Genomic DNA, 57,671 nt, shown 5'->3' on the forward strand with positions numbered 1-57,671 from the left:
ATCCATAGTAAAGTAGCAGGCCTCTCCTTGCTCGCGAAGTTGACGAACAAAGTCCATCGCTTCATAAGATGAATCGGTCAGATAAGAAAAGGCTGGTGATGCTGTTTTTGTCGTAGCGTGCATAGCAAGAGCATTTTTCTCCGTTAATTCTCCAATCTTGGCAAAGTCATTTTCCTTGAGATAAATCAGCATATCCTGATAGTCCTTCTCAGACTGACGAACCCAGTCGTCAAAAGTCGTCGAAGTCTCCACACAAAGTTTCATCCCGTCACGGCTAGAGATTGGTTTTTTCTTGTCCTCTAGCACCAACATGATCATAGCTAGTTTCAAGTTTGTCTCTACAGGGTAAATTCCCCCACTATCCTTGTCCCAGGCACCTAGTGGTCCATAAAAACTCCGAGAAGAAGAACCTGAGGCAAACTTAGCCTCCTGTGCCAACTGACTCCGAGACAAACCAAGCTGGAAATAAGCATTACAAGCCTTGACCAGGGCGGACAAACCACTAGAACTTGAGGACAGGCCCGCTGCCGTAGGCATATTATTTTGAGTATCGATACGGACAAAGCCCTCACCAGCTGGACGATAACGGTCAATAATCTTACTCATCTTGGCATGCTCGACCTCATTTTGTAGCTGAGCATTGATGTAAAATTCGTCAGCTGTTACATTGGCTGGTAAAGGCGACAAGGTCGTCTCTGTATACATATTTTCCAAAGTTAGAGAAATACTGCTAGTAGCAGGCACTATCTCTTTTTCTTTTTTCTTTCCCCAATATTTGATAATAGCAATATTTGCGTAGGAACGTACTGTTACAGGCTCTCTATCCATGTCTGAACAGCTCCTTTCTCTTCTAATCTTTCTGCTAATTCTTGTGCGTGTGTCAAATTATCTGCCAAGGCTATAATACAGCCTCCTAGCCCACCACCGCTCATCTTGGCACCCAGAGCACCATGGCTAAGAGCCGTTTCAACCAGATGGTCTGCCTCAGGGCTACTGACCCCAATTTCTTTTAAATGTAAATGCGCTTGACTGAGGATTTGTCCCAGTTCTTCAGCATCTTTTTGTGAAATCGCATCCTCTGCCTGCTGGGTCAATTCTCCCAAGGCATGCAAAAATGGTAGGGCATCCTTGCCCTTATTTTGAACCACTTGGATGGCTTCACGAGTATGACCATAAACACCCGTATCGGCAATCACCAAATAGGCGGATAAATCCATCTCAAGTTCTGTAAATCCTACGTTCTTGATAAAGCGAATAGGTTGGTCGCTGAGACAGGTCTTAGCATCCAAACCACTAGGATTCATATGGGCAATCATTTCAGCTCGATTGACCAAGATTTCTAGTACATCATGAGGCAGATCGGCCTGATAGTAGTCAAATACCGCACGAATGGCCGCTATGCTGATAGCCGCTGACGAACCCATCCCCCGTTTCTCAGGGATAGCCGAGTCAATCTCACAACGAATGCAGGCTTCTGTGATATCCAAATACTCCAGTGAGGCATAAACCGCCATGGACAAGGTATCCTCCTCATAAAGGCGCCAAGGACTCTCTGCAGGAACTACCTTACAGGTCACCTCCACCTCCAAAAGAGGCAGGGAAATGGCAGGATAACCGTAAACGACCGCATGTTCCCCTATTAAAATTATCTTACTATGTGCCTGACCGACACCAACTTTTTTTGTCATTTTTTCCTTTTACTAGACGAAAAACGTCTTATTTTTCATACAAGTATTAATTCTTTCCTATCTATTTTATTATATTTTCACAAAAAAAGCGATTGTTTCCATTCACAATCGCTTCTTTCATTATTGAACCCATTCGCCATTATAGTTGACAGAATAGCCATTTACAGTCGTATTCACTGCCAAGGCACCTGAGCTATAAGCGCGTAGTACCATCTGCCATTGACCTGGAACCAACCTGTCGTCATAGAACGACGAAAGAAACTCCATACCGTTAAGTAAAGAGGAAAGTCGTGAGGGAGCATGCGCCATTGACAACCTGTTTTAGTGACGTACAAAGTCTCATTAACAAGTACTCGTTTCGGCCATTTATAGGTGCGGTGTTTGGAGAAATAGGGTTCAATCAATGAAAGCTCTTCTAGGCATAAGAAAACACCTCTGTGTTATACTTGTTGTTCAATCACAAACACAAGAAAGGCACAGAGATGCAAAACCATTATACTACAAAAGCCAAACATTTGACAATCGATAGCCGTCGCTTAATCGAACGATGAAAAAAGGAAGGGAGATCAAATAGAGAAATCGCCTCTTTACTTGGAAAAGCTCCTCAAACCATTCACAATGAAGTCAAGCGTGGGACAGTCCGACAATGTCTTGGAAAAGGGCGCTTTAAAGAGGTTTATTCTGCCGACTATGCTCAACAGTCTTATGAAAATAATCGCAAGCGCTCGGTCAAGAAATCAAGATTGACCAAGGAACTAAAGGAAAAGATTCTCCACTATCATAACCAAAAATTTTCGCCTGAAAGGAAAAGCGCTTAAGAAACAAGCTAGCACCAATTTTAAACCCCCTGGTCAATCTATCGAACAGCGTCCTGAATCTATCAATCTGCGATTGGAGAATGGGCATTATGAGATTGATACGGTTCTGCTTACAAGGGTGAAAAATTATTGTTTACTGGTCTTAACTGATCGAAGGACTAGGCATCAAATTATCCGATTGATTCCAAATAAAAGTGCTGAGGCGGTCAATCAGGCTTTAAAACTCATCTTAAAACAACATCAAATTCTTTCCATCACGGCAGATAATGGTACAGAATTTAACCGCTTGTCTGATGTATTTTCTGAGGAACATATCTATTATGCGCACCCCTACGCCTCTTGGGAAAGGGGAACTAATGAGAATCACAACAGGCTCATTCGGAGATGGTTACCTAAGGGAACTAAGAAAACGACTCCCAAAGAAGTCGCATTCATCTAAAATTGGATTAATAACTATCCTAAAAAATGCTTGAACTACAAATCACCCAGAGAAGACTTCTTCATGGCTAACTTGAACTTGAAATTTGGCCTCCTTGTCTGATTTGTCTGACTAGTGCAAGCTGGTCGGATTTGTGGTAAAATAGATAAGATATGACAAAAGAATTTCATCATGTAACGGTCTTACTCCACGAAACGATTGATATGCTTGACGTAAAGCCCGACGGTATCTACGTTGATGCGACTTTGGGTGGAGCAGGCCATAGCGAGTATTTATTAAGTAAATTAAGTGAAAAAGGCCATCTCTATGCCTTTGACCAGGACCAGAATGCCATTGACAATGCGCAAAAACGCTTGGCACCTTACATTGAGAAGGGAATGGTGACCTTTATCAAGGATAACTTCCGTCATTTACAGGCACGTTTGCGCGAAGCTGGTGTTCAGGAAATTGATGGAATTTGTTATGACTTGGGAGTGTCTAGTCCTCAATTGGACCAGCGTGAGCGTGGTTTTTCTTATAAAAAGGATGCGCCACTGGACATGCGGATGAATCAGGATGCTAGCCTGACAGCCTATGAAGTGGTGAACCACTATGACTATCATGACTTGGTTCGTATTTTCTTCAAGTATGGAGAGGACAAATTCTCTAAACAGATTGCGCGTAAGATTGAACAAGCACGTGAAGTTAAGCCAATCGAGACTACGACTGAATTGGCAGAAATTATCAAGTCGGCCAAACCTGCCAAGGAGCTCAAGAAGAAGGGCCATCCTGCCAAGCAGATTTTCCAGGCTATTCGAATTGAAGTCAATGATGAACTGGGAGCGGCAGATGAGTCCATTCAGCAGGCTATGGAGATGTTGGCTCTAGATGGTAGAATCTCAGTGATTACCTTCCATTCGCTAGAAGACCGCTTGACCAAGCAATTGTTCAAGGAAGCTTCAACAGTGGAAGTTCCCAAAGGTTTGCCTTTCATCCCAGATGATCTCAAACCTAAGATGGAATTGGTGTCCCGTAAGCCAATCTTGCCAAGTGCAGAAGAATTAGAAGCCAATAACCGCTCGCACTCAGCCAAGTTGCGCGTGGCCAGAAAAATTCACAAGTAAGAGGAAAAAAGATGGCAGAAAGAATGGAAAAAACAGGTCAAATACTACAGATGCAACTTAAACGGTTTTCGCGTGTGGAAAAAGCTTTTTACTTTTCCATTGCTGTAACCACTCTTATTGTAGCCATTAGTATTATTTTTATGCAGACCAAGCTCTTGCAAGTGCAGAATGATTTGACAAAAATCAATGCGCAGATAGAGGAAAAGAAGACCGAATTGGACGATGCCAAGCAAGAGGTCAATGAACTATTACGTGCAGAACGTTTGAAAGAAATTGCCAATTCACACGATTTGCAATTAAACAATGAAAATATTCGAATAGCGGAGTAAGATATGAAGTGGACAAAAAGAGTAATCCGTTATGCGACGAAAAATCGGAAATCGCCGGCTGAAAACAGACGCAGAGTTGGAAAAAGTCTGAGTTTATTATCTGTCTTTGTTTTTGCCGTTTTTTTAGTCAATTTTGCAGTCATTATTGGGACGGGCACTCGCTTTGGAACAGATTTAGCGAAGGAAGCTAAGAAGGTTCATCAAACCACCCGTACAGTTCCTGCCAAACGTGGGACTATTTATGACCGAAATGGAGTCCCGATTGCTGAGGATGCGACATCTTATAATGTCTATGCGGTCATTGATGAGAACTATAAGTCAGCAACGGGTAAGATTCTCTACGTAGAAAAAACACAATTTAACAAGGTGGCAGAGGTCTTTCATAAGTATCTGGACATGGAAGAATCCTATGTAAGAGAGCAACTCTCGCAACCTAATCTCAAGCAAGTTTCCTTTGGTTCGAAGGGCAATGGGATTACCTATGCCAATATGATGGCTATCAAAAAAGAGTTGGAAACTGCAGAGGTCAAGGGGATTGATTTTACAACCAGTCCCAATCGTAGTTACCCAAACGGACAATTTGCTTCTAGTTTTATCGGACTAGCTCAGCTCCATGAAAATGAAGATGGCAGCAAGAGCTTGCTGGGAACCTCTGGGATGGAGAGTTCCTTGAACAGTATTCTTGCAGGGAAAGATGGTATTATTACCTATGAAAAGGATCGTCTGGGTAATATTGTACCTGGAACAGAACAAGTTTCCCAACAGACGGTAGATGGCAAGGATGTTTATACGACTATTTCCAGCACCCTCCAGTCCTTTATGGAAACTCAGATGGATGCCTTTCTAGAAAAAGTAAAAGGTAAGTATATGACCGCGACCTTGGTCAGTGCAAAGACCGGTGAAATCCTCGCTACCACCCAACGACCTACCTTTAATGCAGATACTAAAGAAGGAATCACTGAGGACTTTGTTTGGCGTGATATTCTTTATCAAAGTAACTATGAACCAGGATCAGCCATGAAGGTTATGACGTTAGCTTCTTCTATTGATAATAATACCTTCCCAAGTGGAGAATACTTCAATAGCAGTGAATTCAAAATAGCGGATGCGACGACTCGAGATTGGGATGTTAATGAGGGTTTGACTACTGGTGGGATGATGACTTTCTTACAAGGTTTCGCTCACTCCAGTAATGTTGGAATGAGTCTACTTGAACAAAAAATGGGAGATGCTACTTGGTTGGATTATCTAAAACGCTTTAAATTTGGGGTTCCAACTCGCTTTGGCTTGACAGATGAATACGCTGGTCAACTTCCAGCTGATAATATTGTTAGTATTGCTCAAAGCTCATTTGGGCAAGGAATTTCAGTGACACAAACACAAATGCTTCGTGCCTTTACAGCTATTGCTAATGATGGAGTTATGCTGGAGCCAAAATTTATAAGTGCTATTTATGATACTAACAATCAGTCTGTACGTAAGTCACAAAAAGAAATAGTAGGAAATCCTGTTTCCAAAGAGGCAGCAAGCACAACTCGAAATCACATGATCTTAGTTGGGACGGACCCTCTATATGGAACTATGTATAATCACTACACAGGAAAGCCAATTATAACAGTTCCTGGACAAAATGTAGCAGTTAAATCCGGTACGGCTCAAATCGCTGATGAGAAAAATGGAGGATACTTGGTTGGTTCTACCAATTATATTTTCTCAGCTGTGACTATGAATCCTGCTGAAAATCCTGATTTTATCTTGTATGTAACGGTTCAACAGCCTGAGCATTATTCAGGTATCCAGTTGGGAGAATTTGCCACCCCAATCTTGGAGCGGGCTTCAGCTATGAAAGAATCTCTCAATCTTCAATCTCCAGCCAAAAATTTAGATAAAGTTACGACAGAATCTTCTTATGCAATGCCTAGCATCAAGGATATTTCACCTGGTGAGTTGGCGGAAGCCTTACGCCGAAATATTGTGCAACCAATCGTTGTAGGTACTGGAACAAAGATTAAAGAGACTTCTGTAGAAGAAGGGACCAATCTTGCACCAAACCAACAAGTTCTCCTTTTATCGGATAAGGTAGAAGAAATTCCAGACATGTATGGCTGGAAAAAAGAGACTGCCGAGACCTTTGCTAAATGGTTGGATATTGAACTGGAATTTGAAGGTTCAGGTTCCGTTGTTCAGAAGCAGGATGTTCGGACTAATACAGCTATCAAAAACATTAAAAAAATTAAATTAACTTTAGGAGACTAATATGTTTATTTCTATTAGTGCTGGAATTGTGACATTTTTACTAACTTTAGTAGGAATTCCGGCCTTTATCCAATTTTATAGAAAGGCGCAAATTACAGGCCAGCAGATGCATGAGGATGTCAAACAGCACCAGGCAAAAGCTGGGACTCCTACAATGGGGGGGCTTGTTTTCCTCATTGCTGCAGTTGTGGTGAGTTTCCTCGTCGCTCTTTTTTCAAAACAATTGACCAATAATGTTGGTATGGTTTTGTTTATTTTGGTCTTGTATGGTTTGGTTGGTTTTTTAGATGACTTCCTCAAGGTCTTCCGTAAAATCAATGAGGGCCTTAATCCCAAACAGAAATTGGCTCTTCAGCTGCTAGGTGGCGTCATTTTCTACCTTTTTTATGAGCGTGGGGGCGATATGCTCTCTGTCTTTGGCTACCAAGTGCATTTAGGGATTTTCTATATTATCTTCGCTCTTTTCTGGCTAGTCGGTTTTTCAAACGCAGTAAACTTGACAGACGGCATTGACGGTTTAGCTAGTATTTCCGTTGTGATTAGTTTGTCTGCCTATGGAGTTATTGCCTATGTGCAAGGTCAGATGGATATCCTACTAGTGATTCTGGCCATGATTGGTGGTTTGCTTGGTTTCTTTGTCTTTAACCATAAGCCTGCTAAGGTCTTTATGGGAGATGTGGGAAGTTTAGCTCTTGGTGGAATGCTGGCAGCTATTTCAATGGCTCTCCACCAAGAATGGACTCTCTTGATTATCGGAATTGTGTATGTCTTTGAAACAACTTCGGTCATGATGCAAGTCAGCTATTTCAAACTGACAGGTGGTAAACGTATTTTCCGTATGACGCCTGTGCATCACCATTTTGAACTTGGAGGATTTTCTGGTAAAGGAAATCCTTGGAGCGAGTGGAAGGTTGACTTCTTCTTTTGGGGAGTGGGGCTTCTAGCAAGTCTTTTGACCCTAGCAATTTTGTATTTGATATAAGAATAGCACCCTGATGTTTCAGGGTGTTTTTGCTTTTTAAAAAATATTGGTCAGTCAAAGTCAAAGCTCTTGACCTTTTCTGACTAATGTAGTATATTATGAACGTAAGGTAAATGAAAGCCTTACTAGAACACTTATGCTCAATGAAAATCAAGAGCAAACTAGGAAACTAACCGCAGGATGCTCAAAGCACAGCTTAGAGGTTGTGGATAAGACTGACGAAGTCAGCTCAAAACACGGTTTCGAGGTTGTAGATAAGGCGAAGCTGGTGTGGTTTGAAGAGATTTTCGAAGAGTATAAAAAATATTGGTCAATTAAAGTCAAATCCCTTGACCTTTTCTGACTAATGTAGTATATTATGAACGTAAGGTAAATGAAAGCCTTACTAGAACACTTATTTAAAGTAAAATAGAAAGAGGTGGGGTCTATGTTTAATCTAGAAATCTTCAGAAGTAAAGATAGTCTACTCCTGCTTGAAAAAGAAAAACCAGAAATAGTACCTAGAGTAGCGATTTAGCTAGTCTAAATTTTTTAAAACAAAGGTCAAAGATAGTCAATATCAGTATTAACAACTAAGTAAACAAAATGAGGTAAAGAATATGAACAACAATTTTAATAATTTTAACAACATGGATGATTTGTTTAACCAATTGATGGGTGGTATGCGAGGATATAGTTCTGAAAACCGTCGCTACTTGATTAATGGACGTGAAGTGACACCTGAAGAATTTGCTCACTATCGTGCAACCGGTCAATTGCAAGGGAATGTAGAAGCTGATGGACAAATGCAACAACAGGCTTCAGGTATAAAACAAGATGGTGTCCTTGCTAAACTGGGTCGAAACTTGACTGCAGAAGCGCGTGAGGGCAAGTTGGATCCTGTTATCGGACGAAACAAGGAAATTCAAGAAACATCTGAGATCCTCTCACGTCGTACCAAGAACAATCCTGTTCTGGTCGGAGATGCAGGTGTTGGTAAGACAGCTGTTGTCGAAGGTCTTGCTCAAGCAATTGTGAACGGCGATGTTCCAGCTGCTATTAAGAATAAGGAAATTATTTCCATTGATATCTCTGGTCTTGAGGCTGGTACTCAATACCGTGGTAGCTTTGAAGAAAACGTTCAAAACTTAGTCAATGAAGTAAAAGAAGCGGGAAATATCATTCTCTTCTTTGATGAAATTCACCAAATCCTCGGTGCTGGTTCTACTGGAGGTGACAGTGGTTCTAAGGGGCTTGCGGATATTCTCAAGCCAGCTCTCTCTCGTGGAGAATTGACAGTGATTGGGGCAACGACTCAAGATGAATACCGTAACACCATCTTGAAGAATGCAGCTCTTGCTCGTCGTTTCAACGAAGTCAAGGTCAATGCTCCTTCAGCAGAGGATACATATAAAATTCTTCAAGGAATTCGTGACCTCTATCAACAACACCATAATGTCATCTTGCCAGATGAAGTTTTGAAAGCAGCAGTAGATTATTCTGTTCAGTATATTCCTCAACGTAGCTTGCCAGATAAGGCTATCGACCTGGTCGATGTAACGGCGGCTCACTTGGCAGCTCAGCATCCTGTAACAGATGTGCATGCTGTTGAACGTGAAATTGAGGTAGAAAAAGACAAGCAAGAAAAAGCTGTTGAGTCAGAAGATTTTGAAGCAGCTCTAAACTATAAAACACGCATCGCAGAATTGGAAAAGAAAATCGAAAACCACACAGAAGATATGAAAGTGACTGCAAGTGTCAACGATGTGGCTGAATCTGTAGAACGAATGACCGGTATTCCAGTATCTCAAATGGGGGCTACGGACATCGAACGTTTGAAAGATATGGGTCATCGTTTGCAGACGAAAGTTATTGGTCAAGATAAGGCCGTTGTAGCAGTAGCAAAAGCTATCCGTCGTAACCGTGCTGGTTTTGATGAAGGCAATCGCCCAATCGGTAGCTTCCTCTTTGTAGGTCCAACTGGGGTTGGTAAGACTGAACTTGCTAAACAATTGGCGCTAGATATGTTTGGAACGAAAGATGCTATCATCCGTTTGGACATGTCAGAATACAGCGACCGCACAGCCGTATCTAAATTGATTGGTACAACTGCAGGTTATGTTGGTTACGATGACAACAACAATACCTTGACAGAACGCGTCCGTCGCAATCCATACTCAATCGTCCTTCTCGACGAAATTGAAAAGGCTGACCCTCAAGTCATCACCCTTCTCCTTCAAGTTTTGGATGATGGTCGTTTGACAGATGGTCAAGGTAACACTGTCAACTTCAAGAATACGGTGATTATCGCAACTTCAAACGCAGGATTTGGTTACGAAGCTAACTTGACAGAAGATGCTGATAAACCAGAATTGATGGATCGTTTGAAACCTTACTTCCGTCCAGAATTCCTTAACCGTTTCAATGCTGTCATCGAATTCTCACACTTGAGCAAAGAAGATCTTTCTAAGATTGTAGACCTTATGTTGGTTGAAGTTAACAAGACGCTTTCTAAGAAAGACATTGACTTGGCAGTGAGCGAAGCTGCTAAAGAATACATGACTGAGGAAGGCTACGATGAAGTCATGGGTGTTCGTCCACTCCGTCGTGTGGTTGAACAACAAATCCGTGACAAAGTCACAGACTTCCACTTGGATAACCTTGATGCTAAACACCTAGAAGCTGACATGGAAGATGGTGTTTTGGTCATTCGTGAAAAAGCCTAAGACAGAATTTTGAGCATAAAAAAGAAGGAGCCAGCTGAAAAACTGGTTCCTTTTGAGGTACGACGGGCATGTCGTGTAGTAGAGGTGTACTATTCTAGTTTCAGTCTACTATAGTAGCTCAGAAGTCGGTACTTAAACGTGCTATATCAAAACCAGTCCTGGAAAAACGTGGACTGGTTTCGTGTTTGGATTATTACCTTGAACGACATGCGTTAAAAGTTAGTTGAACCGCCGTATGCCGAACGGCACGTGCGGTGGTGTGAGAGGGGCTAGAGATTATCCCCTACTCGATTTTAAATCACATGACGTTCAAAGGCATCATCTGAAATCCCTTGTTCCAAGATGAGTTTTGCCCATTCTTTAGCAGAGAAGAGGCTGTGGTCCTTGTAGTTTCCGCAAGATTCGATGGTTGTCCCTGGGACATCTTCCCAAGTAGTAGTTTCAGCGATTTCCTTGAGCGAATCCTTGATAACAGCTGCGATTTTAGCACTGGCGTGACGTCCCCACATAATCATGTGGAAGCCTGTGCGGCAACCAAATGGTGAACAGTCAATCATGCCGTCAATGCGGGTACGGATGAGTTTGGCTAAGAGGTGCTCGATAGTGTGAAGGCCGGCAGTAGGGATCGAGTCTTCATTGGGTTGCACTAAACGAATATCATAATTGGAGATGACATCTCCCTTTGGCCCTGTTTCTTCCCCAATCAAGCGAACATAGGGTGCTTTGACAATGGTGTGGTCAAGTTCAAAACTTTCGACAATAACTTCTTTTGACATGGTAAATCCTTTCAGTTTTCTTCTCTCATTATATCATAAAGGTTGCTCCTGAGACAGAGAGAAAACCTCTCCGAGGATGGAGAGGTTGAAATCTTTACTTACGATATAAGCGGTCGTATTGGTAGTATGGGTCAAAGGTTACGTTGATACCCAGTTTACGAAGGACATTCTTGTCTTCATCAGTCAAGATGATGGTTGAGTGGGCTTCGCTTCCTTTGAGGTTGCCGAGTTCTTCCATAGCGCGGGCAGCATCAGGATTTTCTGTAGCTGTGATAGCAAGTGCAATCAGGATTTCATTTGAATGAAGGCGTGGATTGTGGCTACCGAGATGATCGATTTTAAGACCTTGGATTGGCTTAACAACTTCAGGCTCGATTAGTTTTACTTCTTTAGCGATGTCAGCTGATTTTTTGATGGCGTTGATCAAGGCAGCGGCTGTAGGGCCAAAGAGTTCTGAGTTCTTACCAGTGACGATTTCCCCATTTGGCAATTCAAAGGCTAGGGCTGGTCCACCAGTTTCTTCTGCTTTTTGGCGCGCAACGACAGCAACCTTACGGTCTGCAGGTGTGATACCGAGGTCGTTCATGAGCAACTCAATTTTCTTGACGGCAGCTTCGCCAACTTTTTCAGCTTTGAAGTCAAGAACTGTTTGATAGTAACGGCGGATGATTTCTTGTTTAGAAGCTTCGACAGCAGCCTCGTCATCTGTAATAGCGAAACCAACCATGTTGACACCCATATCTGTCGGTGAAGCGTATGGTGATTTTCCGAGAATACGTTCCAACATGCGCTTGAGCACTGGGAAGATTTCGATATCACGGTTGTAGTTGACAGTGGTTTCTCCATAGGTTTGAAGATGGAAGGGGTCAATCATGTTGACATCATCAAGGTCAGCTGTGGCAGCTTCATAAGCCAAGTTAACTGGGTGATGAAGGGGAAGATTCCAAACAGGGAAGGTTTCAAATTTAGCGTAGCCAGACTTGATGCCATTGATTTGGTCGTGGTACATATTGGACATACACGTTGCCAATTTTCCAGAACCGGGTCCAGGAGCGGTTACGACAATCAAGTTGCGACTGGTTTTGATGTAGTCGTTTTTGCCCATGCCTTCTGGGGAAATGATGTGATCCATATCCGTCGGATATCCTTTGATTGGATAATGAAGATAAGAATCAATTCCGTTTTTCTCAAGTTGGTTGCGGAAGGCATCTGCAGCGGGTTGGCCAGCGTATTGTGTAATGACAACGGAGCCGACAAAAATCCCTAATTCATTGAATTTGTCAATCAAACGAAGAACTTCTTGGTCATAAGAAATGCCTAAGTCGCCACGTGCTTTGGAATGTTCAATGTTGCTAGCATTAATGGCAATCACAACCTCAACCTGCTCTTTCAATTCTTGCAAGAGCTTGATTTTGTTGTCAGGTTCATAACCAGGAAGGACACGAGCAGCGTGGAAATCTTCTAACATTTTACCGCCAAATTCTAAGTAGAGTTTGCCGTCAAATTGGTTAATGCGTTCCAAAATATGGTCGCGTTGTAAATTCAAATATCGTTCAGAACTAAAAGCTTGTTTTTTCATTTTTTTACCTCTGACCTCTATTATAATAAAAAATTGGAAGTTAGGAAACTACGGAGTTAAAAAAGGAATCAAAAAGATTAGGCGAACGCTTGCATAAAAATCTGAAAAGCGCTATCATAGACTATAGATTATTAAAATAATGAGGTAAGAAGATGCAAGAAAAATGGTGGCACAATGCCGTAGTTTATCAAGTTTATCCAAAGAGTTTCATGGACAGCAACGGAGATGGAATTGGCGATTTGCCAGGAATTACCAGTAAGTTAGACTATCTAGCCAAGCTAGGGATTACAGCGATTTGGCTTTCTCCCGTTTATGACAGCCCTATGGATGATAATGGCTACGATATTGCTGATTATCAAGCGATTGCAACGATTTTTGGAACCATGGAGGATATGGATCAACTGATTGCGGAAGCTAAGAAGCGTGATATTCGTATCATCATGGACTTGGTGGTCAATCATACCTCGGATGAACATGCTTGGTTTGTAGAGGCCTGTGAAAATCCTAATAGCCCTGAGCGAGACTACTATATCTGGCGCGATGAACCCAATGACCTAGATTCTATCTTTAGTGGGTCTGCTTGGGAATACGATGAAAAGTCAGGTCAATACTATCTCCACTTTTTCAGTAAGAAACAGCCGGATCTCAACTGGGAAAATGAAAAACTTCGCCAGAAAATTTATGATATGATGGACTTCTGGATTGATAAAGGTATTGGTGGTTTCCGTATGGATGTTATTGACATGATTGGCAAAATTCCTGACGAGAAGGTAGTCAATAATGGTCCTATGCTTCACCCCTATCTCAAGGAAATGAATCAGGCCACCTTTGGAGCTAAGAATCTCTTGACAGTAGGGGAAACCTGGGGAGCAACGCCAGAGATTGCCAAGCTCTACTCTGACCCAAAGGGGCAAGAATTGTCTATGGTCTTCCATTTTGAACATATCGGTCTTCAGTATCAGGAAGGTCAGCCTAAATGGCACTATCAAAAAGAGCTGAATATCGCTAAGTTAAAAGAAATCTTCAACAAATGGCAGACAGAGTTAGGAGTTGAGGACGGCTGGAATTCCCTCTTCTGGAACAACCATGACCTCCCTCGTATTGTCTCAATCTGGGGAAATGACCAAGAATACCGCGAAAAATCTGCCAAAGCCTTTGCAATCTTGCTTCATATTATGAGAGGAACTCCTTATATCTACCAAGGTGAGGAGATTGGGATGACCAACTATCCGTTTGAAACGCTGGATCAAGTAGAAGATATTGAATCCCTCAATTATGCGCGTGAAGCTCTTGAAAAAGGTGTTTCGCTGGAAGAAATCATGGACAGTATACGTGTCATTGGACGTGACAATGCCCGTACCCCTATGCAATGGGACGAGAGCAAAAACGCTGGTTTCTCAACAGGTCAACCTTGGTTGGCAGTGAATCCAAACTATCAAGCAATCAACGTTCAAGAAGCGCTGGCAAATCCAGATTCTATTTTCTATACTTATCAGAACTTGGTCCAAATCCGTAAGGAGAACAGCTGGCTGATTCGAGCTGACTTTGAATTGCTTGATACGGCTGATAAGGTCTTCGCCTATATCCGTAAAGATGGCGACCGTCGTTTCCTAGTTGTGGCTAACTTGTCCAATGAAGAGCAAGTCTTTGTAGTAGAAGGAAATGTCAAATCTGTCTTGATTGAAAACACCCTAGCTCAAGAAGTCTTTGAAAAACAAATCTTAGCTCCATGGGATGCTTTCTGTGTGGAATTACTATAAATATTTTTTACAGAAAAATTTAAAATTGAAATCGCATAAAAACAAGGGAAGGCTGTATGAAAAGGCAGAAATCCTTTGTTTTTTATAACCAAGGTTTATAAACTTTCATTCTCGAAATTCAATTAACTTTACAAATTTCCACTATTTTGGTAAAACAAACCTATGTTACAAAAACTAACATAAAGTAGAAGGGAGATGAATACAAAAAAGAGTGTCCTTAGTGCAGGCCTGACTTTTGAATTTGCCTTGCTTTTAGCTGCTTGCGGACAATCAGGTTCAGATACAAAAACTTACTCATCAACCTTTAGTGGAAATCCAACTGCATTTAACTACTTGTTAGACTACTACGCTGATAATACAGCCATCATTACCAACCTAGTTGATGGTTTGCTTGAAAATGACAATTACGGAAATCTAGTTCCGTCTTTAGCAGAGGACTGGTCTGTTTCAAGCGGCGGTCTGACTTATACTTACAAATTGAGAAAAGTGCCAAATGGTTCACGGCTGACGGTGAAGAGTACGCCCCAGTTAAGGCACAAGATTTTGTGACAGGTATCAAGTACGCAGTGGATAATAAATCACAGGCCATTGACTTGATTCAAAACTCGATTAAGGGCTTGAATGATTATATTACAGGAGCGAATTCTGACTTTTCTAAGGTTGGGGTGAAGGCCATTGACGACCAGACTGTTGAGTATACTTTGTCACGGCCAGAACCTTACTGGAACTCAAAAACAACCAACAGTATTCTTTTCCCAGTAAACGAAGAGTTTTTAAACTCAAAAGGGAAAGATTTTGGTACCCTATCTCCAGATAGTATTCTCTACAGCGGACCTTATTTGTTAAAAGATTTCACATCAAAATCATCGATCGAGTATGCGAAAAATCCGCATTACTATGATCATGACAAAGTATCAATTGAACATGTGAAATTGGCCTATTTTGATGGTTCAGACCAAGAATTGACCATCCGTAACTTTGAAAGTGGAGCTTATTCTATCGCTGGGGTTTATCCAAATAGTTCTAACTTGGCTAAGACCAAGGAGAAATATAAGGATAATATCGTCTATAGCTTGCAGGACAAGACTTCTTGGTATTTCAATTTCAACGTTAACCGTAAGGCCTACAATCACACTGCTAAAACGACAGATGAGCAGAAGAAGTCAACTGAGACAGCTGTTTTGAACAAGAACTTCCGCCAAGCGGTGAACTTTGCCTTGGACCGCACAGCCTATTCTGCTCAGTCAAATGGGGAAGAAGCAGCTAGCAAGACTCTTCGTAACACCCTAGTACCTCCTACATTTGTCCAAGTTGGAGACAAGACCTTTGGAGAAGTAGTCGCTTCTAAATTGGTCAACTACGGAACAGAATGGTCAGGTATTAACTTGGCAGATGCTCAGGATGCCTATTTCAACAAAGAAAAAGCCCAAGCAAAATTTGTGGAAGCTAAAAAAGAATTGGCAAGTCAAGGTGTGACTTTCCCTATTCACTTGGATGTGGCTGTTGATCAGACAAGTAAAAATGCTGTGACAGGCATGAACTCAGTTAAGCAGACCCTTGAGTCAGTTTTGGGTGCTGATAACATTGTCATTGATGTTCAGCAACTTTCAACAGATGATTTTAATAATGTAGCCTTCTTAGCACCGACAGCAGCTGATCGTGACTACGATTTGAACTTTGATGGTTGGGTGGGTGACTATCAGGATCCATCAACTTATCTCAATCCTTTCAATGCAGAGGATGGATTCTACCTTAAGATTTTTGGACTAGATGCCAAGGAAGATAAGGAAAAAATCACTAGTCTAGGTCTGGATACCTACACTAAGATGCTCAAAGATGCAGATAGTGAAAACAAAGATGTAGCCAAGCGTTATGAAAAATACGCTGAAGCACAGGCTTGGATGATTGACAATTCTCTCATTATGTCAGCTATGTCAAGTGGTGGCACAGCATCTGTAACCAAAGTGACGCCATTTACAAGAGGCTATTCATTGGTTGGTATCAAGGGTGATGGCAATAACTACAAGTACATGAAACTGCAAAAAGACACTGTGACGACCAAACAGTTTGAAGAAGCTAAAAGTAAATGGGAGCAAGAAAGCAAAAAAGCAATCGAAAAAGCCCAAAAAGAAGCAGAAAAACATGTTAAATAGTTAGAAATAGCCTTTTCAAGCAAAATCCTAAAGACAAACATCAGTTTTGGTGCTTGTCTTTTTAAATCACTCGGCTATCGAAAACTGAGAAATGATTTGTTTTGTGCTAAAATAGATTGAAACGAATACTCAATAAAAATCAAAGAGTAACTGGGAAGTCAGCTCAAAATACTGTTTTGAGGTTGCAGATGGACGCTGACGTGCTTTGAAGAGATTTTCGAAGAGTATAAAGATCCTCTCTTTTACTATAGTTAAGGAGATGTAAAGATAAGTGATAAGGAAGAGACTATGTACGACTATCTAATCGTTGGTGCTGGTTTGTCGGGAGCAATTTTTGCTTATGAGGCGACTAAGCGTGGAAAAAAAGTAAAAGTTATTGATAAACGTGACCACATTGGTGGAAATATCTACTGTGAGAATGTAGAAGGGGTTAATGTTCATAAATATGGTGCCCATATCTTTCATACTTCTAATAAAAAAGTTTGGGACTATGTCAATCAATTCGCTGAGTTTAACAATTATATCAACTCGCCTCTAGCTAATTACAAGGGTAGCCTTTATAATCTACCTTTCAATATGAATACTTTCTATGCTATGTGGGGTACAAAAACTCCTCAAGAAGTGAAAGATAAGATTGCTGATCAAACGGCTCATATGAAGGACGTTGAACCTAAAAACTTGGAAGAACAGGCTATCAAGTTGATTGGTCCAGATATTTATGAAAAATTGATTAAAGGATATACTGAAAAGCAATGGGGACGTTCTGCTACTGACCTTCCACCGTTTATTATTAAACGTCTACCAGTTCGTTTGACCTTTGATAATAATTATTTCAATGACCGTTACCAAGGAATTCCAATTGGTGGGTATAATGTCATTATCGAAAATATGCTCAAGGATGTGGAAGTAGAACTTGGTCTTGACTTTTTTGCCAATCGTCAAGAATTAGAAGCTTCTGCTGAAAAAGTTGTCTTTACAGGGATGATTGACCAATACTTTGATTATAAACATGGTGAGTTAGAATACCGTAGTCTTCGTTTTGAGCATGAAGTTTTTGATGAAGAAAACTATCAAGGAAATGCTGTAGTGAACTACACAGAGCGAGAAATTCCTTATACTCGCATTATTGAGCATAAACATTTTGAGTATGGTACACAAGCTAAAACGGTTATTACTCGAGAATACCCAGCTGATTGGAAACGTGGAGATGAGCCTTATTATCCAATCAATGATGAGAGAAACAATGCTATATTTTCCAAATATCAGGAAGAAGCGGCAACAAATGACAAGGTTATTTTCTGTGGTCGTTTAGCAGATTATAAATACTACGACATGCATGTGGTCATCGAACGGGCTTTGGAAGTGGTCGAGGAAGAGTTGGGACAATAATGCAAGGATTCCGTTATTTTAGAATCTTTGCTACTTAAGATTTTTATACTAAACTAAAATAAAAAAGTATTATATAATAGTAATATGAAATCAACTAAAGAAGAAATCCAAGCTATCAAAACACTTTTAAAAGACTCTAGTACAGCTAAATATCATAAACTCCTTCAAATCGTTCTATTTCGTCTGATGGGTAAATCTTATAAAGAGATTATAGAGCTTTTAGGCTGTAATCAAACAACGATTTGGCCAACTGTAAAAAAATATGAGGAGTTCGGACTCGATTCTCTCCTTCAAGAAACACGTGGTGGTCGTAACCATGCATATATGACAATTGAGGAAGAGAAAGCCTTTCTTGCCTGTCATTTGAAGGCTGCAGAGGCAGGAGAATTTGTTACAATTGATGCCTTATTTCAGGCTTATACAAAGGAGTTAGGTTCTTCCTACCTTCTATCAACTCTTGAAGCACCATGGTTGGCGAAATATTAGGCCACGTCCAGCACATCCCAAGAAAGTAGACTCTCAAACCATTGTCGCGTCTAAAAATAAAATCTCAATTCAAGAAGAAAAGAAAGCGCTTTAAAACCAGTAGGCATTTTCGTAAGGTTCGCTTGATGTACCAAGATGAGGCTGGTTTCGGTAGAATCAGTAAACTGGGATCTTGTTGGGCTCCAATGGGAGTAGGTCCACATGTCCATAGTCACTATATACGAGAATTTCGCTATTGTTACGGAGCTGTTGATGCCCATACAGGCGAATCATTTTTCTTAATCGCTGGTGGATGTCATACTGAGTGGATGAACGCCTTTTTAGAAGAGCTTTCACAAGCTTATCCAGATGATTATCTTTTACTCGTTATGGACAATGCCATATGGCATAAATCAAGTACCTTAAAGATTCCGACTAATATTGGCTTTACCTTTATTCCTCCATACACACCAGAGATGAACCCCATTGAACAAGTGTGGAAAGAGATTCGTAAACGTGGATTTAAGAATAAAGCCTTTCGAACTTTGGAAGATGTCATGAATCAACTTCAAGATGTTATACAAGGACTGGAGAAGGAGGTGATAACGTCCATCGTTAATCGGAGATGGACTAGAATGCTTTTTGAAAGTAGATGAGTATAACTGGTTGATGAGACTGTGAAAAGAGCATAAAGACCAGCTTGCAAGCTGGTCATACTCTTCGAAAATCTCTTCAAACCACGTCAGCTTCATCTACAACCTCAAAGCAGTGCTTTGAGCAACCTACGGCTAGCTTCCTAGTTTGCTCTTTGATTCTCATTGAGTATCAGTATAGGTTATAAGAATAAGTCTTGTAGGGTTTTGGCAACCCCATCTTGGTCGTTGGTAAGGGAAATTTGCTCATCTGCATAAGGGAGTAGCTCTGGATTGGCATTTTTCATGGCATAACCCTTCCCAGCAAAAGCGAGCATTTCGGTATCATTGTGTTCATCTCCAAAGGCAATCAAATCTTTTTTGTCACGATTCATTATCTTGAGCAAGTAGTCCAAAGCAAAGGCCTTGTTGACACCTTTTGGGGTACATTCAAGGATATTGAGCGGACCTCCCCAGGTATTGATAGAAAGTTGATGCTGGTAGAAGGCGTTCATTTCTTTTGCCAAGGCATATTTGTCACTGGCTCTGGTCTGCAAGAGGATACAGTTAGGGTCCTTGGTCACCAATTCAGGCTGGAATTGATCTTCAGGCTGGAAAGCTTCTACACCAAATAGTTTGGGATTGGCAATTTCTTCATTGGGATTTGTAATGTAGAATTTTTTACGATATTCTCCAGCGATAAAATCGGCTTGAATGTCCTCTGAACGTTGAACCATATCTAGCAGATATTTTTTGTCTACAGTCAAACACTTTTCAAAATCCCAAACTTGGTCTGGTAAATGAGTAAGGGATCCGTTGAAGTTAATCATAGGAGTGTCTAAGCCCAGTTCACGGTAAAAATCTTTTGACATACGGTAAGGGCGACCTGTCGTAATAATAACCTGATGGCCTTTTTCAGCAACTTTTTTGATGGTTTTTTTGGTAAAGTCAGAAATTTGACTGTCTGAGTTGAGCAGGGTTCCATCTAGGTCAACTGCAATAATTTTTTTCGTCATATGGACCTTTCTAGTGTGTTTTCAGATAAGATGTCTTCTATTATAACAGAAAGCAGGCAGAAAAGCAGATTCCAAACAAAAAATGAAATTGGATTAATTTCTTAAACAAATCAAACAAAGACATTGAAAAAGTGAATGATAAATGATATAATTCTATTATTGTTCGTAAAAATTAAAAGGAGATTGATAATGGACAAATTATTTAAACTAAAAGAGAACGGTACAGACGTTCGTACAGAGGTTCTCGCTGGTTTAACAACTTTCTTTGCAATGAGCTATATTCTCTTTGTAAACCCACAAATTCTTTCGCAAACAGGGATGCCTGCTCAGGGTGTCTTCCTAGCAACGATTATTGGTGCAGTAGCGGGTACCTTGATGATGGCTTTTTATGCTAACTTGCCATACGCTCAAGCGCCAGGTATGGGGCTGAATGCCTTCTTTACCTTTACAGTTGTATTTGGACTTGGTTATTCTTGGCAAGAAGCCCTAGCTATGGTCTTCATCTGTGGAATTATCTCATTGATTATCACTTTGACAAATGTTCGTAAAATGATCATTGAATCGATTCCAAATGCCCTTCGCTCAGCTATTTCAGCTGGTATCGGTGTCTTCCTTGCCTACGTGGGAATTAAGAATGCTGGACTTTTGAAATTTACGATTGATCCAGGCAACTATACTGTTGTAGGAGAAGGGGCTGACAAGGCTCAAGCAACGATTGCGGCAAACTCTTCAGCAGTTCCAGGCTTGGTCAGCTTTAATAATCCAGCTGTTTTGGTGGCTCTTGCAGGACTTGCCATTACTATCTTCTTTGTTATCAAAGGGATTAAAGGGGGAATTATTCTCTCTATCTTGACAACAACTGTTCTTGCTATCGCAGTTGGTTTGGTAGATTTGTCTAGTATCGATTTTGCTAACAACCATGTTGGTGCAGCCTTTGAAGACTTGAAGAGAGTCTTTGGTGCGGCTCTTGGTTCAGAAGGTTTGGGAGCTTTGATTTCAGATACAGCTCGCTTGCCTGAAACTCTTATGGCTATTCTTGCCTTTTCGTTGACAGATATTTTTGACACGATTGGTACCTTGATTGGTACAGGTGAAAAAGTTGGTATCGTAGCGACAAATGGTGAAAATCACCAATCAGCTAAGTTGGACAAGGCTCTTTACTCTGACTTGATTGGTACTTCAATTGGTGCCATCGCTGGTACTTCGAACGTAACGACTTATGTTGAGTCTGCTGCTGGTATTGGTGCAGGTGGACGTACAGGTTTGACAGCCTTGGTCGTGGCAATCTGTTTTGCGATCTCAAGCTTCTTTAGCCCACTTCTAGCGATTGTACCAACAGCCGCTACAGCTCCAATCTTGATTATCGTTGGGATTATGATGTTGGCTAGCTTGAAAAATATCCATTGGGACGATATGTCTGAAGCGGTTCCTGCTTTCTTCACATCTATCTTTATGGGATTCAGCTACTCTATCACTCAAGGGATTGCAGTTGGTTTCTTGACTTACACCTTGACTAAGCTTGTCAAAGGTCAAGCTAAAGATGTTCATGTCATGATTTGGATTTTGGATGCCTTGTTTATCCTTAACTATATTAGTATGGCCTTATAATAGGATAACCCAGGGGGATTTTCCCCCTTTTTTAATACAAAGGAGATGGGTGATGAAAGAGAAAAATATGTGGAAAGAATTATTGAATCGTGCAGGCTGGCTGTTAATCTTTTTGCTGGCGACAATTTTATATCAGATTCCTATAGGGGTTACTGCTATTTTAACCTTAAGAGAAGTACCGCTATTACAGTCAGGACTGATAGTTGCTGGTGTTTCGATTGTGGTTCTGGTGCTATTTATTATTGGAGCTCGTAAAACGCAATTAGCAAGTTTCAATTTTTCATTTTTTAGAGCTAAGGATTTGGCACGATTGGGCTTGAGTTATTTAGTCATTATCTGTTCAAATATACTTGGTTCTATCTTGTTACAACTGTCAAATGAGACGACAACAAGTAACCAGTCTCAGATTAACGATATGGTTCAGAATAGTTCTCTGATTTCCAGTTTCTTCTTATTGGCCTTGCTTGCTCCAATTTGTGAGGAAATCTTGTGCCGTGGGATTGTTCCTAAAAAGATTTTCCGAGGCAAGGAGAATTTGGGATTTGTAGTCGGTACGATTGTGTTTGCTTTATTGCATCAACCAAGTAATTTACCTTCTTTATTGATTTATGGAGGTATGTCGATCGTTCTATCTTGGACGGCTTACAAGACCCAACGTTTGGAAATGTCTATCTTACTTCACATGATTGTGAATGGGGTTGCTTTCTGTTTGTTGGCTCTCGTGGTGATTTTGAGTCGGACATTAGGGATCTCTGTTTAAGATTTTTGACAATTGCTTACTTGTTTCTATTGGGAAAAAAGATGAATGCAATAGTGTCCATCTTTTTCTTTTTATGGTAAAATAGAGAAATAATATGGTGAAAAGCCTTGAGGGAGTGACCGATATGTCAACTAAAGTAAATCATGCAAAGACAGCTATTTGCGGAATTATCAATGTAACCCCAGATTCCTTTTCGGATGGTGGTCAATTTTTTGCTCTTGAGCAGGCACTCCAGCAGGCTCGTAAATTGATAGCAGAAGGGGCTTGTATGCTAGATATCGGCGGAGAATCGACTCGGCCGGGAAGTAGCTATAGCTATGTTGAGATAGAAGAGGAAATCCAGCGTGTTGTTCCAGTGATTAAAGCGATTCGCAAGGAAAGTGATGTCCTCATCTCTATTGATACTTGGAAGAGTCAGGTAGCAGAAGCTGCTTTGGCTGCTGGTGCCAATCTAGTTAATGATATCACTGGTCTTATGGGTGATGAGAAAATGGCGGAGGTGGTTGCTAAGGCTGGTGCGAAAGTGGTCATCATGTTTAATCCAGTTATTGCTCGACCTCAGCATCCTAGCTCGCTCATCTTTCCTCATTTTGGTTTTGGACAAGCTTTTACAGAGGAAGAGTTAGCTAACTTTGAAAAATTGCCAATCGAAGACTTGATGGAGACTTTCTTTGAACGTGCACTAGCGAGAGCAAATCAAGCTGGAATTGCACAAGAAAATATCCTGTTGGATCTAGGAATTGGCTTTGGTCTGACCAAGAAAGAAAATCTGCTTCTTTTACGGGATCTGGATAAACTACATCAGAAAGGCTATCCAATCTTTCTTGGAGTGTCGCGCAAGCGGTTTGTCATCAATATCCTTGAAGAAAATGGTTTTGAAGTCAATCCTGAGACAGAACTTGGTTTCCGTAATCGGGACACGGCTTCGGCTCATGTAACTAGTATCGCTGCGAGACAGGGTGTAGAAGTGGTGCGCGTGCATGACGTAGCTAATCACAGGATGGCAGTTGAAATTGCTTCCGCTATTCGTCTGGCTGATGAAGCGGAAAATTTAGATTTAAAACAATACAAATAAGATGAAAGAATTTGAAAACAATCAGTGGATTGCTAACTACCGGACGGATCAACCGCATTTTGGCTTGGAACGAATGGTGGAACTGTTAGCTTTGCGTGGCAATCCCCATCTCAAACTCAAGGTCATCCATATCGGAGGGACCAACGGCAAGGGTTCGACCATTGCTTTTTTGACAAATATGCTGAAAAAGCTAGGGCTGAGAGTTGGCGTGTTTAGCTCGCCCTATCTCATTCATTATACAGACCAGATTAGCATCAATGGGGGATCCATTCCAGAGGCTAGACTAGAAGCCCTCATGGCAGACTATCAGTCTTTGCTGGAGGGAGAAGCGGTCGCCAATTTGCAGGGGACAACCGAGTTTGAGATTATCACAGCCATAGCCTATGATTACTTTGCCTCGGAGCAAGTAGACGTGGCTATCATGGAAGTCGGCATGGGTGGACTTTTAGATAGTACCAATGTCTGTCAGCCCATTTTGACAGGAATCACGACTATTGGATTGGATCATGTGGCTCTACTTGGTGACACCTTGGAAGCCATAGCAGAGCAGAAAGCTGGTATTATCAAACAAGGTATTTCCTTGGTGACAGGTCGCATTTCTCCAGATGCTTTGGCTGTGATTGACCGCATTGCAGAAGGGAAAGATGCGCCGAGACTTGCCTACGGGGCAGATTATCAGGTCAGCCATCAAAAGAGTGTGGTGACAGGCGAAGTCTTTGACTATACAAGTGCTGTCAGACAAGGTCGCTTCCAGACAGGTTTACTTGGTTTGTACCAAATAGAGAATGCTGGGATGGCCATAGCTTTACTTGATACTTTTTGTCAAGAAGATGGTCGAGAACTAGCAAGCAATGACTTGCTTGCTCAAGCCTTGGAAGAAACAAGTTGGCCAGGGCGTTTGGAAATCGTGTCAAGAGATCCCTTGATGATCTTGGATGGGGCCCACAATCCCCATGCTATCAAGGCTTTATTAGCAACCTTGCAAGAACGCTTTGCGGATTATCATAAGGAAATCCTCTTTACTTGTATTAAAACCAAGGCCTTGGAGGATATGTTGGACTTGCTGGGGGCCATGCCAGATACCGAGCTTACTTTGACACATTTTGACGATAGTCGGGCGACTGATGAAAGCGTGCTGAAAGAGGCAGCTAAGTCTAGAAATCTCAGCTACCAAGGTTGGCAGGATTTTCTAGAGCAGAAATTGACAGATAAAAAAGAAGAGAAACAAACAGTTAGGATTGTCACAGGTTCCTTGTATTTCTTGAGCCAAGTGAGAGCCTATCTGATGGAGAGGAAGAATGAAAATGGATACACAAAAGATTGAAGCAGCTGTAAAAATGATTATCGAGGCTGTCGGAGAGGACGCTAACCGCGAGGGCTTACAGGAAACACCTGCTCGTGTCGCTCGTATGTACCAAGAGATTTTTTCAGGTCTTGGTCAAACAGCGGAGGAACATTTGTCAAAATCCTTTGAGATTATTGATGATAATATGGTGGTAGAAAAGGATATTTTTTTCCATACAATGTGTGAACACCACTTCTTGCCATTTTATGGTAGAGCGCACATTGCCTACATTCCAGATGGCCGTGTGGCAGGCTTGTCTAAGCTAGCCCGTACGGTTGAAGTTTATTCGAAAAAGCCACAAATTCAAGAACGTTTGAATATCGAAGTGGCCGATGCCTTGATGGACTATCTAGGTGCTAAAGGAGCCTTTGTTGTCATTGAAGCGGAACATATGTGTATGAGCATGCGTGGTGTCAGAAAACCGGGCACTGCCACCTTGACGACAGTAGCTCGTGGTCTATTTGAAACAGATAAGGACCTCCGAGATCAGGCTTATCGTTTAATGGGACTATAATACTCTTCGAAAATCAAATTCAAACCACGTCAGTTTTCATTTGCAACCTCAAAACAGTGTTTTGAGCAGCCTGCGGCTAGCTTCCTAGTTTGTACTTTGATTTTCATTGACTATAAAAAGAATCCGCTTCAAGCGGATTTTTCTAGAAAGGACTAGTTATGGATCAACTGCAGATTAAAGATTTGGAAATTTTTGCCTATCATGGTCTTTTTCCTAGTGAAAAGGAATTGGGGCAGAAGTTTGTCGTTTCAGCCATCCTATCCTATGATATGACCAAGGCGGCTACAGACTTGGATTTAACAGCCTCTGTCCATTACGGAGAACTGTGTCAGCAGTGGACGACATGGTTTCAGGAAACGAGTGAGGATTTGATTGAAACGGTAGCCTACAAACTGGTAGAACGTACTTTTGAGGTCTATCCTCTTGTCCAAGAAATAAAGCTAGAACTCAAAAAACCTTGGGCGCCAGTGCATTTGCCACTAGATACTTGCTCGGTAACCATTCATCGCCGCAAGCAACGAGCCTTTATCGCCCTAGGAAGCAATATGGGGGATAAGCAAGCAAACTTAGAGCAAGCCGTTGACAAACTGCGAGCTCGAGGTATCCATATTCTCAAAGAGTCCAGTGTCTTAGCGACGGAGCCTTGGGGTGGAGTGGAGCAGGATAGCTTTGATAATCAAGTGGTTGAAGTAGAAACATGGTTGCCTGCTCCAGTGCTATTAGAGACCTTGTTAGCCATTGAGTCAGAGATGGGACGGGTGAGAGAAGTACATTGGGGGCCTCGTTTGATTGATTTGGACTTGCTCTTTGTGGAGGACCAGGTCATTTACACAGATGAGCTTATCTTGCCCCATCCTTACATAGCAGAACGCCTTTTTGTTCTTGAGTCTCTACAAGAAATTGCGCCTCATTTTATCCATCCGACATTAAAGCAACCGATCCGCAACTTGTATAATGCTTTGAAACAATAGAAAAAACTCTAGTTTTCAGTCGTTTGTAACTGAAGGCTAGAGTTTTTATACTCTTCGAAAATCTCTTCAAACTACGTCAGCTTCCATCTGTAACCTCAAAACAGTGTTTTGAGCTGACTTCGTCAGTTCTATCCACAACCTCAAAGCAGTGCTTTGAGCAACCTGCGGCTAGCTTCCTAGTTGGCTCTTTGATTTTCATTGAGTATTAAAATAGGTCATTTTCTTCTGGGAGTAGGATAGTTTCTCTACCGTCCATGTCTAAAACCAAGACTCTGGGGGGATAAAGAGGGTCAAAGGGATGGTTAAAATCAAAATCAATGGCTGTAGGGAGGTGTTGACTTGAGAAGTGGAAGGTAATTTTTCCTTGGTTATTGAGCAATTGAAACTCGAGTTCTTCTTCCAATTCAAAGACATTTTTTAAGAAGTGGTCAATAATATACCAAAAAGAGTCAATGACATCATCAGGCAAGCTGGTAACAATGCCAAAACTAGCCGATCGCATTTGGGTATTGGTAAAAGCCATATTTTTGCCCCCTTTCTTTTCCCTTATCATACAACAAATAGGATTAAAAATCAAGAAAAGGTAATTTTTTGAAAAGGATTTTAGCTACAGGGAAAAATAAGGAAAAAATCCCAAAAATCTCCCGAAGTTAATAGGTAAATTCCCAAATTAACTTGCTTATATAACTTTCAGTTACTTTGAGAAGTTACCGAAAAATATTTTTCATATCTATTGACTTTTAGGGGTGAAATTTGGTATGATAGTAGACGGTATTGTTTACCCCATTTGAAAGGCCCCGGAACCTTCCAAATACTTTTCGATGGGAAGGAACACCCATCACCGTAAACAAAAATCGAACTATATATAGGAGAAATCATGAACAAAACAACATTTATGGCTAAACCAGGCCAAGTTGAACGTAAATGGTACGTAGTTGACGCAACTGATGTACCACTTGGACGTCTTTCTGCAGTAGTTGCTAGCGTACTTCGCGGAAAAAACAAACCAACATTTACACCACACACTGATACAGGTGACTTTGTGATTGTTATCAATGCTGAAAAAGTTAAATTAACTGGTAAAAAAGCAACTGATAAAATCTACTACACTCACTCAAACCACCCAGGTGGATTGAAACAAATCTCTGCAGGTGAACTTCGTTCTAAAAATGCAGTACGTTTGATCGAGAAATCAGTTAAAGGTATGCTTCCACACAATACACTTGGACGCGCTCAAGGTATGAAGTTGAAAGTATTTGTTGGAGCTGAGCACACTCATGCTGCACAACAACCAGAAGTTCTTGACATTTCAGGACTTATCTAAGGAAAGGAACAAATAAAGTATGTCACAAGCACAATATGCAGGTACTGGACGTCGTAAAAACGCTGTTGCACGCGTTCGCCTTGTTCCAGGAACTGGTAAAATCACTGTTAACAAAAAAGATGTTGAAGAGTACATCCCACACGCTGACCTTCGTCTTGTCATCAACCAACCATTCGCAGTTACTTCAACTGTAGGTTCATACGACGTTTTCGTTAATGTTGTAGGTGGTGGATACGCTGGTCAATCAGGAGCTATCCGTCACGGTATCGCTCGTGCCCTTCTTCAAGTAGACCCAGACTTCCGCGATTCATTGAAACGTGCAGGACTTCTTACACGTGACTCACGTAAAGTTGAACGTAAGAAACCAGGTCTTAAGAAAGCTCGTAAAGCATCACAATTCTCAAAACGTTAATCAATACGATTATATCAACGTTTCAAAGCACCCAAAAGTTTACCTTATGGGTGTTTTTTTCGTCTTTTTTAAAAAAATTCACCTCAAAGTTCACCTTATTTTTACCTTATTGTTTTAGAGACTTTAAAGCAAATTCACCAACGGTCATAGGAACAACGTTAGAAGTATTGACATAAATTTGAGTTGTACCTGTATCGCTGTGTGTTAGTGCTTCAGAAATAGCTTCTAAGCTCATTCCTGCTTGTTTAGCCAGCGTTGCTCCTGTATGTCGCAGTTTATGTGGTGTAGCGTGTGCTAGTTCTTTATGTCGCTTTCTAATACTTTTCATTTTATTGTTCAGATAGTCAGCATGTAAAGGCTTGTTGATGTTTCCTTTTGTGTCGATATATGTAAAAACAAATTGTTCTGGATTACTGATGATGCCGAACTTTGCTAATTCATATCTTTGTTGTTCTTTCCAATTTTTGAGCAATTGGAGTAAGTCACCTGAAACAGAAAAGACAGTTTTCTTGTTGCTTTTTGTTGATTTTACTTCTCCATATCTATCTAATGCTTGGAGTAATTGAATTTGCGATTTATCAAAGTCAATATGTTTCCATTGTAGCGCATAGGATTCAGACTTTCTATCCCCTAAAAAGAATGTGAGATAGAATAGGACATAATCTTTGAGTGAAATCTTTTCGTCCTCTAAATCTTTTTGAAAGGCTAAGAACCAGTCTTGTAGTTGCTCGTGTGTCAGATATAAATCTTCCTCTCTCTTGGACTCATCAAGTTGAATCTTTTTAGTGGCTTTTATTCTTCTTAATATTTTGGCAACTTTATTAGCTTCTATATATTCAAGTTCTTCTGCCCAATCAAAAATAGAAATCACATAGCTACGTAAAGATTTAAAGTTCGCATATTCGTTAGCTTTTGCTGTCATAAGGTTTAAAATAACCTGCTTGTTTTGATTTAGAAACTGTATTGTATAATTTCCAAGAAGTGGCAATATATGTCTTTCGAAACAAGTTTTAGTATTAGAGATAGTTGACTTACTTGGTGGTTTAACAGTAGATGTTGTTTGTCCTGATTTGTAGGAATCCCACCAAATATTATGATAGAAGTCTGAGAAAAGGATTTCTCCTTTACCTAATCCAGTAAATTCATTATCTTCAATTTGATTTAACTTGGTAAGCAAGTCTATTTCTGCTTGTCTTGCCTCCTTTCTTGTTTTGAATCGTTTATCGTAATAGTTGTTGTTGACGATGCCAAGTGGCATTCGTGCATCTATTGGAATGTAGATTTTTAAACGATAAGTACCATTTTGTGTTTTAGTGATAGTCATGATATTCTCCTTGTGTATCGAACCAGAAAATATCATGACTATTATAAAACAAAAATCTTGATATTTCTAGTTATGTAAGTTTAGCCATTGATCGATAGCGTCTTTATGGAATCGAATCGTTTTACCGATTTTGATTTTGGGTAAGCCTTTTACAATCCAAGAATCCAGTGTATTATTTGATATACCTAAATAGTTACAAGCTTGTTGTTTGTTCAAATAGGGACTATCGATACCGCTCTTGTCTAATTGCTCTCTGATTTCTTTCTTTATAAGATTAGAGAGTAAAAGTTGAATTTGATGAATTTGTTCATCTGGTAAGATTACTTGCATAGCTTTTCCTCCGTTATACTTCTATTAAAGTAGAGTCTGATATGATGTCTCTAGTTTTATTAGGAGTATTCGTCAAGGGAGCTTTTGATGAAGTTATTTTGCTTTTATCTGTACTATACCTTCGTGAATCTAAATACTTGGCAAAAAAGTAAGTTTTATCTACGATAAGTCTTAATAAGGTCGGATTTTCTTCTCTCGCATACCTAACCAGATGATTAAATTCAGTGAAATTATTCTTGTCTATCACGTCAATAATAGTTGATAGAAAATCATCGTTGTTATGGTTTATGAGGAATTTATCCAATTCAAATCCGCATCCAATTTCTATATCTTTGATATCGTACGGACTTTTCTCAGGATTCTCCGCATGGACAAAGTAGTCATACATCCCTTTTGGAGACATAATAGGTTCTACATGAGCAGGTCCCTTTAATTTATCCTTGATGAGTTCAGATACTTGAGAATAACTTTTGAGTGAATCGAAGAAAAAGGCGCCATGCTTATGAGCTTTTTTAAGTTCCCCTGTTCTTCTATTAACGTCTTTATCGTGCCAAGGGGATAAGATAAAGGGAATATGAAGGTCTTCAAGGATTTCTAAATAGTTTTCTGGGGCGCTCTCTCTGTAGAAAAGAAAAGCCCACTTGTTGGAACGTTGTTCTTTTGACATATACAACATACCTCGCTTTCAAATTGTATTTCTATCTATAAGGAGATTTAGAAGGGTTCTTTCGGAAGGTGGAAGACGCTTTTTTGATATTTCTGTGATTATTGATTATTGGACTAACGGGGTCGTAGTAACCCGTTAGTCCATATACCAAGCAGACGGGCGCTAGGTGGCGCTTACTTCGTGCGCCATAGCGCCCGTCCTATTATTTACGTCTTGTTCCGATAAAGTAGAAGTCCATGCCCTTTCTTTCAGGTCTTGAAAAATAATAGTCAGGATTGCGACTAGAAATTTCTTCACTGATGATTGTTTCCAAATCTTTTAGAATTCTAATGGCTTGTTGCGATTTGGGGACAGGAATAATCAATGTTGTGCTTTCCTCTCGTATATCTACAACCACTTTCTGAATCGCTTTATTGAACTGTTTGTTGATAGGGTTGTATCTCTTTGTGTTTCCTTGCTCGCTTGTGCTTACAGTTTCTGAGTACTCTCTTTGAATCAGAAATAGACGAAGAGAAAAGGTCTGTGTAATGGACTTAAAGAGGTTTGATATTTTATCTTCTCTGTGGCGTATCTTAATTTCATAGCCAACTAATCCAAGGAATAAGAGAAGGGACAATAAAGAAATAGATGAGCTGATAAAGTGAAGCAAGCGCAGGAAATCAAACAGAGATGTGAAATAGATACTGTTTTCCAAGGGATTCATTCCAAGCCTCAATAAGATTGAAATAAACATAGATAGGATTCCCATTATAAAAAAGGTAGTTGCTGGATGAATGGTTTTTTGAAAATTCGTTTTTCTCATAGTCTATAAAATTCCTTTCTTGGTGTAATAGGTGGGACAGAGGAGGGGGAAAACTTGATAAGGATGTTCGTTATCAATAATCTGTATAAGTCCTGTTCCTTTGCCTATCGGAATAACGATGCCCTCAGGGTCGAGGTCGGGAAACAAAAACTGTGTGGTCTTTTTATTAATGTTTCCAATCTGTATCAGAACATTCAATTGTTCCCGAACGGATACGGGGATAGTTGTATGGTCAAAGCGTTGACTGACTAGAAGTAAATGAACACGTGTAGCTCGTCCCAGTAGTGCGATTTGAGACAATAAAGAGAAGAAAGAATCTTTGATGGTTCTGTTGACTCCTTCTGACAAGGCTAGTACTTCATCAATAACAATGGTTAGATGTTTAAATTCATGACGTGGATTTTCAAACAAGATGGCTTGCCTTTTATGAATGATGGTCATACACTTGCTCAGGTTTTCATTAATTTCTGAAACAAAATCAGATTTAGAGCGGTTTTCATGGGGGTGAATAACGGGAGTTTGGTGTTCTCTTGCCCAGCGTGATGGTGTATCAAACTTAGGGTCAATAATAATTAGGTCAGAAATGTTTTTCAGGACACTAAGTAGATAAGTCAAAGCGTAACTTTTCCCACTACCGGAATTACCAGCAATAGCCAAAGAAGTTACCTTATCATAGTTAATGGCTAGATTTTTCATGATAGGAATATTATTACCCTTTAGAGACGAGGTAAATATCTCAAGGTCTGGAATGACCAAGCGCTCCGAAACTCCTTTTTTCCATGGAAAGAATAAGCCACGCTGAACATGAATATCCTCTGACTTTAAGGCGATAAAGTAAGCAGAGTTTTGTTTCAATAGCGTATATTGAGGATAGAGGGAGGCGTTTGCGATTAGAAAAATCTTCTGATACAAGTCATCATCAATGATAAAGCCACATGGTAGACGAGGGACAAAGATAAAGCCGTCTTCTCGGACAAGAATGTTAAAAGAGTTGGTGTAGGATGTTTCACCCTGTAATACAGAGCCCAAACCCATATTTAGGCTCTGTAACAGGTATTGTTCCAACTCTCTTTGTGTGAGAGTTGAAACCATTAGTTCACCTCTTTCAATCCGTCAGCTTTGAAGTAGACATTGTAGTTAACTTCGCATGCCATTAGACCTTCAAATGAAACCAGAGATAGGTAGTCTGGCAGTTCAGGTGCTTCTGTAAATTTCACTTGAAAAGGCGGAAGTCCTTTTTGTCCGAACCAAGCCTTATAAGCGACAATTTCCCCTGTTGGTTTGTTGTTTTCGTACTTTTGTTGGGGTTCGAGTTCGTCACTCAGTAAGTAGATAGGAGCGTTGAGGTCAACGTATTGTTGAGCGATATGGTTTGAGTAACCGCCTTTTCGGTGTTGTGGTTTGATTTTCATATGGATATACCTTTCTATATGAAGCTTAAAAACTAAGAAGAGACAAGCTCGGTTTGAGGTCATGAGCTGGACTTTTAAAACTACCTCCTAATTAATGGACAAAATTAAGGGTAGTTGAACCATTTTTGAGCAAAAAAGGCCTAATTTTTTTGTTCAATTATTCTGTGAGTCTTTCTTTTATATAAGACATTATTTTCGGTATCTTACGTTGGATTTTACGATAGTCCTCATTTAATCTTCTACCCATTTCTCTGAAAGAAAGTTTCTTGTAGTTTATATAGGTTTCCCCCCTATACGTATATTCATATTCTTCAAATGAATGGCAAAGTAAGATAATGTCTCTGTCAAGTTCATCTAATTCAGATAGAACCTTTTTTAATCTTGGCAATTGAGCTAAGGTAAATTCTTCATCTTCTGTCTGAATGAGAAAGTCAAGAGGATTAGGGGAATCATCTATAAACAAGTCAAGTGGAGTTGTTTCGTTATTTGTTCTTCCATTGTTTATTTTGGAGTTTAGACTTATTTCTTTACGACGACATTGGCGAGCATAACTATTTTCATGTCTATCACTCTCATTTAGCCATTCAAGCCAGAAAGATTGCTCTTCTGGAGTTAGAGATTTAACGAGTTTTTCATTTAATTTCTTTTTAGAAATTTCTTCATATATATTATTCATGTTGGTTCCTTTCTGTCCTTAGGACGGAAAGAAACTTCAATGAGCCATACTGAATACCGATAGATGTGAAAAGGGCACACCAAATAAACGGATAAACAGATATATGCAGAACTCGACCGTTATCGTCTGAGTTTTCATATTCGTTTCAATCCGTCCATTTGATGGCCATCAATTAGGACTAATATTATTATTCTGAAGAAAACGCTTGTGAAATTTGATATAATAGAATCAAATATACATTTGCCTTATCTTCAAACTTTATTATGAAGTAGATGGAGTTACTTGTAAATGTAGATAAAGTAGATAAAGTTACCAAATAAAGTAAGAGGAGTTAAAAAATGTCATCTAACGTTCCACGCCTAACAGGAGGGATACTCTTTGGGCTTATTCTTGAAGCTAGAAATACTAGAAGAAGAGTACGTAGTACAAGAGTACGTGGTGTTGTAACTGATAAAAGTGATGGTTTAAATGAAGATGATATGATGTTATCGTTCATCGAGAACTTTACAGGGGAATCCCTTTTAAAAGTTAAAGGGACATCATTTAAAAAGAATGTGTCTGAATATAAAAAATGTGTGATATCTGCTACATCATATTTGATCTTTGACGACCAAACTTTTATTGATTCTTTTGAAACCTCAGTTAAGCAAAATAAAAAAGACACACTTGAGAGTATGTCTGCTTTTATAAGTAATAAGTTTTCAGAGCAAAAATTGGAATGGTTTGCTTCTGCTATTATAGAAACAATCTGTAATGATGAAACAATTGATATTTCGGAACGATTTAAGATTTCTGTTAATAATACTGTATCTAAGTCAGAATTATTAAGTATTACAACAGTAGAAATTGAGCCATTCTTGTTAGATGTGATGAGATATATATTTGTAAATAAAATTGATAATACACTCGGTAAAGAAACATTTGAGGAATGGTATTCTCAAAATGGAGAAAATACGCCATGGAAATTCAGAAACTCAGAACTGGGAAAGTCTTTGCCTAATTTAGAAATAACTCGTTATAACCCAAGTGTGGAAGAGTTGAATGAACAAACTGCTGGAATAGTGGAACAAGAGCATGTTGAAGAATCAGATACTGAGAACGAAGAAGAGAAAAAATTTAATACTGAAGGTGAAGAATCTATGAAACAACAAGTATTGAATAATCCAAAAATCATAACTCAGTATGCTAACAAAATTTATAACATAGAACATGTAGAAAATTTAAATTAAGGAGAATACATTGACAAACTCACTAAAAAGGCAGGATAATTTGCCCTCAGAATTTCCCCAACAACCACTACAACAAAATGCGGACAGAATTTATAATATTGAGCAAGCAAACAGTGTAAATCATATCGTTAATGTTACACCTATACGGCAGATACTCTCTTCCAATGAATATTATAACCTATTTATAATTTACAATGAGAAGTATGAAGAGAACTCGTTTAGTTTAAACAATGATAGGGTTTTTCAATACACAAATTCAGCAATTAGTCAAAAGTTCAATCAATTCACTTTAGAAGATATTGATGAAATAATGAGTTTGCCAGCTTTATTCCTTCCAGAATATAGTGAGGCGAACCAAGAGATAAAAACTGGATTTTTTGGAAAATTAGTAGATATAGATAAAAGAGCTGGATATATAAAATTTGATTTTCAGAAAGAATGTGAAATTGATTTAAATCTGATCGAACTTCATCAATCAGAATTAAAAATAGAAGATTGGGAATTAAGTAGGACTCACTGGGCAATTAAAAGAGCCAATTTAAAGAACATTTTAAAAGGCTTTGGTAATGGCAACGAAACAGAGTAAAGAAGTAAAAATTCAACGTGAAGTTGAAGAGTGGCAACGTCTTACGGCATGGAGTTTGTGACACAAAATGAAAGTGTCAATCCAAAGATTGACAAAGCCTTATCAAAAGCTAGAACGAACTTATAAGATGTCAATAATGCGGTAGGACGTTATGAAGAGGTCGTCAATCTCGTCAAATTTGGTAAAGACGAAATGAAATTAGATGGATTATTTATTGAGGTAATAGCGATACCTGCATTTAACATCATAGAAGCGTGTGTGTGGCGGAATAAGTGAAAACTATAGTCTGGTAGTCCTAAAGCAGATAGACGCTTTTTAAGAGTTGCTCTTTCATTTCTATCGCACATATAATTCCCGTATATGGTTGGGAATATGAGTGAAGATTTTCTGTTTCGTTCGCTTTTTTGTCTAATCTATCGATTTTAAAAATTTATAATAAAGAATTACTGAAATCAAAATCTTTTTGTCCCAGTCTCTTATGTTGTTTAATAGAGTTGCTATTGCATCAATTATATCTGTTTTTTGTGGTTCTGGTATTTGTTCAAGTTGAGTGATAATATAGCGAATTGAATTTCGAGAGTTTTTACTCAGTTAATTTTATTTTTAGCCCATGTTAAAAATAAAATTAACGTGTGTTAAAAATAAAATTAACATTGGTTAATTTTTCTTGACTTAAAATTTAAAAATGATATACTATGTTTATGGAGAGATGACAATTTATAAAATGTACTACTCTATTCTACTAGATAATGATTGAATAAAACTTTTTATAACAACGGCTAGCAAAGTTATAATTTTATATCTATTAGAAAATAAATATGTAAGGAAATTTAAATGAAAAAAACTACAATATTATCATTAACTACAGCTGCGGTTATTTTAGCAGCATATGTCCCTAATGAACCAATCCTAGCAGATACTCCTAGTTCGGAAGTAATCAAAGAGACTAAAGTTGGAAGTATTATTCAACAAAATAATATCAAATATAAGGTTCTAACTGTAGAAGGTAACATAGGAACTGTTCAAGTGGGTAATGGAGTTACTCCTGTAGAGTTTGAAGCTGGTCAAGATGGAAAACCATTCACGATTCCTACAAAAATCACAGTAGGTGATAAAGTATTTACCGTTACTGAAGTAGCTAGTCAAGCTTTTAGTTATTATCCAGATGAAACAGGTAGAATTGTCTACTATCCTAGCTCTATTACTATCCCATCAAGCATAAAAAAAATACAAAAAAAAGGCTTCCATGGAAGTAAAGCTAAAACTATTATTTTTGACAAAGGCAGTCAGCTGGAGAAAATTGAAGATAGAGCTTTTGATTTTTCTGAATTAGAAGAGATTGAATTGCCTGCATCTCTAGAATATATTGGAACAAGTGCATTTTCTTTTAGTCAAAAATTGAAAAAGCTAACCTTTTCCTCAAGTTCAAAATTAGAATTAATATCACATGAGGCTTTTGCTAATTTATCAAATTTAGAGAAACTAACATTACCAAAATCGGTTAAAACATTAGGAAGTAATCTATTTAGACTCACTACTAGCTTAAAACATGTTGATGTTGAAGAAGGAAATGAATCGTTTGCCTCAGTTGATGGTGTTTTGTTTTCAAAAGATAAAACTCAATTAATTTATTATCCAAGTCAAAAAAATGACGAAAGTTATAAAACGCCTAAGGAGACAAAAGAACTTGCATCATATTCGTTTAATAAAAATTCTTACTTGAAAAAACTCGAATTGAATGAAGGTTTAGAAAAAATCGGTACTTTTGCATTTGCGGATGCGATTAAACTTGAAGAAATTAGCTTACCAAATAGTTTAGAAACTATTGAACGTTTAGCCTTTTACGGTAATTTAGAATTAAAAGAACTTATATTACCAGATAATGTTAAAAATTTTGGTAAACACGTTATGAACGGTTTACCAAAATTAAAAAGTTTAACAATTGGTAATAATATCAACTCATTGCCGTCCTTCTTCCTAAGTGGCGTCTTAGATTCATTAAAGGAAATTCATATTAAGAATAAAAGTACAGAGTTTTCTGTGAAAAAAGATACATTTGCAATTCCTGAAACTGTTAAGTTCTATGTAACATCAGAACATATAAAAGATGTTCTTAAATCAAATTTATCTACTAGTAATGATATCATTGTTGAAAAAGTAGATAATATAAAACAAGAAACTGATGTAGCTATACTTGCGTCTTTCTTTTTTTGTTCTGGTTCTGATTCAAAGTTTTTCGAATAGAGTTCATGAACTAGTAGCTCCTTTGTGTGATAGATCTTGTCAGCGATATTGAGGTAGATGTCACCGTCAACTTCTTTTATAACGAATGCTTTCGTCTTTCTGCTGAAGTAGACTTCTTTTCCTTGTTCAACAGGGATATAGCAACGATTTTGGAATCGGATATGGTGTCCACTATCGACGACTCTCTCCGCCAGTCTAGCCAGAATGAGATTTCGTTCAGAGGGCTTAGGAGCCTCCTCAAAGACAGAGAGTTTTGTCTTGTTTCCAAACTGTTCATTAAAGGTTTGAATGTAGGAAAGAAGGAAAGTATTGGCTTCTTCCAAGGTATGAATATTGTTTCGTTCCAGTTCAATAGGCAGGCGAGATTGTAGTGCCTGATTGAGTCTTTCGACTCTCCCTTTAGCTTGAGGGATAGCGGTTGTCTCAAGGAGAATCCCCAGTTGGTGACAGGCGTATCCGAATTGTGTATGGGTATCGTCCTCCATTTTCTTAGAGTTGGAGATTTGATAGGTAAAGACTGTTCTTTTATCTGTTTTGATTTGAAGGGGAATGCCGTGGTTGTCTAAAATTTGTTCGAGGACATGATAGTAAGCATTCAAGGTCTCTTGTTTATCAAAATAAGCCCCTAGGATATTGCCAGAAGCATCATCAATGGCTAAGTGTAAGTTAGAGGTTTCTGCTCCAAACCAGGCATGAGGGCTAGCCTCCATTTAGATGAGAAATGCCACGCTATGAAGGCTCAAGCGATTGTCACAAGTCAAGGGAGAATTGTTTCTTTGGATATCGCTGTGAACTATTGTCATGATATGAAGTTGTTCAAAACGAGTCGCAGAAATATCGGACAAGCTGGTAAAATCTTGGCTGACAATGGTTATCAAGGACTCATGAAGCTATATCCTCTTTTGCAGGAAGTCTAATATTGTTATAATTTAATTTGAATTCCAAAATCACATTGTTCCGTCCGTATTTTATTTTACTGTATGTCTTCCTAAGCTCCAAAGTTTCTGCGTCAAATTTCCTATTTTCACTGTAGTCTTTGACACTTCGAACGACAATTTGAATCATATATTCAAAAAAAAATGAAAAATTTGTGCCAACAAGCCTAAATATTCTGAAAATTTGTTTGATTTTTAATGGATAATATGATATAATGGTTGTCAATCTATAATTCACATAAACAGAGGAGTAGAAAATGAAAAAAAATCGTGTATTTGCTACAGCAGGTCTTGTTTTATTAGCAGCAGGTGTACTTGCAGCATGCAGTTCTTCAAAATCATCTGATTCATCAGCCCCTAAAGCTTATGGCTATGTTTATACAGCAGACCCAGAAACCTTGGACTACCTGATTTCAAGTAAAAATAGTACAACAGTAGTGACTTCAAATGGGATTGATGGTTTATTCACTAACGATAATTACGGTAATCTTGCTCCTGCAGTTGCAGAGGATTGGGAAGTCTCTAAGGATGGTTTGACCTACACTTATAAGATTCGTAAAGGGGTTAAATGGTTTACCTCTGATGGAGAAGAATATGCAGAGGTGACGGCTAAAGATTTCGTGAACGGTTTAAAACACGCAGCAGATAAAAAATCAGAAGCTATGTATTTAGCTGAAAATTCGGTTAAAGGCTTGGCAGATTATCTATCAGGAACTTCAACAGATTTTTCAACAGTTGGTGTCAAGGCGGTTGATGATTATACGTTACAATACACTTTGAACCAGCCTGAACCGTTTTGGAACTCTAAGTTGACCTATTCTATTTTCTGGCCTCTGAATGAAGAATTCGAAACATCAAAAGGAAGCGATTTTGCTAAACCAACAGATCCGACATCCTTGCTTTATAATGGTCCATTCTTGTTGAAAGGGTTGACTGCAAAATCTTCTGTAGAGTTTGTAAAAAATGAGCAATATTGGGATAAAGAAAATGTCCACCTAGATACTATCAATCTAGCTTACTATGATGGATCAGATCAGGAGTCGCTAGAGCGTAACTTCACTAGTGGAGCTTATAGTTATGCCCGTCTTTACCCTACCAGCTCCAACTATTCTAAGGTTGCAGAAGAATACAAGGACAATATCTATTACACACAATCAGGCTCTGGGATTGCTGGTCTGGGTGTGAATATTGATCGCCAAAGTTACAACTATACTTCTAAAACTACAGATTCAGAGAAAGTAGCTACTAAGAAGGCATTGCTTAACAAAGATTTCCGTCAAGCCTTGAATTTTGCTCTTGATCGCTCAGCTTACTCAGCTCAAATCAATGGTAAAGATGGAGCAGCTTTAGCAGTTCGTAATTTATTTGTAAAACCAGACTTTGTTTCAGCTGGTGAGAAGACCTTTGGTGATTTAGTCGCTGCTCAACTTCCTGCTTATGGTGATGAGTGGAAAGGTGTGAATTTAGCTGATGGGCAGGATGGTTTATTCAATGCTGACAAGGCCAAGGCAGAGTTTGCGAAAGCTAAGAAAGCTTTAGAAGCAGACGGCGTTCAGTTTCCTATTCATCTGGACGTTCCAGTAGACCAAGCATCAAAAAACTACATATCTCGTATTCAGTCCTTTAAACAATCTGTAGAAACAGTTCTTGGTGTTGAAAATGTCGTTGTTGATATTCAACAAATGACAAGTGATGAATTCCTTAATATTACTTACTATGCTGCCAATGCTTCATCTGAGGATTGGGATGTATCAGGAGGAGTTTCATGGGGTCCAGACTATCAAGACCCATCTACTTACCTGGATATTTTAAAAACAACTAGCAGTGAAACTACAAAAACATATTTAGGATTTGATAATCCAAATAGCCCTTCAGTAGTTCAAGTTGGTTTGAAAGAATACGATAAATTAGTTGATGAAGCTGCCAGAGAGACAAGCGACTTGAATGTCCGTTATGAAAAATATGCAGCGGCTCAAGCATGGTTGACAGATAGTTCACTCTTTATTCCTGCTATGGCTTCTTCTGGTGCAGCACCAGTGCTTTCACGAATTGTTCCATTTACTGGAGCTTCTGCGCAAACAGGCTCTAAGGGGTCAGATGTTTACTTCAAATATTTGAAATTACAAGATAAAGTGGTGACTAAGGAAGAGTATGAAAAAGCTCGTGAAAAATGGTTGAAAGAAAAAGCTGAATCAAATGAGAAAGCTCAAAAAGAATTGGCAAGTCATGTGAAGTAAATAATTTCTAATAGAACTTTCTCTCCATGAGGAGAAGGTTCTTTTGGGATTTTTAAAGGAAATAATATGAAAAAATATATTTTTATGCGTGTTTTGCGGTCATTGGTTTCGATTTTCTTAGTAACGACTTTGACCTACACGATTATCTATACCTTGGTTCCTCGAAAATTGATTTTCAAGCAGGATCCTAACTATAATAAAATTGCGACAACGGCTGATAAACGTGATAACTATGAAAATACTGTGTTTGAGCGTATGGGCTACATTGAGTATTACGATACTAAAGAGTTGCAAGAAAAGGCAAGTAGCATGGATTCTTCTGTAACAGTAGAAGCAAATGCGACCAATAAAGCTATTTATGAAAAGTACATCAATCAATTAGGTCATGGTTGGACCTTGGGAGAATTTACTGAAAGTGGTCAATTCTATGCTAGTCGTGAAATTCCAATTTTTGAACGTGTTTTTCACTTCTATGCTAACTTGATTGACATTGACCATACAAATAAAATCCAAGACCCTGAAAATCCAGACTTGAAACGCTACCTTCGTTTTGAAAATGATCCAGCTATCGGATGGTCATTGGTCGGTTCAGGAACTAAACATAAATATCTCTTGTACTTTAACAGTCAGTTCCCATTTGTGCATCAAAATTTTGTGAACATCAATTTAGGTGACTCTTATCCAACCTATGCTAATACACCAGTTCTTCAGGTTATTACTCAAGGTCAAGGACAAACCAAAACTGCCCAAGTTCAGTTCCCAACAGGTAAGAAAACGTCTTCTGTAAATATTTACTCAAGAACCTACAAGTCACCTAGTCAGGCTGACTCTCGTGAAGTAGCTAGCTATGGGAAAGATGATCCTTATACAGCGACTGAAAGTAATTACCAATATCCATCTATGATTGTCAGCTCTGCTATTACTGGTTTGATTGGTTTGGTGATTTCTTATGCGATTGCAGTGCCACTTGGTTCAGCCATGGCTCGTTTCAAGAACACTTGGATTGATAGCTTCTCAACAGGGGCTTTGACCTTCTTGCTTGCTCTTCCAACCATTGCCTTGGTTTACATCGTTCGATTGATTGGATCATCTATTGGTCTTCCAGATTCGTTCCCTATCTTGGGAGCTGGAGATTGGCGTTCTTACGTTTTACCAGCAGTCATCCTTGGTTTGTTGGGTGCTCCTGGTACAGCTATTTGGATTCGTCGTTACATGATTGACTTGCAATCTCAAGACTTTGTTCGTTTCGCTCGTGCAAAAGGTTTGTCTGAAAAAGAAATTTCAAACAAACACATCTTTAAAAATGCCATGGTTCCGCTGGTTTCAGGAATTCCTGGTGCCATTATTGGAGTTATCGGTGGTGCAACCCTTACTGAAACAGTCTTCGCCTTCCCAGGTATGGGTAAAATGTTGATTGACTCTGTAAAAGCATCTAATAACTCTATGGTCGTTGGTCTTGTCTTCATCTTTACATGTATTTCTATCTTCTCACGTCTTTTGGGAGATATTTGGATGACTATTATTGACCCACGTATTAAATTGACTGAGAAAGGAGGCAAATAATGTCTACAATCGATAAAGAAAAATTTCAGTTTATAAAACGTGACGATTTTGCCTCTGAAACTATTGATGCGCCAGCATATTCTTACTGGAAATCAGTGTTTAGACAATTTATGAAGAAAAAATCAACTGTAGTCATGTTGGGAATCTTGGTAGCCATCATTTTGATGAGTTTCATCTACCCAATGTTTTCTAAGTTTGATTTCAATGATGTCAGCAAGGTAAACGACTTTAGTGCTCGTTATATCAAGCCAAATGCTGAGCATTGGTTCGGTACAGACAGTAACGGTAAATCACTCTTTGACGGTGTCTGGTTTGGAGCTCGTAACTCTATCCTTATTTCTGTGATTGCGACAGTGATTAACTTGGTTATCGGTGTTTTTGTCGGTGGTATTTGGGGAATTTCAAAATCAGTTGACCGTGTCATGATGGAAGTTTATAACGTCATCTCAAACATCCCATCTCTTTTGATTGTCATTGTATTGACTTACTCAATCGGAGCTGGATTCTGGAATCTGATTTTTGCTATGAGTGTGACGACATGGATTGGGATTGCCTTCATGATCCGTGTGCAAATCTTGCGTTATCGTGATTTGGAATACAACTTGGCGTCACGTACTTTGGGAACACCAACCTTGAAGATTGTTGCCAAAAACATTATGCCACAATTGGTATCTGTTATTGTGACAACCATGACTCAAATGCTTCCAAGCTTTATCTCATACGAAGCCTTCTTGTCTTTCTTCGGTCTTGGATTGCCGATTACAGTGCCAAGTTTGGGTCGTTTGATTTCGGATTATTCACAAAACGTAACAACCAATGCTTACTTGTTCTGGATTCCATTGACAACCCTTGTTTTGGTATCCTTGTCCCTTTTCGTAGTTGGTCAAAACTTAGCGGATGCTAGTGATCCACGTACACATAGATAGGAGTAGAAATGACAAAAGAAAAAAATGTAATTTTGACTGCTCGCGATATTGTCGTGGAATTTGACGTTCGTGACAAAGTATTGACAGCCATTCGCGGCGTTTCCCTTGAACTAGTTGAAGGAGAAGTATTAGCCTTGGTAGGTGAATCAGGATCAGGAAAATCTGTTTTGACAAAAACTTTCACAGGTATGCTCGAAGAAAATGGTCGCATTGCCCAAGGTAGTATTGACTACCGTGGTCAGGATTTGACAGCTTTATCTTCTCACAAGGATTGGGAACAAATTCGTGGTGCTAAGATTGCGACTATCTTCCAGGATCCAATGACTAGTTTGGACCCCATTAAAACAATTGGTAGCCAGATTACAGAAGTTATTGTAAAACACCAAGGAAAAACAGCCAAGGAAGCAAAAGAATTGGCCATTGACTACATGAATAAGGTTGGGATTCCAGATGCAGATAGACGTTTTGATGAATACCCATTCCAATATTCTGGAGGAATGCGTCAACGTATCGTTATTGCGATTGCCCTTGCCTGCCGACCTGATGTCTTGATCTGTGATGAGCCAACAACTGCCTTGGATGTAACCATTCAAGCTCAGATTATTGATTTGCTAAAATCTTTACAAAACGAGTATCATTTCACAACAATCTTTATCACTCACGACCTTGGTGTGGTAGCAAGTATTGCGGATAAGGTAGCGGTTATGTATGCAGGAGAAATCGTTGAGTATGGAACTGTTGAGGAAGTCTTCTATGACGCTTGCCATCCATATACATGGAGTCTCTTGTCTAGCTTGCCTCAGCTTGCTGATGATAAAGGGGATCTTTACTCAATCCCAGGAACACCTCCGTCACTTTATACTGACCTGAAAGGGGATGCCTTTGCCTTGCGTTCTGACTATGCAATGCAGATTGACTTCGAACAAAAAGCTCCTCAATTCTCAGTATCAGAGACACATTGGGCTAAAACTTGGCTACTTCATGAGGATGCTCCAAAAGTAGAAAAACCAGCTGTGATTGCAAATCTCCATGATAAGATCCGTGAAAAAATGGGATTTGCTCATCTGGCTGACTAGGAGGAAGGAAATGTCTGAAAAATTAGTAGAAATTAAAGATTTAGAAATTTCCTTCGGTGAAGGAAGTAAGAAGTTTGTCGCGGTTAAAAATGCTAACTTCTTTATCAACAAGGGAGAAACGTTCTCGCTTGTTGGTGAGTCAGGTAGTGGGAAAACAACTATTGGTCGTGCTATCATCGGTCTCAATGATACAAGTAATGGAGATATCATTTTTGAGGGTCAAAAGATTAATGGTAAGAAATCGCGTGAACAAGCTGCGGAATTGATTCGTCGTATCCAGATGATTTTCCAAGACCCTGCGGCAAGTTTGAATGAACGTGCGACTGTTGATTATATTATTTCTGAAGGTCTTTACAATCACCATTTGTTTAAGGATGAAGCAGAGCGTGAAGAGAAAGTTCAAAATATTATCCGTGAAGTGGGTCTGCTTGCTGAGCATTTGACTCGTTACCCTCATGAGTTTTCAGGTGGTCAACGTCAACGTATCGGTATTGCCCGTGCCTTGGTCATGCAACCAGACTTTGTTATTGCGGATGAACCAATTTCAGCCTTGGACGTTTCTGTGCGTGCCCAAGTCTTGAACTTGCTCAAAAAATTCCAAAAAGAACTTGGCTTGACCTATCTCTTTATCGCCCATGACTTGTCGGTTGTTCGTTTTATTTCAGATCGTATCGCAGTTATTTACAAGGGTGTTATTGTAGAGGTTGCAGAGACAGAAGAATTGTTTAACAATCCAATTCACCCATATACTCAAGCCTTGCTTTCAGCGGTACCAATTCCAGATCCAATCTTGGAACGTAAGAAGGTCTTGAAGGTTTACGACCCAAGTCAACACGACTATGAGACTGATAAACCATCCATGGTTGAAATCCGTCCAGGTCACTATGTTTGGGCGAACCAAGCCGAATTGGCACGTTATCAAAAAGGACTAAACTAGTAATGGTTTTATAATTTCCATGTCAATTTTTATGGAAATTATAAAACTTTTTTTGTTGGACTGATTTGAAAAACTTTGAAAGCTTCCTGAAAGAATTTTCGAAAAATTTTAAAAAATTCTGAAATATTCTTGACAGGTGATGAAAAAGGTGGTAAGATAGGAAACATCAAAAAAGAAAGCAGAAAAAGAAATGAATAAGAGACAAGCTGTAACGATGAATCAAAACTTTTACTTTAGCTACTTTAGATAGTGTTTGTAGACATGTCACCATGGATGCAAACAGTTCAAGCAATTTGTTTGTATCTATGTGGCTAAGATTTTTGATTGTGGTCCATATAGATGAATATCTAAATGGACTAGCTAAGTTGTAACTTGTTAGATTATTTCAAGCATCCGTTTAGGTATTATCTAGGCGGTTTTTTGTTTTATACTCTTCGAAAATCTCTTCAAACCACGTCAACGTCGCCTTGCCGTACTCAAGTACAGCCTGCGGCTAGTTTCCTAGTTTGCTCTTTGATTTTCATTGAGTATTATCTTTTCTGAGAAGGAGTTTCATTATGAAAGTTGTTCGAAAATTGCTAGCACCCCTCTTGGTAGTGGGGATCCTCTTAACCTCTCTGATTAGTTTGCATCAGTTGAAGGCAGATAAGAAAAAAGATGTGTTTCGTATCGGTATTTCGCAATTTATTACCCACCAGTCCTTAGACGCTACTAGAGAAGGGTTTGTGGATGAGCTGGCCAAACAAGGATATGTTGAGGGGAAAAATATCGAGATTGATTTGCAAAATGCACAGGGAGAACAAAGAAATCTAAAAACGATTTCCCAGCAACTAGCAGAATCTAGTGATGTCGTTCTAGCCATCGCAACGCCTTCTGCTCAGAGTTTGGCCAATACAACACAAACGACACCGGTTATCTTTTCAGCGGTAACAGATCCTGTCAGTGCCAAGTTGGTTGAGTCAAGAGAGCATCCTGGGGGCAATGTAACTGGGACAAGCGATCAGTCATCAGATGCCATTTCAACCCAAATCAATTTGATAAATAAAGTGTTGCCAAAAGCTAAAACAATTGGAATTCTTTATACTCAGAGCGAGCCAAACTCAGTTGTCCAAAAGGATGAAGCTAAGCGTCTTCTGGAAGAAAAAGGCTTTACCGTTGTTGAAAAAACAATCTTGGACAGTAACAACGTCAAGGCGGCTGCAGAAAGCTTGATGGCAGAGGTGGATATGGTTTTTGTCCCAACGGATAATATCATTTCATCAACCATGGAAACAGTCAAGCAGGTTTCTATTAAACACAAGGTTCCAGTATTTGGTGGTTCAACAGAAATGATTGCTGTTGGTGGCTTGTATAACTACGGAACCAATTATGAAGAATTGGGACGGCAGACAGCACGAATGCTGGTTCGTGTTTTAAAAGGTGAGAAGCCAGAAAATATAGCAGTTGAGTTGCCTGAAAAACTGGAATTGCATACCAATCAAGAAATGGCAGATGCATTGGGAATTGATATTAGTAAGTTAGAAGGCAAGGAATAAGGAGGTTTAAGATGAATTTTGTGTTATCTAGTTTATCAGAAGGTTTGTTGTGGTCTATTATGGCGATTGGGGTCTACTTGACTTTCCGTATTTTGGATATTGCGGATATGACTGCTGAAGGAGCCTTTCCACTGGGGGCGGCTGTCGTCGTATCTCAGATACAGGCAGGGACAAATCCTTGGATTGCGACCTTATTTGCTTTGCTGGCAGGTATGGTAGCAGGTCTTGTATCAGGAATGCTTCACACCAAGATGAAAATTCCAGCTCTCTTGACAGGGATTGTGACCTTGACAGGGCTTTATTCCATCAATATTAAAATCATGGGCAGCGTACCCAATCTTTCCTTGGGAGATTCTGCAACCGTCTTTAAACAATTGGCGAGCTTGGGGCTGTCAAATGAAGAAGCTGTTTTCTCACTCAGTTTAGCCTGCCTCTTACTTGTTTGTTTGGTCTTGACCCTTTTGATGAAAACGGAGATTGGCTTGGTCTTGCGTTCGACTGGGGACAATATTCCGATGAGTGAGGCCAATGGGGTCAATGTAGACACCATGAAGATTGTTGGTTACATGATTTCAAACGGCTTGATTGCCCTATGTGGTTCCTTGTTTGCCCAAAATGATGGATTTTCAGATGTGACTTCTGGGACAGGAACCATTGTTGTTGGTTTGAGTGCAGTGATTATTGCGGAAGTCTTGATTCACGACTTGACCATTGGAGGTCGCTTGTTATCCATCGGAATCGGTGCTATTGTATACCGTTTGATTATTTTAAATATCTATGAAATTCCAAATCTAGATCAAAACTTAGTTCGTCTCTTTAATGCAATCTTGCTCGCCTTGGTTTTATTTGCACCAGAATTGCAAAAGAGATTAAAGATTCGTGGTCTGAAATTGAGAAATGAATAGGAGGAGAAAGTTATGGTAAGTTTGTTAACACTTGAAAATATTCACAAAACATTTGAAGCAGGGACGGTCAATGAGAACCATGTCCTCAAAGGATTAGATTTAGAAGTTGAAGAGGGAGATTTTATCTCTGTGATTGGTGGAAATGGAGCAGGAAAATCCACTTTGATGAATATCTTGGCTGGCAATTTATCGGTGGACGAAGGGGACCTTTTATTGGCAGGCAAATCCATTAAAAATCTGAGTGTCAGAAAGAGAGCCAAGGATATTGCCCGTGTTTTTCAAGATCCGAAGATGGGGACAGCTTCTCGTTTGACGATTGAGGAGAATATGGCTATTGCCTTGAGACGCGGGCAGAAGAGAGGGCTTGGTTGGGGTGTGAAGGAGAAAGATAGAATCCAGTTCCAAGAAGCCTTGAAGGAGTTGAATATTGGTCTTGAAAAACGCTTAAAAGTAGATACTCAATATCTCTCAGGAGGACAAAGACAGGCCTTGACCCTAGTCATGGCAGCTCTGGTGAAACCCAAACTTTTGCTTTTGGATGAACATACTGCGGCTCTTGACCCGAAAACTAGTCAAATGGTGATGGATTTGACGCAAAAGATTGTGGAACACCATCAGTTGACGACTTTGATGATTACCCACGATATGAACCATGCGATTGAGTACGGAAATCGTCTCATTATGCTCTATCAAGGCAAGATAGTGGTGGATGTCAAGGGAGAAGAGAAAAAGCATCTGACAGTTGAAGACCTCATGCATCTCTTTCAGAAAAATAGTGGCCAAAATCTAGTCAGTGATGAATTGGTTTTGGGATAAAGAAAAAGGCTGAGATCTAGTGTCTCAGTCTTTTATTTCTTGCGCTTTGCAAAATCTACAAAGTGAAATTTTTCTAATTTATGGCGACTTTCGGTAAACTGAAATTGGCGTCCGTCTTGGAGATAGACTTTTGATTTAATCGAAACGACATAAGGGTCTTTGCCAATGTCCATGAGAATCTTGTCTCTGTCATTTGAGTGGTCAATGGTTATTTCCTTTTGAGCATAATCAATAAGGAGTTTGAGGTCGTCCTCTATATAAGAATAGATGGACTGCTCAGCAATTTGGCGAGTGATATTTGGGATTAGTTCCATATCCAGATAGTCCGTATCCAGAACGGATACCAGATCATCCACCACACGCTGGCGGACCACCTTCCAAACCATCCGAAACTCTGGGAAACCGGTTATCAGTGAGGATTTTTTATCAATAATAATCTTGTCCAGACTGACCACGTTGGTTTTAGAGCGCAGTCCAAGTTCTTTAACTAGTTCTTGGTAGCTGGTTAGGTTGGATACAGGGAAATTGACGGTTTCTTCTTTGACGACTTGAGAACCTTGCCCTCTTATCTTTTTGATCAATCCTTCCTCTTGGAGGAGAGACAGGGCCTTTCGGACGGTATCACGACTCACTTGATATTGCTCCATAAGGTCGTGCTCGCTAGGAAGGAAATCTCCGACAGCGTAAGTCTCGTTTTGAATGGTTTCTTGGATTTGCTTAAATAATTGTTGGTATTTCTTCATTTTGCCTGCTTAAATAGGTTTTTAGTCTAGTTCAATGAACACCTGTATCTATTTTACCATACAAGTGCTAGAAAAATGACAAAAAATCCTCTTTTTACATCAAACAAGTTGCAGACAAGTTTGGTATCGTTTACAATATTCTTATCAAATCAAACTTGCTTTGACAAGTATAAGGAGAATCAAATGGGAAAATTTGAACAAGAAGCCAAGGATCTGCTTCAGGCAATTGGAGGCAAGGAAAATGTGACTGCCGTAACCCACTGTGCGACACGGATGCGGTTTGTTTTAGGAGATGATAAGAAGGCTAATGTTAAGGCTATCGAGTCAATTCCAGCTGTTAAAGGAACCTTTACAAATGCAGGTCAATTTCAGGTAATCATTGGAAATGACGTGCCAATCTTTTATAATGATTTTACAGCTGTTTCGGGTATTGAGGGTGTTTCCAAAGAAGCAGCCAAGTCTGTAGCTAAGAGTAATCAAAATGTGGTCCAACGTGTCATGACCACTCTGGCGGAAATCTTTACTCCGATTATTCCAGCCTTGATTGTTGGTGGATTGATCCTCGGTTTCCGTAATGTCTTGGAAGGTGTGCATTGGTCTATGTTGGATGGCAAGACCATCACAGAAACTTCTCAGTTTTGGGCAGGGGTTAATCACTTCCTCTGGTTGCCGGGTGAAGCTATCTTCCAGTTCTTACCAGTGGGGATTACCTGGTCTGTTTCTCGTAAGATGGGAACCAGCCAAATCTTGGGAATTGTTCTCGGAATCTGTTTGGTATCGCCTCAGTTGCTCAATGCCTATGCGGTTGCTTCAACGCCAGCAGCTGATATTGCGGCAAACTGGGTTTGGAATTTTGGCTATTTTACTGTTAATCGTATCGGTTACCAAGCCCAAGTTATCCCAGCCTTGCTTGCAGGTTTGAGTCTGTCTTATCTTGAAATTTTCTGGCGCAAGCATATCCCAGAAGTGATTTCTATGATTTTTGTACCTTTCTTGTCATTGATTCCAGCCTTGATTTTAGCTCATACTGTTTTGGGACCAATCGGTTGGACAATTGGACAAGGACTTTCATCAGTTGTCTTGGCAGGTTTAACTGGTCCAGTTAAATGGCTCTTCGGTGCAATTTTTGGTGCCCTCTACGCTCCATTTGTCATCACAGGTCTGCACCATATGACCAATGCCATTGATACACAATTGATTGCGGATGCTGGTGGCACTGCCCTATGGCCAATGATTGCTCTTTCTAATATTGCTCAAGGCTCAGCCGTGTTTGCCTATTATTTCATGCACCGTCATGATGAGCGTGAGGCTCAGGTTTCACTTCCTGCCACTATTTCAGCCTATCTCGGTGTTACAGAACCAGCCCTCTTTGGGGTCAATGTCAAATACATCTATCCATTTGTAGCTGGAATGACTGGTTCAGCTCTTGCAGGCATGTTATCCGTTACTTTTAATGTAACTGCGGCTTCTATTGGTATCGGTGGTTTGCCAGGTATCCTCTCTATTCAACCTCAATACATGTTGCCATTTGCAGGAACTATGCTAGTCGCTATTCTTGTTCCAATGCTCTTGACTTTCTTCTTCCGTAAGGCTGGTCTCTTTACAAAAACAGAGGACGATACGGACTTGCAGGCAGAATTCGTTGCTCAAGAAGAAGCAGAATTTGTGAGTCATGAACCAGTAGAACTTACTCCAGTAGAAATTGTTAGCCCGCTGACTGGCCAAGTGAAAGAACTAAGTCAAGCAACGGATCCAGTCTTTGCTTCAGGTGTCATGGGGCAAGGTCTGGTCATTGAACCAAGCCAAGGTGAGTTGACTTCTCCAGTCAATGGGACAGTGACGGTTCTTTTTCCTACCAAGCATGCCATTGGTATTGTCTCTGACGAGGGGGTGGAATTGCTCATCCACATCGGTATGGATACAGTAGGTCTTGATGGCAAAGGATTTGAAAGTCTTGTAGCCCAAGGAGACCATGTCACAGTTGGTCAGCAACTGATTCGTTTTGATATGGATGTCATTAAGGCTGCAGGTCTGGTGACAGAAACTCCTGTTATCATCACCAACCAAGATGCTTATACAGCGACTATTCCCGGAACTTATCCGACAACGATCCAAGCTGGAGCATCTCTCATGGTCGCTACACGAATCTAATACTCTTCGAAAATCTCTTCAAACTACGTCAGCTCTATCTGCAACCTCAAAATAGTGTTTTGAGCAACCTGTGGCTAGCTTCCTAGTTTGTTCTTTGATTTTCATTGAGTATAATTGAAATAGCACAAATAGGGACGGAAGACTGCTTCCTCCCTTTTATCAGAAAAGGAGAAACAGATGACACTTGATAAAGGAAAAGTAGTCTATCAAATCTATCCAAAATCTTACAAAGACACCACTGGCAATGGTATTGGGGACTTCCGTGGAATTATTGAAAAAATTCCCTATTTAGCCAAACTAGGTGTGGATATGGTCTGGCTCAATCCATTCTATCCAAGCCCTCAACGGGATAATGGTTACGATATTTCAGATTATATGGCAGTAGATCCTCTTTTTGGTGATATGGCTGATTTTGAGGAAATGGTGCGTGTCGGTCAAGAGCACAAGATTGACTTTATGCTGGACATGGTACTCAATCATTGTTCGACAGAGCATGAATGGTTTCAGAAAGCCTTAGCTGGGGACAAGTATTATCAAGACTTTTTCTTCATCCAAGACCAACCAACAGATTGGCAGTCTAAGTTTGGTGGCTCTGCATGGGCGCCCTTTGGGAATACAGGGAAATACTACCTTCATCTTTTTGATGAGACCCAGGCTGACCTTAACTGGCGCAATCCCAATGTCCGTAAGGAGCTTTTCAAGGTAGTTAATTTCTGGCGTGACAAGGGTGTCAAAGGTTTCCGATTTGATGTGATCAATTTGATTGGCAAGGATGAAGTCTTAGTGGATTGTCCTGAAAATGAAGGAAAGCCAGCTTATACAGACAAACCTATCGTTCATGACTATTTGCGTATGATGAATCAAGCCACTTTTGGAGCAGACGATAGCTTTATGACAGTTGGGGAAATGTCTTCTACCACCATGGACAACTGTGTCCTCTATTCGTCGCCTGATCGTCAGGAATTATCCATGACCTTTAATTTTCATCACCTCAAGGTGGACTATAAGGATGGACAAAAGTGGACCTTGGCTCCCTTTGATTTTGAAGAGTTGAAGAGTCTTTACCATAGTTGGGGTAAGGAAATGAGTGATAAAGACGGTTGGAGTGCTCTCTTCTGGAACAATCACGACCAACCACGCGCTTTAAACCGTTTTGTTGATATTCAAAACTTCCGCAAGGAAGGAGCCACTATGCTAGCAGCCAGCATTCACCTGTCACGTGGGACACCTTATATCTATATGGGCGAGGAAATCGGGATGATTGACCCAGACTATGATTCTATTGCTGATTATGTGGATGTCGAATCGCTCAATGCCTATCAGATGCTCTTAGAGGAAGGGAAGAGTCAGGAAAAAGCCTTCCAGATTATTCAAGCTAAGTCGCGTGATAATTCACGCATTCCCATGCAGTGGGATACTTCTGAAAATGCAGGATTTTCAACAGGCACTCCATGGTTGAAAGCTGGTAAATCCTATAAATACATCAATGTAGAAAATGAAATCCAGGGTCCGATTTTCACCTTCTATCAAGACTTGATTCGACTGCGTAAGGAAATGCCAATCATTTCAGAAGGAAATTACAAACCAGCCTTTGAAGATAGCAAACAAGTCTATGCTTTTGAACGCCAGTTTGAGGATCAAAAGTTACTAGTGCTCAATAACTTTTATGCCAAAGAAGTGGAAATCGACTTGCCAGCAGTCTACCAAAATGGACAAATTTTGATTTCAAACTATGAAGACGCAGAAGTGTCTGAGAAAATTCTACTCAAACCCTATCAAACACTGGCTATTTATGTAAATTAATACTCTTCGAAAATCTCTTCAAACCGTGTCAGTTTTATCTGCAACCTCAAAGCGGTGCTTTGAGCAACCTGTGGCTAGCTTCCTAGTTTGCTCTTTGATTTTCATTGAGTATAAACTTAGCAAGAAGACCTCTTTTTCAGAAAAGCAGGGTTCTTTTTGATGTCTATTCCATCCTTGAAAGTGTAGAACAAACTGTCAATCGAAAGTGATTATGTCCCAAAAAAAATGGTGAGATTGAGGGCAATTATTTTGCTTTCATTTGACAAGAGGAACCCTTGAAGCAGTTTTGTCAGCTAAACCAAGGCTAATCTTAGCCTTGGCTTGTCAGCCTAACAGCATCAAGCCTCTTATCAAATGAAATAGAGGGCTAGCTATCAGCTAGTTAAAACATCTAATTTTTAGGAGGGCTGGGTGGCTAACTTCATTATAGAACTTTCATTAGTTAGCAAAAAGGCTTGTTGTCTATAATTGTCTGCATTAGTCTAGATTTTATTTATAGAAAATGTTATAATAGACTGTATTTAAAAAATTTTAAGGAGAAATGACAGAATGTCTGTATCATTTGAAAACAAAGAAACAAACCGTGGTGTCTTGACTTTCACTATCTCTCAAGACCAAATCAAACCAGAATTGGATCGTGTCTTCAACTCAGTTAAGAAATCTCTTAATGTTCCAGGTTTCCGTAAAGGTCACCTTCCACGTCCTATCTTCGACAAAAAATTTGGTGAAGAGTCACTTTACCAAGATGTTATGAACGCTCTTTTGCCAAATGCTTATGAAGCAGCTGTAAAAGAAGCTGGTCTTGAAGTCGTTGCTCAACCAAAAATTGATGTAACTTCAATGGAAAAAGGTCAAGACTGGGTTATCACAGCTGAAGTCGTGACAAAACCTGAAGTTAAATTGGGTGACTACAAAAACCTTGAAGTATCAGTTGATCTAGAAAAAGAAGTAACTGACGCTGACGTTGAAGAGCGTATTGAACGCGAACGCAACAACTTGGCTGAATTGGTTATCAAAGAAGCTGCTGCTGAAAACGGCGATACTGTTGTTATTGACTTCGTTGGTTCTATCGATGGTGTTGAATTTGATGGCGGAAAAGGTGAAAACTTCTCACTTGGACTTGGTTCAGGTCAATTCATCCCTGGTTTTGAAGACCAATTGGTAGGTCACTCAGCTGGCGAAACTGTTGATGTAGTTGTAACATTCCCAGAAGACTACCAAGCAGAAGACCTTGCAGGTAAAGAAGCTAAATTCGTAACAACTATCCACGAAGTAAAAGCTAAAGAAGTTCCAGCTCTTGATGATGAGCTTGCAAAAGACATTGACGAAGAAGTTGAAACACTTGCTGAATTGAAAGAAAAATACCGCAAGGAATTGGCTGCTGCTAAAGAAGAAGCTTACAAAGATGCAGTTGAAGGTGCAGCAATTGATAAAGCTGTAGAAAACGCTGAAATCGTAGAACTTCCAGAAGAAATGATCCACGAAGAAGTTCACCGCTCAGTAAACGAATTCCTTGGAAACTTGCAACGTCAAGGTATCAACCCTGACATGTACTTCCAAATCACTGGAACTACTCAAGAAGACCTTCACAAACAATACGAGGGAGAAGCTGAGTCACGTACTAAGACTAACCTTGTTATCGAAGCAGTTGCCAAAGCTGAAGGGTTTGACGCTTCAGAAGAAGAAATCCAAAAAGAAGTTGAGCAATTGGCAGCAGATTACAACATGGAAGTTGCTCAAGTACAAAGCTTGCTTTCGGCTGATATGTTGAAACACGATATCACAATCAAAAAAGCTGTTGAGTTGATTACAAGCACAGCAACAGTTAAATAATATTAATAAACAAAAATCCCACCTGAATTGGTGGGTTTTCTTGTGCACTATTTTCCAAAAATCTCTTTGAGATCTGCATCTGTAATCCCAATCATGGCCGGGATGCTGTCCCAGTTTTCTTCGGTTAGGATGTAGGATTGTTCAGAGGTACTTGATGTGGCTGTTTCAGAGACAGCTGGTTGCTTTTCTTCAACATTCTCCAATAAATCACTGAAGCGTTCAATCAGATAGGTTTTTCGGGCAGTTCCGATATGTTGAGTAGCATAGTCGAAGGCCTGTAATTCGCCTAGTAAGATAAGCTTGCTTTTGGCGCGTGTAATGGCTGTATAGATGAGATTGCGCTCCAGCATACGCCTACTAGCACTGGTGATCGGTAGGATGACAACAGGGAACTCACTTCCCTGTGATTTATGGATGCTCATGGCATAGGCCAGGCGAATCTTGTACCATTCGTTACGTGGGTAAGAGACTTCATTGCCATCAAAATCAATAACAATCTCGTCTTGTTTCGACTCGGTGTATTTACCAGGAATCAGGTCTGTGATGGCTCCTAAATCTCCATTAAAGACATTGATTTCAGCATCGTTGACCAAATGAATGACCTTGTCGCCCTTACGATAGTGGCACTGGGGAGCTTCAAAACTGAGTTGATTTTTTTGTGGTGGATTGAGCAGGTCTTGCATGAGCTGATTGATGGCATCAATCCCTGCCGTCCCTCGGTACATGGGAGCTAGAACCTGAATATCACGAGCAGGGATACCACTTCTGAGGGCAGCGCCTAAGATTTTCTCAATAGTAGCAGGAATATGGCCACTAGCAATTTCAAAGTAGGAACGGTCTGCTTTTTTCTGGGTGAAATCAGCTGGCAAGATGCCCTGTCGAATCTGACTTGCTAAGGTTACTATGGTTGATTCTTCGCTTTGTCGATAAATTTTTTCCAAGCGAGTCTGAGGAATCAAAGGAATATGAAGCAGATCTGCTAGAACTTGTCCAGGACTGACAGAAGGCAACTGGTCGCTGTCACCCACGATGAGGATCTTACTGTTAGAAGAGATGTTTGAGAAGAGTTGATTGGCCAGCCAAGTATCCACCATAGAAAATTCATCCACGATGATAAAGTCAGCATCCAGATAATCTTCCAGATGACTGGTATCGTCGTCACCTGTCATTCCTAAATGACGGTGTATAGTAGCGCTAGGCAAGCCTGTCAATTCATTCATGCGACGAGCTGCTCGTCCAGTTGGAGCAGCAAGAAGAATAGGTAGGTTGCTTTTTTTTCTGAGGTCAAGTCCTTCTAAAAGGGCATAGACAGCGATGATCCCATTGATAACAGTTGTCTTACCAGTACCAGGTCCACCTGTCAGGATAAAGACCTTATTCTGGATAGCATCACAGATAGCCTGTTTTTGAATGTTATCATATTCAATCTCCAGATCTTCTTCGACAGTAGCGATATGTTTTTGAATGGTTTCTAAATCATGACTCTTCTGTTTTCCTTTTTCAAGGATACGAACCAAGTGACTGCGGATGCCTTCCTCAGCGAAAAAGAGACTGTTATCAAAGATTTTGGTATCAATCTGCTGGACCTTGTCTTCTTCAATCAGGTAGGAGAGTTCTTGGGCCACTTGGCTGGGATCCAGTTCCACGGGGCGGGAAGACTCAAGGAGAGTAAGGGTTTGTTCCAGCAAATCCCGTGCTTCAACATAGGTATCCCCTGTTTCCATACAGGCCTGAAAAAGACTATGAACCAGACCGGCACGGAAGCGTTCAGGAGCCTGACTTTCGATGCCTAATTCTTCCGCTAGTTGGTCAGCAATGGTAAAGCCCAAACCCTTAATATCCTCAACCAGTTGATAGGGATAATTTTCAACCACATCAAGGGTTTCTTCCTTGTAAAAGTCTTGAATCTGAAAGGCTAGTTTGTTGGGAATGCCGTAGTTGGCCAGTTTGGCCAAAACCATCTCCGTTCCGTAGTTGAGACGAAGAGTGGAGACGAAAGCCTCGCGATTTTTGGCAGATAGTCCTGCGATGCCTTCTAACTTTTCTGGGTGTTGCAGAATTTCGTCAATGGTATTGTCGCCGTAGGTATCCACAATTTTCTGAGCTGTCTTGAGACCAATCCCCTTGAAATGGCTACTTGAAAAGTACTTGACCAATCCCTTGCTAGTTGGTTTTGCACGTTCATATCGGCTGATTTGCAGTTGCTCCCCGTACTTGGAGTGTTGGACAATTTGTCCCCAAAAAGTATAGTCTTCTCCCTCAATCACATCAGCCATGGTGCCAGTAACAATGATTTCAAAATCATCAAAATCTTCTGCGTCCGTATCTTCGATTTCTAGGAGGAGGATACGATAAAAATTGCTGGGATTTTCAAAAATAATCCGTTCAATGGTTCCTGAAAAATAAACTTCCATAAGATTCCTTTGCATAAATAGGTGAGAGTTAATACTCTTCGAAAATCTCTTCAAACCACGTCAGCTCTATCTGCAACCTCAAAACACTGTTTTGAGCAGCCTGCGGCTAGCTTCCTAGTTTGCTCTTTGATTTTCATTGAGTATAACTTTGTTTCTATCTTAATCAAACTGGGTAGTGAATAATCATCTTCTCACGATAGAAGAAGAGGCTGAGATTGCTGATTCTCGGCCTCTTAGGTCTCTTAAAATGTTCCGATACGGGTGATTGGCCAGAAGCGGAATTTAGCTTCCCCTGTGATATCTTTTGCTTTGAAGGTACCTACGTGGCGGCTGTCGCTCGAAACCAAGCGGTCGTCTCCGAGGAGAAGGTATTCTCCTTCTGGAACTGTAAAGCTAAAGTTGGTGTTGTAGTTGACATCAACTGTGAA

The 57,671-nt window shown here is 39.9% G+C and carries 47 protein-coding genes and 8 pseudogenes (2 of these 55 cut by a window edge); 34 read left to right on the top strand and 21 right to left on the bottom strand.

Going from position 1 to position 57,671, the window contains the following annotated elements; genetic code table 11:
- The 3 genes and pseudogenes from mvaD to SPPN_RS14390 all read right to left on the bottom strand — a co-directional run.
- Positions 1-828, bottom strand: the 5' portion of a protein-coding gene (gene mvaD / locus SPPN_RS02270; RefSeq protein ID WP_000373448.1) for a diphosphomevalonate decarboxylase. 126 nt of this gene lie to the left of the window's left edge; the window shows 828 of its 954 coding nt (coding positions 1-828); the start codon lies at positions 826-828; its stop codon lies off the left edge, out of view.
- The gene (mvk, locus tag SPPN_RS02275) at positions 810-1,688 is read right to left on the bottom strand and encodes a mevalonate kinase (RefSeq protein WP_000163312.1); all 879 of its coding nucleotides are present in this window, start codon (positions 1,686-1,688) and stop codon (positions 810-812) included. Before mvk ends, mvaD begins: the two co-directional genes overlap by 19 nt.
- 284 nt (positions 1,689-1,972) lie before the next feature.
- A pseudogene (locus SPPN_RS14390) lies at positions 1,973-2,092 on the bottom strand (transposase); the annotation flags it as partial.
- A 78-nt stretch (positions 2,093-2,170) separates the two neighbouring features.
- Between SPPN_RS14390 and SPPN_RS11700 the strand changes: the two are divergent.
- The 7 genes and pseudogenes from SPPN_RS11700 to SPPN_RS02310 all read left to right on the top strand — a co-directional run bounded on the left by SPPN_RS11700 (position 2,171) and on the right by SPPN_RS02310 (position 10,320).
- Positions 2,171-3,047 (top strand): annotated as a pseudogene (locus SPPN_RS11700) (IS30 family transposase).
- 50 nt (positions 3,048-3,097) lie between these two features.
- On the top strand, positions 3,098-4,048 hold the full coding sequence (gene rsmH / locus SPPN_RS02285) for a 16S rRNA (cytosine(1402)-N(4))-methyltransferase RsmH (protein ID WP_000159402.1): 951 nt from the start codon (positions 3,098-3,100) through the stop codon (positions 4,046-4,048).
- 11 nt (positions 4,049-4,059) lie between these two features.
- Complete coding sequence (gene ftsL / locus SPPN_RS02290) at positions 4,060-4,377, top strand: cell division protein FtsL (RefSeq protein WP_000840840.1); 318 nt, start codon at positions 4,060-4,062, stop codon at positions 4,375-4,377.
- Between the two features lie 3 nt (positions 4,378-4,380).
- A complete protein-coding gene (pbp2x, locus tag SPPN_RS02295) occupies positions 4,381-6,633 on the top strand; it encodes a penicillin-binding protein PBP2X (protein WP_000872308.1) in 2,253 nt (750 codons plus the stop codon).
- A gap of 1 nt (position 6,634) precedes the next feature.
- A complete protein-coding gene (gene mraY, locus SPPN_RS02300; protein WP_000470810.1) occupies positions 6,635-7,615 on the top strand; it encodes a phospho-N-acetylmuramoyl-pentapeptide-transferase in 981 nt (326 codons plus the stop codon).
- Between the two features lie 136 nt (positions 7,616-7,751).
- Positions 7,752-7,958, top strand: coding sequence for a hypothetical protein (locus SPPN_RS02305; RefSeq protein WP_000931277.1), 207 nt, complete (start codon positions 7,752-7,754; stop codon positions 7,956-7,958).
- Positions 7,959-8,214: 256 nt separating this feature from the next.
- Positions 8,215-10,320, top strand: coding sequence for an ATP-dependent Clp protease ATP-binding subunit (locus tag SPPN_RS02310; RefSeq protein ID WP_001063430.1), 2,106 nt, complete (start codon positions 8,215-8,217; stop codon positions 10,318-10,320).
- A 293-nt stretch (positions 10,321-10,613) separates the two neighbouring features.
- Here SPPN_RS02310 and SPPN_RS02315 read toward each other — a convergent pair whose 3' ends face one another.
- Together SPPN_RS02315 and SPPN_RS02320 are read right to left on the bottom strand one after the other, a co-directional pair.
- The gene (locus tag SPPN_RS02315; protein ID WP_000032561.1) at positions 10,614-11,096 is read right to left on the bottom strand and encodes an S-ribosylhomocysteine lyase; all 483 of its coding nucleotides are present in this window, start codon (positions 11,094-11,096) and stop codon (positions 10,614-10,616) included.
- Between the two features lie 94 nt (positions 11,097-11,190).
- Positions 11,191-12,675 carry a DUF1846 domain-containing protein gene (locus SPPN_RS02320; protein ID WP_000743635.1) on the bottom strand — a complete coding sequence of 495 codons (1,485 nt, stop codon included), beginning with the start codon at positions 12,673-12,675 and terminating at the stop codon, positions 11,191-11,193.
- A 152-nt stretch (positions 12,676-12,827) separates the two neighbouring features.
- Between SPPN_RS02320 and SPPN_RS02325 the strand changes: the two genes are divergently transcribed.
- From SPPN_RS02325 to SPPN_RS11705, 4 genes and pseudogenes are all read left to right on the top strand, one after another.
- Positions 12,828-14,435 (top strand): glycoside hydrolase family 13 protein, encoded by a 1,608-nt coding sequence (locus tag SPPN_RS02325; protein ID WP_001156807.1) that lies wholly within the window; start codon positions 12,828-12,830, stop codon positions 14,433-14,435.
- Positions 14,436-14,630: 195 nt separating this feature from the next.
- Positions 14,631-16,588, top strand: a pseudogene (locus SPPN_RS02335) (peptide ABC transporter substrate-binding protein).
- A gap of 288 nt (positions 16,589-16,876) precedes the next feature.
- Positions 16,877-17,977 carry a UDP-galactopyranose mutase gene (gene glf, locus SPPN_RS02340; protein ID WP_000272518.1) on the top strand — a complete coding sequence of 367 codons (1,101 nt, stop codon included), beginning with the start codon at positions 16,877-16,879 and terminating at the stop codon, positions 17,975-17,977.
- Positions 17,978-18,061: 84 nt separating this feature from the next.
- Positions 18,062-19,098 (top strand): annotated as a pseudogene (locus tag SPPN_RS11705) (IS630 family transposase).
- Between the two features lie 179 nt (positions 19,099-19,277).
- Here SPPN_RS11705 and SPPN_RS02355 read toward each other — a convergent pair.
- Positions 19,278-20,090, bottom strand: coding sequence for a Cof-type HAD-IIB family hydrolase (locus SPPN_RS02355; protein WP_000162353.1), 813 nt, complete (start codon positions 20,088-20,090; stop codon positions 19,278-19,280).
- Positions 20,091-20,279: 189 nt separating this feature from the next.
- Between SPPN_RS02355 and SPPN_RS02360 the strand changes: the two genes are divergently transcribed.
- The 6 genes from SPPN_RS02360 (at position 20,280) to folK (ending at position 26,363) form a co-directional block, all read left to right on the top strand.
- Positions 20,280-21,698 carry an NCS2 family permease gene (locus SPPN_RS02360; RefSeq protein ID WP_000359267.1) on the top strand — a complete coding sequence of 473 codons (1,419 nt, stop codon included), beginning with the start codon at positions 20,280-20,282 and terminating at the stop codon, positions 21,696-21,698.
- Between the two features lie 52 nt (positions 21,699-21,750).
- Positions 21,751-22,458 (top strand): CPBP family intramembrane glutamic endopeptidase, encoded by a 708-nt coding sequence (locus SPPN_RS02365; protein ID WP_000660472.1) that lies wholly within the window; start codon positions 21,751-21,753, stop codon positions 22,456-22,458.
- A 94-nt stretch (positions 22,459-22,552) separates the two neighbouring features.
- A complete protein-coding gene (gene folP / locus SPPN_RS02370; RefSeq protein WP_000240973.1) occupies positions 22,553-23,533 on the top strand; it encodes a dihydropteroate synthase in 981 nt (326 codons plus the stop codon).
- A gap of 1 nt (position 23,534) precedes the next feature.
- Positions 23,535-24,857, top strand: coding sequence for a bifunctional folylpolyglutamate synthase/dihydrofolate synthase (locus SPPN_RS02375; protein WP_000657461.1), 1,323 nt, complete (start codon positions 23,535-23,537; stop codon positions 24,855-24,857).
- Complete coding sequence (gene folE / locus SPPN_RS02380; protein ID WP_000380916.1) at positions 24,838-25,392, top strand: GTP cyclohydrolase I FolE; 555 nt, start codon at positions 24,838-24,840, stop codon at positions 25,390-25,392. Before SPPN_RS02375 ends, folE begins: the two co-directional genes overlap by 20 nt.
- 158 nt (positions 25,393-25,550) lie before the next feature.
- A complete protein-coding gene (folK, locus tag SPPN_RS02385) occupies positions 25,551-26,363 on the top strand; it encodes a 2-amino-4-hydroxy-6-hydroxymethyldihydropteridine diphosphokinase (RefSeq protein ID WP_000372517.1) in 813 nt (270 codons plus the stop codon).
- A gap of 76 nt (positions 26,364-26,439) precedes the next feature.
- Here the strand turns inward: folK and SPPN_RS14150 are convergent, their stop codons facing one another.
- Positions 26,440-26,562: a hypothetical protein gene (locus tag SPPN_RS14150; protein WP_272941555.1), complete on the bottom strand. Its 123-nt coding sequence runs from the start codon at positions 26,560-26,562 to the stop codon at positions 26,440-26,442.
- Positions 26,563-26,568: 6 nt separating this feature from the next.
- Positions 26,569-26,886, bottom strand: coding sequence for a DUF960 domain-containing protein (locus SPPN_RS02390; RefSeq protein WP_000886037.1), 318 nt, complete (start codon positions 26,884-26,886; stop codon positions 26,569-26,571).
- Between the two features lie 354 nt (positions 26,887-27,240).
- Between SPPN_RS02390 and rplM the strand changes: the two genes are divergently transcribed.
- Together rplM and rpsI are read left to right on the top strand one after the other, a co-directional pair.
- The gene (gene rplM, locus SPPN_RS02395; protein WP_001044624.1) at positions 27,241-27,687 is read left to right on the top strand and encodes a 50S ribosomal protein L13; all 447 of its coding nucleotides are present in this window, start codon (positions 27,241-27,243) and stop codon (positions 27,685-27,687) included.
- Positions 27,688-27,706: 19 nt separating this feature from the next.
- Entirely contained in the window at positions 27,707-28,099 is a 393-nt protein-coding gene (gene rpsI, locus SPPN_RS02400) for a 30S ribosomal protein S9 (protein ID WP_000075973.1), read from the top strand.
- Positions 28,100-28,205: 106 nt separating this feature from the next.
- Here the strand turns inward: rpsI and SPPN_RS12645 are convergent, their stop codons facing one another.
- From SPPN_RS12645 to SPPN_RS02435, 7 genes are all read right to left on the bottom strand, one after another.
- Complete coding sequence (locus tag SPPN_RS12645) at positions 28,206-29,423, bottom strand: site-specific integrase (RefSeq protein ID WP_000156559.1); 1,218 nt, start codon at positions 29,421-29,423, stop codon at positions 28,206-28,208.
- 66 nt (positions 29,424-29,489) lie between these two features.
- Entirely contained in the window at positions 29,490-29,753 is a 264-nt protein-coding gene (locus tag SPPN_RS02410; protein WP_001196067.1) for a helix-turn-helix domain-containing protein, read from the bottom strand.
- 13 nt (positions 29,754-29,766) lie between these two features.
- Positions 29,767-30,420 (bottom strand): replication protein, encoded by a 654-nt coding sequence (locus tag SPPN_RS02415; RefSeq protein ID WP_000032482.1) that lies wholly within the window; start codon positions 30,418-30,420, stop codon positions 29,767-29,769.
- Positions 30,421-30,622: 202 nt separating this feature from the next.
- Entirely contained in the window at positions 30,623-31,222 is a 600-nt protein-coding gene (locus SPPN_RS02420; protein WP_001232743.1) for a hypothetical protein, read from the bottom strand.
- A 3-nt stretch (positions 31,223-31,225) separates the two neighbouring features.
- Positions 31,226-32,314, bottom strand: coding sequence for a type IV secretion system DNA-binding domain-containing protein (locus tag SPPN_RS02425; RefSeq protein WP_000255253.1), 1,089 nt, complete (start codon positions 32,312-32,314; stop codon positions 31,226-31,228).
- Entirely contained in the window at positions 32,314-32,628 is a 315-nt protein-coding gene (locus SPPN_RS02430; RefSeq protein WP_025170852.1) for a hypothetical protein, read from the bottom strand. The genes SPPN_RS02425 and SPPN_RS02430 overlap by 1 nt, the downstream gene beginning before the upstream one ends.
- A 163-nt stretch (positions 32,629-32,791) precedes the next feature.
- Positions 32,792-33,310 carry a hypothetical protein gene (locus SPPN_RS02435; protein WP_001060107.1) on the bottom strand — a complete coding sequence of 173 codons (519 nt, stop codon included), beginning with the start codon at positions 33,308-33,310 and terminating at the stop codon, positions 32,792-32,794.
- 338 nt (positions 33,311-33,648) lie between these two features.
- On the opposite strand from SPPN_RS02435, the gene SPPN_RS02440 reads away from it, so the two are divergent.
- Both SPPN_RS02440 and SPPN_RS02445 read left to right on the top strand, forming a co-directional pair.
- Positions 33,649-34,539 carry a hypothetical protein gene (locus SPPN_RS02440; protein WP_000097855.1) on the top strand — a complete coding sequence of 297 codons (891 nt, stop codon included), beginning with the start codon at positions 33,649-33,651 and terminating at the stop codon, positions 34,537-34,539.
- Positions 34,540-34,549: 10 nt separating this feature from the next.
- Positions 34,550-35,125, top strand: a complete 576-nt coding sequence (locus SPPN_RS02445) for a hypothetical protein (protein ID WP_000185168.1) — start codon at positions 34,550-34,552, stop codon at positions 35,123-35,125.
- Between the two features lie 230 nt (positions 35,126-35,355).
- Here SPPN_RS02445 and SPPN_RS14155 read toward each other — a convergent pair.
- Positions 35,356-35,511, bottom strand: a pseudogene (locus SPPN_RS14155) (site-specific integrase); the annotation flags it as partial.
- Positions 35,512-35,959: 448 nt separating this feature from the next.
- On the opposite strand from SPPN_RS14155, the pseudogene pcpA reads away from it, so the two are divergent.
- Positions 35,960-37,315 (top strand): annotated as a pseudogene (gene pcpA / locus SPPN_RS02450) (choline-binding protein PcpA); the annotation flags it as partial.
- Here pcpA and SPPN_RS02455 read toward each other — a convergent pair.
- Positions 37,316-38,079 (bottom strand): annotated as a pseudogene (locus SPPN_RS02455) (ISNCY family transposase); the annotation flags it as partial.
- Positions 38,080-38,085: 6 nt separating this feature from the next.
- Between SPPN_RS02455 and SPPN_RS12650 the strand changes: the two are divergent.
- Positions 38,086-38,277, top strand: a pseudogene (locus tag SPPN_RS12650) (transposase); the annotation flags it as partial.
- Here SPPN_RS12650 and SPPN_RS13750 read toward each other — a convergent pair.
- Positions 38,252-38,434: a hypothetical protein gene (locus SPPN_RS13750; protein WP_078800210.1), complete on the bottom strand. Its 183-nt coding sequence runs from the start codon at positions 38,432-38,434 to the stop codon at positions 38,252-38,254. The pseudogene SPPN_RS12650 and the gene SPPN_RS13750 sit on opposite strands and share 26 nt — an antisense overlap.
- A gap of 127 nt (positions 38,435-38,561) precedes the next feature.
- Between SPPN_RS13750 and SPPN_RS02465 the strand changes: the two genes are divergently transcribed.
- The 8 genes from SPPN_RS02465 (at position 38,562) to SPPN_RS02500 (ending at position 48,299) form a co-directional block, all read left to right on the top strand.
- Positions 38,562-40,541, top strand: coding sequence for a peptide ABC transporter substrate-binding protein (locus SPPN_RS02465; RefSeq protein WP_000742234.1), 1,980 nt, complete (start codon positions 38,562-38,564; stop codon positions 40,539-40,541).
- A 66-nt stretch (positions 40,542-40,607) separates the two neighbouring features.
- On the top strand, positions 40,608-42,104 hold the full coding sequence (locus tag SPPN_RS02470) for an ABC transporter permease (RefSeq protein WP_000759897.1): 1,497 nt from the start codon (positions 40,608-40,610) through the stop codon (positions 42,102-42,104).
- Positions 42,104-43,030 carry an oligopeptide ABC transporter permease OppC gene (oppC, locus tag SPPN_RS02475; protein WP_000103690.1) on the top strand — a complete coding sequence of 309 codons (927 nt, stop codon included), beginning with the start codon at positions 42,104-42,106 and terminating at the stop codon, positions 43,028-43,030. Before SPPN_RS02470 ends, oppC begins: the two co-directional genes overlap by 1 nt.
- An 8-nt stretch (positions 43,031-43,038) precedes the next feature.
- On the top strand, positions 43,039-44,106 hold the full coding sequence (locus SPPN_RS02480) for an ABC transporter ATP-binding protein (RefSeq protein WP_000159548.1): 1,068 nt from the start codon (positions 43,039-43,041) through the stop codon (positions 44,104-44,106).
- 10 nt (positions 44,107-44,116) lie between these two features.
- Positions 44,117-45,043, top strand: coding sequence for an ATP-binding cassette domain-containing protein (locus SPPN_RS02485; RefSeq protein WP_001291300.1), 927 nt, complete (start codon positions 44,117-44,119; stop codon positions 45,041-45,043).
- Positions 45,044-45,600: 557 nt separating this feature from the next.
- Entirely contained in the window at positions 45,601-46,578 is a 978-nt protein-coding gene (locus SPPN_RS02490; RefSeq protein WP_000869842.1) for an ABC transporter substrate-binding protein, read from the top strand.
- Positions 46,579-46,589: 11 nt separating this feature from the next.
- The gene (locus tag SPPN_RS02495) at positions 46,590-47,483 is read left to right on the top strand and encodes an ABC transporter permease (RefSeq protein ID WP_001012081.1); all 894 of its coding nucleotides are present in this window, start codon (positions 46,590-46,592) and stop codon (positions 47,481-47,483) included.
- 12 nt (positions 47,484-47,495) lie between these two features.
- The gene (locus tag SPPN_RS02500) at positions 47,496-48,299 is read left to right on the top strand and encodes an ABC transporter ATP-binding protein (RefSeq protein ID WP_000254087.1); all 804 of its coding nucleotides are present in this window, start codon (positions 47,496-47,498) and stop codon (positions 48,297-48,299) included.
- 32 nt (positions 48,300-48,331) lie between these two features.
- On the opposite strand, the gene treR is transcribed toward SPPN_RS02500, so the two are convergent.
- Entirely contained in the window at positions 48,332-49,042 is a 711-nt protein-coding gene (gene treR / locus SPPN_RS02505) for a trehalose operon repressor (RefSeq protein ID WP_000760671.1), read from the bottom strand.
- 183 nt (positions 49,043-49,225) lie between these two features.
- Here treR and treP point away from each other — a divergent pair, with 183 nt between their 5' ends.
- From treP to tig, 3 genes are all read left to right on the top strand, one after another.
- Positions 49,226-51,193: a PTS system trehalose-specific EIIBC component gene (gene treP, locus SPPN_RS02510; RefSeq protein ID WP_000514338.1), complete on the top strand. Its 1,968-nt coding sequence runs from the start codon at positions 49,226-49,228 to the stop codon at positions 51,191-51,193.
- A gap of 177 nt (positions 51,194-51,370) precedes the next feature.
- On the top strand, positions 51,371-52,996 hold the full coding sequence (gene treC / locus SPPN_RS02515) for an alpha,alpha-phosphotrehalase (protein ID WP_000171232.1): 1,626 nt from the start codon (positions 51,371-51,373) through the stop codon (positions 52,994-52,996).
- A gap of 549 nt (positions 52,997-53,545) precedes the next feature.
- Positions 53,546-54,829: a trigger factor gene (tig, locus tag SPPN_RS02520; RefSeq protein ID WP_000116484.1), complete on the top strand. Its 1,284-nt coding sequence runs from the start codon at positions 53,546-53,548 to the stop codon at positions 54,827-54,829.
- A gap of 47 nt (positions 54,830-54,876) precedes the next feature.
- On the opposite strand, the gene recD2 is transcribed toward tig, so the two are convergent.
- Complete coding sequence (gene recD2 / locus SPPN_RS02525) at positions 54,877-57,243, bottom strand: SF1B family DNA helicase RecD2 (protein ID WP_000454525.1); 2,367 nt, start codon at positions 57,241-57,243, stop codon at positions 54,877-54,879.
- 242 nt (positions 57,244-57,485) lie between these two features.
- Positions 57,486-57,671, bottom strand: partial view of a signal peptidase I gene (lepB, locus tag SPPN_RS02530; RefSeq protein ID WP_001083986.1) — the end only. The gene runs 429 nt beyond the window's last position; 186 of the gene's 615 nt are visible here — the last part of the coding sequence; the start codon falls outside the window, past its right edge — the gene reads right to left on this strand; the stop codon is at positions 57,486-57,488.

The sequence above is a fragment of the Streptococcus pseudopneumoniae IS7493 genome, assembly GCF_000221985.1.
In the GTDB taxonomy this organism is placed as follows: domain Bacteria; phylum Bacillota; class Bacilli; order Lactobacillales; family Streptococcaceae; genus Streptococcus; species Streptococcus pseudopneumoniae.

Coding starts and splice junctions, on each gene's coding strand:
- SPPN_RS12645 (WP_000156559.1), bottom strand. CDS start 29,423: ATGACTATCACTAAAACACAAAATGGTACTTATCGTTTAAAAATCTAC.
- SPPN_RS02480 (WP_000159548.1), top strand. CDS start 43,039: ATGACAAAAGAAAAAAATGTAATTTTGACTGCTCGCGATATTGTCGTG.
- SPPN_RS02420 (WP_001232743.1), bottom strand. CDS start 31,222: ATGAGAAAAACGAATTTTCAAAAAACCATTCATCCAGCAACTACCTTT.
- SPPN_RS02390 (WP_000886037.1), bottom strand. CDS start 26,886: ATGGCTTTTACCAATACCCAAATGCGATCGGCTAGTTTTGGCATTGTT.
- SPPN_RS02495 (WP_001012081.1), top strand. CDS start 46,590: ATGAATTTTGTGTTATCTAGTTTATCAGAAGGTTTGTTGTGGTCTATT.
- folP (WP_000240973.1), top strand. CDS start 22,553: ATGGTGAAAAGCCTTGAGGGAGTGACCGATATGTCAACTAAAGTAAAT.
- treC (WP_000171232.1), top strand. CDS start 51,371: ATGACACTTGATAAAGGAAAAGTAGTCTATCAAATCTATCCAAAATCT.
- recD2 (WP_000454525.1), bottom strand. CDS start 57,243: ATGGAAGTTTATTTTTCAGGAACCATTGAACGGATTATTTTTGAAAAT.
- mvk (WP_000163312.1), bottom strand. CDS start 1,688: ATGACAAAAAAAGTTGGTGTCGGTCAGGCACATAGTAAGATAATTTTA.
- SPPN_RS02425 (WP_000255253.1), bottom strand. CDS start 32,314: ATGGTTTCAACTCTCACACAAAGAGAGTTGGAACAATACCTGTTACAG.
- folK (WP_000372517.1), top strand. CDS start 25,551: ATGGATCAACTGCAGATTAAAGATTTGGAAATTTTTGCCTATCATGGT.
- SPPN_RS02365 (WP_000660472.1), top strand. CDS start 21,751: ATGAAAGAGAAAAATATGTGGAAAGAATTATTGAATCGTGCAGGCTGG.
- SPPN_RS02305 (WP_000931277.1), top strand. CDS start 7,752: ATGCTCAATGAAAATCAAGAGCAAACTAGGAAACTAACCGCAGGATGC.
- rplM (WP_001044624.1), top strand. CDS start 27,241: ATGAACAAAACAACATTTATGGCTAAACCAGGCCAAGTTGAACGTAAA.
- SPPN_RS02315 (WP_000032561.1), bottom strand. CDS start 11,096: ATGTCAAAAGAAGTTATTGTCGAAAGTTTTGAACTTGACCACACCATT.
- SPPN_RS02360 (WP_000359267.1), top strand. CDS start 20,280: ATGGACAAATTATTTAAACTAAAAGAGAACGGTACAGACGTTCGTACA.
- treP (WP_000514338.1), top strand. CDS start 49,226: ATGGGAAAATTTGAACAAGAAGCCAAGGATCTGCTTCAGGCAATTGGA.
- treR (WP_000760671.1), bottom strand. CDS start 49,042: ATGAAGAAATACCAACAATTATTTAAGCAAATCCAAGAAACCATTCAA.
- SPPN_RS02355 (WP_000162353.1), bottom strand. CDS start 20,090: ATGACGAAAAAAATTATTGCAGTTGACCTAGATGGAACCCTGCTCAAC.
- SPPN_RS02440 (WP_000097855.1), top strand. CDS start 33,649: ATGTCATCTAACGTTCCACGCCTAACAGGAGGGATACTCTTTGGGCTT.
- mraY (WP_000470810.1), top strand. CDS start 6,635: ATGTTTATTTCTATTAGTGCTGGAATTGTGACATTTTTACTAACTTTA.
- ftsL (WP_000840840.1), top strand. CDS start 4,060: ATGGCAGAAAGAATGGAAAAAACAGGTCAAATACTACAGATGCAACTT.
- SPPN_RS02310 (WP_001063430.1), top strand. CDS start 8,215: ATGAACAACAATTTTAATAATTTTAACAACATGGATGATTTGTTTAAC.
- rsmH (WP_000159402.1), top strand. CDS start 3,098: ATGACAAAAGAATTTCATCATGTAACGGTCTTACTCCACGAAACGATT.
- tig (WP_000116484.1), top strand. CDS start 53,546: ATGTCTGTATCATTTGAAAACAAAGAAACAAACCGTGGTGTCTTGACT.
- SPPN_RS02490 (WP_000869842.1), top strand. CDS start 45,601: ATGAAAGTTGTTCGAAAATTGCTAGCACCCCTCTTGGTAGTGGGGATC.
- SPPN_RS02415 (WP_000032482.1), bottom strand. CDS start 30,420: ATGTCAAAAGAACAACGTTCCAACAAGTGGGCTTTTCTTTTCTACAGA.
- SPPN_RS02435 (WP_001060107.1), bottom strand. CDS start 33,310: ATGAATAATATATATGAAGAAATTTCTAAAAAGAAATTAAATGAAAAA.
- folE (WP_000380916.1), top strand. CDS start 24,838: ATGGATACACAAAAGATTGAAGCAGCTGTAAAAATGATTATCGAGGCT.
- SPPN_RS02325 (WP_001156807.1), top strand. CDS start 12,828: ATGCAAGAAAAATGGTGGCACAATGCCGTAGTTTATCAAGTTTATCCA.
- SPPN_RS02410 (WP_001196067.1), bottom strand. CDS start 29,753: ATGCAAGTAATCTTACCAGATGAACAAATTCATCAAATTCAACTTTTA.
- SPPN_RS02470 (WP_000759897.1), top strand. CDS start 40,608: ATGAAAAAATATATTTTTATGCGTGTTTTGCGGTCATTGGTTTCGATT.
- SPPN_RS02465 (WP_000742234.1), top strand. CDS start 38,562: ATGAAAAAAAATCGTGTATTTGCTACAGCAGGTCTTGTTTTATTAGCA.
- SPPN_RS02375 (WP_000657461.1), top strand. CDS start 23,535: ATGAAAGAATTTGAAAACAATCAGTGGATTGCTAACTACCGGACGGAT.
- oppC (WP_000103690.1), top strand. CDS start 42,104: ATGTCTACAATCGATAAAGAAAAATTTCAGTTTATAAAACGTGACGAT.
- SPPN_RS02500 (WP_000254087.1), top strand. CDS start 47,496: ATGGTAAGTTTGTTAACACTTGAAAATATTCACAAAACATTTGAAGCA.
- rpsI (WP_000075973.1), top strand. CDS start 27,707: ATGTCACAAGCACAATATGCAGGTACTGGACGTCGTAAAAACGCTGTT.
- glf (WP_000272518.1), top strand. CDS start 16,877: ATGTACGACTATCTAATCGTTGGTGCTGGTTTGTCGGGAGCAATTTTT.
- SPPN_RS13750 (WP_078800210.1), bottom strand. CDS start 38,434: ATGATTCAAATTGTCGTTCGAAGTGTCAAAGACTACAGTGAAAATAGG.
- SPPN_RS02485 (WP_001291300.1), top strand. CDS start 44,117: ATGTCTGAAAAATTAGTAGAAATTAAAGATTTAGAAATTTCCTTCGGT.
- pbp2x (WP_000872308.1), top strand. CDS start 4,381: ATGAAGTGGACAAAAAGAGTAATCCGTTATGCGACGAAAAATCGGAAA.
- SPPN_RS02320 (WP_000743635.1), bottom strand. CDS start 12,675: ATGAAAAAACAAGCTTTTAGTTCTGAACGATATTTGAATTTACAACGC.
- SPPN_RS14150 (WP_272941555.1), bottom strand. CDS start 26,562: ATGAAAATCAAAGAGCCAACTAGGAAGCTAGCCGCAGGTTGCTCAAAG.